Here is a 55709-nt window from a genome sequence, read left to right as displayed (position 1 = left end):
CGAGGCCGTTCGCTCGTTCGTCGACCGAGCCAAGACCGCCCGCAAGCGGGCGGAGCCCGACGCGTGACTCCCATGCCCGATCCCAAACCCACCCCCACCGACCGGTTCTCGTTCGATCTCGATCGGGAGGCGTTCCGTGAATACGCCGGCTCGAGTGCCGACCGGGACGACCGACCGGCCGTTGTCCGGACCGTCGCGACCCTCGAGGTCGAGACGACGCCGCTTGCGGCCTACGCCGCGCTCACCGGCCGCTCCGAGGCGAGCGACCGGGAGCGCTCACCCTACGCCTTCCTCCTCGAGAGCGCGGGGAAGACCGCCTCGAGCGACCCCGACGGCGCGTTCCGGCCGAGTTCCGCCGACGCCGAGCGCCACGCGCGCTACTCTTACGTCGGCTACGACCCCGAGGCCGTCGTGACGGTCGAATCCGGCGAGGCGACCGTGGAGGCCCTGACCGACGAGGCACCGCTCGAGGCCGTCGACACCGACGCCGACGGCGATACCGTCGATGCGCTCCGGGCCGCGATGCCCGACGTTCGCCTCGAGAACGTGCCCGATCACGACCGCCAGCATCTCGAAGGCGGGCTGGTCGGCTTCCTGGCCTACGAGGCCGTCTACGACCTCTGGCTCGAGGAAGTCGGCTACGAGCGGCCCGACTCGCGGTTCCCGGACGCGCAGTTCCTCCTGACGACCAAGACCCTGACCTTCGACGAGCGCGACGGGACGGTGTCGCTGGTCTGTACACCCGTTCTCGAGGCCGACGACGACCCCGACGCGGTCTACGACGCGCTCGTCGCGGAGGCCGCCGAGGTGGCGGCGACGCTGTGTGCGGCCGAACCGCCCGAGACCGGCGGCTTCGTCCGCGACGAGGAGGTCGCCGGACCGAAAGCCGCCTACGAGGACAGCGTCCGTGCGGCCAAGGAACACGTCCTCGACGGCGACATCTATCAGGGCGTGATCTCCCGCACGCGGGAACTCTACGGTGACATCGATCCGCTCGGCTTCTACGAGGCGATGCGCGAGGTCAACCCCTCGCCGTACATGTATCTGCTCGATCACGACGATCTGACCGTCGTCGGGGCCAGTCCCGAGACCCTGCTCTCGGTGCGCGGTCGCGAGGTCATGTCGAACCCCATCGCCGGCACCTGCGACCGGGGCTCGAGCCCCGTCGAGGACCGCCGGCTCGCGGGGGAGATGCTGGCCGACGGTAAGGAACGCGCCGAACACACGATGCTGGTCGACCTCGCGCGCAACGACGTGCGCCGCGTCTCGGAACCGGGCTCGGTCCGGGTCGACGAGTTCATGAACGTCCTCAAGTACAGCCACGTCCAGCACATCGAGTCGACGGTGACCGGCCGGCTCGCCGCGGGCTCGGATGCGTTCGACGCGACGCGGGCCTCGTTCCCCGCCGGCACGCTCTCTGGCGCGCCGAAGGTCCGCGCGATGGAGATCATCGACGACCTCGAGTCCGAGCCCCGCGGGCTCTACGGCGGCGGCGTCGGCTACTACTCGTGGTCCGGCGACGCGGACTTCGCGATCGTGATTCGGACGGCGACCGTGGAAACCGCGGACGAGCGGGATCGAATCACCGTGCAGGCGGGCGCGGGACTGGTCGCCGACAGCGATCCCGCTGCCGAGTACGAGGAGACCGAACAGAAGATGGGCGGCGTCCTCGCGGCCCTCGAAGAGATCGAACTCCCGGCCACGGAGCCGCCGTCGGACGGCGAGCCCGACACGACGCCGGAGGTGAGCCGATGAGCGCGACGGCGGCGGACGACCGCGACGCGGCGGGCCGCGACGGCGAGACGGAGCCGCTGACGGTGCTGTTCGTCGACAACTACGACTCCTTTACCTACAACCTCGTCGAGTACGTCAGCCAGCAGGCCGGCACCGAGACCGAGGTCCTGAAAAACACCGCGTCGCTCGCGGACGTCCGCGCGGTCGACCCCGACACGATCGTCATCAGCCCCGGCCCCGGGCATCCGAAGCACGACCGCGACGTCGGCATCACGATGAAGGTTCTCCGGGAGATCAGCCCCGACGTCCCGACGCTCGGTGTCTGTCTCGGCCTCGAGGCCGCCGTCTACGAGTACGGCGGCAGCGTCGGCCGCGCGCCGGAGCCGATCCACGGCAAGGCCTCCGCGGTCGATCACGACGGCGAGGGCGTCTTTGCGGGCTTAGAGCAGGGATTCCGTGCGGGCAGGTACCACTCGCTGGTCGCGACCGACGTGCCGGACTGTCTCGAGGTGACCGCGACCGCAGAACACGGCTCGGAGACGCTCGTCATGGGCGTGCGCCACGCGGAATACCCCCTCGAGTGCGTGCAGTTCCACCCCGAGAGCGTCCTCACGGCCGTCGGGCACGACGTGATCGAGAACTTCCTCGCGTTCGCGAAGGAGTAAGCGGCGAAAAGGGGCGTCTCAGAAGAACGGCAGGAAGCCAAGGTCGGTGAAGCCGGTGGCGTACAGCGCCGCCAGTACGACGGCGGCGACGATGCCGATACGGACGGCCAGTTTGATTGCGATCTTGATCGCGACGACGGCGACGGCGACGGCGGCAAGCGCCGCCAGGACCAGGAGGATCGTCGGTCCCGAAGTCAGTGCTTCGATCATGTACGACCCCCCGCACTGGAGGGACGTAATCTTTCTGGAAGTCGTGACTGACAGTCGTCAGTGACTGACTCGCTCGAGCGATCGTTCGGCGCGTCGGACTGTGAGGCTATGAAAGAGAAAACCACCGGAGGGAACCGTCATCACGTCGCAGACAGTCACTTTCAGTCCGGTCTGAAAATGGTTAAGACGGTCGCCCACGTAGGTTCGAGCGACCACGGCAGCGGCCGTTTCACCGGTCGCCTGCTGACCGAACACGACAAGGTGACAGAGACATCTATACAACCTAATTTGTATTACTACAAGAACGGTAGGACTACAACACCACGTTTTATGATGGATGGATGAATACCGAACCTTCGTCACGAATGATGCAAGTCAGGACCCGGACCCACGCCACGATCGACGTACTGCAGCGAGGTAGCGACGAGGTGACGCGCGCATGAGCGACGCCGAGCTCTCCGCGGAGGAGTTGACGCTCCCGATCAAGCGCACCGAGGGGGAAACCCTCGAGGAGCGGTTGACCGACAACGCCTATCACGACATTCTGCCGGCCCGTTATCTCCGCAAGAACGCCGACGGCAACCTCATCGAGGCCCAGGAGGATCTCTTCGACCGCGTCGGCAAGAACATCGCGCTGGCCGAGGCCGTCTACGAAGCCGAAAACCGCGATACTGAGATTACGGTTACGCCCGACCAGCTCAAGCCCGACCACCCGCGACGGGACGAACTCGCCGCGGACGTGTTCGGCGCGGGCACCACCGCCGAGGACGACGCCGAAGCCACGCTGTCTATCCACAACGTCAACAAGTTCGCCTACGACACCGTCGTCCCCGAACTCCCCGACGAGATCCGCGACCACGTCGAGGACGTCGCCGACGAGTTCCAGGGCATGATGGAAAACCTGGATTTCATGCCGAACTCGCCGACCCTGATGAACGCCGGTGACGAACTCCAGCAGCTCTCGGCGTGTTTCGTCGACTCCCCCGAGGACGACATCGACGATATCCACCAGACCGCCAAGGAGGCCGCGCAGGTCTTCCAGAGCGGCGGCGGGATGGGCTATGCCTTCTGGCGGCTCCGGCCCTACGGCGACGCAGTCGGCTCGACCGGCGGCATCGCCAGCGGCCCGATCACGTTCATGCGCACCTACGACCAGATGTGCGAGACGATCGCCCAGGGCGGCGCCCGCCGCGGCGCACAGATGGGCGTCATGCGCGTCTCTCACCCGGACGTCATCCAGTTCATCCACGCCAAGAACAAGGACGTCTCGCTGGCCGAGACGCTGCGGCTGAACGACCCCGACGACTACACGCACACCTCCTTCCAGGATGCCCTCGAGGAGGCCCGCGAACTCATCGACGACGACGGGCGGGTCCCCAAGCACCTCCGGAACGCGGTCGAGGGCCACCTCTCGAACTTCAACATCTCCGTCGGCATCACCGACGACTTCATGGACGCCGTCAAGAACGGCGAGGAGTTCACGTTCACCAACCCCCGAACGGGCGAACCCCACATCGCCACGGCCGAGACGAAGGAACTCTACGAGATGTTCGGCCTCGGCGACCACGTCGAGGTCGGCGAAGAGCTGTCGATCCCGGCCGAAGAACTCTGGGACGACATCGTCGAGGGTGCCCACGAGAACGGCGAACCCGGCGTCGTCTACCTCGAGCGGATCAACAAACAACACTCCTTCGACGTCGAGAAACACCCCGACCACCGCATCCTCGCGACCAACCCCTGCGGCGAGCAGCCCCTCGAGGAGTACGAGGCCTGTAACCTCGGGCACATCAACCTCTCGACGCTCGCCGATCTGGAGGCCCCCGACTGGCGCGTCTGGTACGACGACCACGGCGACGAGTACGAGTCGCGAGCCGAGGCCGTCGATGCCTTCCTCGAGGAGGCGATCGACTTCGAGGAGTTCGACCGCCGCATCGAGATGGGCACCCGGTTCCTCGAGAACGTCGTCACGATGAGCGACTTCCCGGTCGAAAAGATCGAGCAGAAGGTCCGGGAGATGCGCAAGATCGGCCTGGGCATCATGGGGCTGGCACAGCTGTACATCCAGCTCGGCATGGAATACGGCAGCGAGACCTCCAACGAGGTCGCACGCCAGCTGATGCGTCACATCAACCACACCTCGAAGTGGACCTCCCACGAACTCGCCGAAGAACGGGGCAGCTTCGACGAGTGGGACAAATCGAAGTACGCGAACCCGACCGAGTACCGCGAGTGGTTCGAGAAGCAGACCGGTCTCGACGCCGACGACTGGGAAGACGGGTTCGCCATCCGGAACCACAACACGACGACCATCGCACCGACCGGCACGACCTCGATGGTCGGCAACACCACCGGCGGCTGTGAGCCGATCTACAACGTCGCCTACTACAAGAACGTCTCCGACGACGTCCAGGGCGACGAGATGCTCGTCGAGTTCGACGATTACTTCCTCCGCGTTCTCGAGGACAACGACATCGACGTCGACGCGGTCAAAGAAGAGGCCAAAGAGCAGATGGCCACCAACCAGTTCGACGGGGTCGAGGGACTCTCGACAGTGCCCGACGCCATCGGCGAACTGTTCGTCACGACCGGCGATCTCTCGGCGAAGGAACACGCCGGCGTCCAGGTCGCCTGTCAGGAAGGCGTCGACTCCGCGATCTCGAAGACGGTCAACGCGCCAAACGACTCCACGCTCGAGGACGCCAAGGACGTGTTCGAGTACATCTACGAACACGGCGGCAAGGGCGTCACCTACTACCGCGACGGCACCCGCAGCAAGCAGGTGCTGACCACCCGCGCTGACAACGCCGACTTCGCCGACGAGACCGAGGCCGCACAGGCCCTCGTCGAGCAGATCGACGAGATCTTCGGCGGCCTAACGGCGTTCCTCGAGAGCGAGGAAGTCCAGGACGTCCTCGAGGCGGACGTCGGCGGACTCCTCGACGAGGACGGCGAGCCCGTCCAGGTCGACTTCACCGAGAAGCGCGAGCGGCCCGACGCCCTGCAGGGTGTCAGCCAGCGTATCGACACCGGCTACGGGAAGATCTACGTGACGATCAACGAAGATCCCGAGACCGGTCAGCCGTTCGAGCTGTTCGCCAACATCGGCCATTCGGGCGGCTTCACCAACTCCTTCACCGAGGCGCTGGCGAAGGTCATCTCGACCTCGCTGCGCTCCGGTGTCGACCCCGAGGAGATCGTCGACGAACTCTGTGGGACCCGGTCGCCGAAAGTCGCCTGGGACAAGGGCGAACAGATCCAGTCCATCCCCGACGCCATCGGCACTGCGATGCGCCGGTACCTCGAGGGTGAGATCGACAAGCCGTATCCGAAACAGCAGACCCTTGAGGAGTCGGCCGACGCCGAGGTCTACGACGGGCCGAAGACCGACGGCGGGGCGGCCGCCGCGTCCGCGGACGCCGACGACACGACCCAGGACCTCATCGAGGCCGGCGAGTCGCCGGAGTGTCCCGACTGCGGTTCGATGTCGCTGTACTTCTCCGAAGGCTGCAAGACCTGCGAGTCCTGTGGCTGGAGCGAGTGCTGAGCGCTAACTGAGGGATCGGTTCCGTTTTCGCGGTCGTTTTTTCGGGACAGCGGCCGGGAGCGTCACCGCAAACACCACACTTAGCACCGGCCGGCGCGAACGGCGTCGTATGACTGCCGACGCTGGGGACGGCTCCGTCGATGGTAGGGAGACGGCAGCCTCGAGCGACGGAGCCGGCGCGCCGCGGTGTCCCCACTGCGAAGCCCCGATGTACAAGCGCCACTGCAAGTACGTTTGTCCCCACCACGGGGTCATCATCGACTGTAGCGACCCCTTCCGCTGATCCGTTCTCGGTATTTCGAGCCGAACGCCAGACTCGAGACGCAACTCCCGGCGATGAGCGAGTCGCTGGTCGATGGACTCGAGAGCGAGGAGCGACGAGTAGCAGTGGGCCGTTCGATCAGTTGTCCGTCGACTGGCCGTTTCCCGTTCGGAGCGGGTCTCGCGATCGGAGCGTGCGGTAGGCGGGCCCGGCGAGCAAGAGACAGGCCGCGAGAAGGCCGGCCAGCGACACTGCCAGCCCGGCGTCGCCGATCCCGCCCGCTGTCGCCGTCGCCGCGGAGGCTCCGACGACGACCGCAGCGATCGTCCATGGGAGTTCGCCGACCGCCGTGCCCACGAGGAACCACCGGAGCGAAACGTCGCTGACTGCCGCGGCACACGTCGCGACGTCCGACGGGATCGGGGCCAGCCGCGAGGCGACGACGCCCCGAAGCGGCCCCGCGGTCTCGTAGTAACGATCGACGGCGTCGCCGGTACGCTCGAGGAGTCCGCCCTCGTCCCACCCGTTCGACGTCGTGGGGACATCCTCGGTCGACTCGTCGCCAGCGAGCCAGCCGACGGCGACAAAGATCGGCAGGACGGTGACGACAACGCCTGCGAGTGCGATCGGAACGCCGACGGCGACGCCGTACCCGTAGCCGACGACGGCCGCGAGCGGCGTGGTCGGCCACGCGAGCAGGGGCCGCACGAGATAGAGCCCGGCGACGACGAAGCCGAAGGAAAGCGGATCGGCGGCGAGCGAGTCGACGGCCCCGATTGCCGTCGACGGCGAGACGAGCAGACCCGCTGCGACCATGCCGCTGGCCACGACAGCACCTGCGAGCGCGCGTGTTCGTCCCGACTGCATCGATCTGAGATTTCGCTCGAGCGTTGAAACCTTTGTGTCTCGCGGGGCGCGGCAAGAATATGCCGCACGTGTTCGCGCCCATGGCGTCTCGGTCGGACGAGTAGTCCGCGAACCTGTCACGCGGGACCGTCGTCCACGTGTGATCCGGCCGCAGTCGCCGATCCAAAGGAAAGGGCTTTTATAATCACACTGGATACCATTGAGTGCAGACAGAGACCGCGAGCGTGGGTAGCCAAGCCAGGCCAACGGCGCAGCGTTGAGGGCGCTGTCCCGTAGGGGTCCGCCGGTTCGAATCCGGTCCCACGCATCGCACAGGTGGCTGAGCTCCACCCCAAACCGATGCAGGTGATTTCCCTTCGTGGACATCACCCACGCATAATCCTTTCCGACGCTACACCGACGAGCCACGGCGTCAACTACCGCGATTGTTACTACTCGAAGTCGAAAGAACAGTGCCTGTCAGCGACAGCACGAAGACCACGACTGGTTGTCACGAACTACCGGTCGACGGGCAGCGATACGACCGCCTGCAGAGGGGAATTTCACTCACAGGCACCGGCATGTATATAATTGCACTCTCCGAATCGCTGTTGAATGCCCGCAATATCTTTGTTCGGTCTCATCGCGTTCGTCCTCCAGGTGGGTGTCGGATACCACGTGTACCGGTCCACCGCTGCCACCGGAACCGGGTCCGCAGCAATCGCCGGGGTGATTGCCGCGGTCGCAGGGAGCTTCTTCCTGATTCGGTACGGGGTATTGGCGGCGCTCATCTTCGATTTCGTCCTCTCGTTCGTGACCGTCCTGATTCGGGATCGGTCCGAACGACGACCCGCCGCGAGGTAGTCCAGTCCTCGTGCCCCCTCGGAGCCGATCTATCGTCTCTCCCTGCACGAGTCGTCCAGCGGAGAGAGCAACCACTTTCCCGCTCCACTCGAACGTCCACACATGGAATACGTCCCTCGAGAGCGCGTGCGCCTGCTTACCGGCGTGTTGAGCGTCGTGTCGCTAGCGGTGGTCTTCGCGGCCGCCGGCGGCCGGATCCCCGCCTCGAGCGTGCCCGCCGCCCCGGAGTGGGTCATCGACGCGATTCCGGCGGTCAACGCCATCATCAGCGCGGTCGCGATCGGGACGATCGCGGTCGGCTGGCGGGCGATCCGCCGCGGCGCGATCGGCCGGCACCGGGTCGCGATGCTGTCGTCGTTCGGGCTGTTCGCGACGTTTCTCGCGCTCTATCTCTATCGACTGACGGTGATGGGCGGACCGTCGGACTTCCCGGGGCCGGCGACGATCGAGCAGTTCGTCTACCTGCCGCTGCTGGCGATCCACATCCTGCTGGCGATCGTCTGTATCCCGCTGCTGTACTACGTTCTCCTGCTTGCGGCCTCGCGGCCGGTCGCGGAGATCCCGGCGACGAGCCACGCCCGGATCGGCCGCGTCGCGGCGTCGCTGTGGCTGGTCTCGTTCTCGCTGGGGATCGTCGTCTTCGTGTTACTCCACGTGGTCTACTGACCGGGTCGGATTCAGTCTAGAATGTCACCGACGCGTCGTGGCTCACCCTGCAGGTTCGGCTGTTCGGCGACGATCTGTAGTACCTCGTGGTCGGTCACGTCGTAGTAGGACTTCTCGGTGGCTTCCTCGATCAGGTCCTTCTCGAGACGGAACTCGGTGCCTTCGTAGACGACGTCGACGCCCTCGTCGTCGAATGCGAGCGTAGTCATGACCGGGAGTACGCAACGGGGGTGTAAAAGCGAGGCGACTGGGCACGGCGGTCGAGCGCCGGGACCGGCAGACGGGCGTCCGACGGACGACTGACGACGCGCGAGGTTTATTAGGTGGTGCCCCCTTTGGGCCCGAGTGTGGCCTTCAGCAGGGACCCGCTCGACGAACTCGTCGTTCCCGACGGGACGGAAGCCCAAGAGCGCGACCTCGTTACCGATGGGGACGTCCTCGTCGGGGCCCGCTCGACCGTCGGGTTCGGCGTACGCGGCCGGAACGTGCTGGCCGGCGAGTCCGCCGAATTCGGCGGCGCGATCGAGGCCGACGGCGACTGCCGACTCGACATGTGGTGTGACGTCGCCGAGAACGTGCTGGTCGGCGAGGACGCCTACGTCGGCGAGCGCGTTCACATCGGCGGCAGGCTCAAAGTCGCCGGCGATCTCGACATCGGCGACGACGTTGAGATCGACGAGGGGTTCGAAGCCAACGGCTGGATCGTCATCCGGAACCCGATGCCGACGATCGTCTTCCTGTTCGTCTATCTCAAGCACTTGCTGTTGATCGGCGAGGAAGACACCGCCCAGCGGCTCGTGTCCGAACTCGTCGAGGACGACGACGGCGACTCCGAGGCCGAACCGCTGGTGATCCCCCGGAACGCGACCGTCGGCGACGACGCCTGGCGCGTCTCGACACCCGCGACGATCGGCGACGACTGCCGACTCCATGGCAACGTCCGTGCCGAACGGATCGCCGTCGGCGCGGACTGCAACATTTTCGGGAGCCTCCGTGCGCGCGGCGACATCACCGTCGGCGAGGGGACCCGCATCCACGGCGACGTGACCACGCGCGAGGGCGACGTCGATGTCGCCGCCGACGCGCGGGTCCTCGGTGACGTCGTCTGTGCGGACCTCGAACTCGGCCCCGACGCCGAGATCGACGGGACGATCCGCGCTGACGGCGAGATCACGATGCGGACGACCGAGCGCGATCGCGAATGAAGCGGACGGCCGATCGCTCCTCGCAGTACTGATTGTCTCCGCTCGAGCGGACGCTACGGACGGAACCTCGGAGCGTCTCGAAGGGCGGCCGACAGCGCCGACCCGCCGATCAGCGCTCTCTATCGGCGATTTTCACCCCTATTCTTAATACTGATACTATGATAGAAGGCCACAGCCATGTCAACAATGGTCATATACCGACGGGGGTATTCATGCGATCGATCGTACTGACGAAAGGCGTCCCCGACTTCTCCGAGGGGGCCGTCTCGTTCGACGAGGAGGGCCACTTAGAGCGAGGAAAGACGCCGACGGTGATGAACCCCAACGACGAGTTCGCACTGCAGGCCGCGCTCCAGACGAAGATCCGCCACGGCGGCCACGTCAGCGGGATGAGCATGGGACCGCCGGGGTATGCAGAGGTCCTGCAGGGGGCGATGGAGACGGTCTACACCGACGACAGCTACCTGCTGTCCGACCGTGAGCTTGCAGCCTCCGACACGTGGGCGACGGCGATCACGCTCTCGGCCGGCCTCGAGACCTACCAGGAGGAAGTCGCCGACATCGACATCGTCTTCGCGGGGTTCAAGACGGCCGACGGGGAGACCGGCCAGACCGGCCCACAGACCTGCTGGGCGATGGACTGGCCGATCGTCACCCACGTCGTCGCGCTCGATATCGATCCCGACGAGCGGACCCTGCGAGCCAAGCGGCTCGTCGAGGGAGACGTCGACGAGATCGAGACGGTCGAAGCGCCCCTGCCGTGTTTCGTCGTCACCGATCCCGAGTTCGAGCCGACCTACCGGACGGCGTCCCAGCGGTTGACCCGCAAGCGGCTCCGGGCCGAGACCGAGGAGCGGGCCGCCGACCACGAGGAGTACCTGACGACGTGGGACCACGCCGATCTGAATCTCGACCCCGACTACATCGGGCTCGACGGCTCGCCGACGATCGTCTCCTCGGTGGATCCGATCCCCAAAGCGCCCTCGGAGCGCGAGGCGACGATGATCGATCCCGACGCCGGCGACGGCATGGGCGAGGTACTCGAGGAGATACAACCCTACGCCGCGGAGGCGGGTGATTGAGATGCCGGCCATCGATCCGGACGACCACACGGTAGCGGAACTGACCGACGAACTCGAGACCGTCGACGACGCGGACGAACTGCGGGCGATCCTCGAGGCCGAGCGGGCTGGCCAGGATCGCGACACGGCCCGCGAAGCGATCCGCGACCGGCTCGAGGAGATCGGAGCCGAGAGCGACGGCGTCGAGGCGGAAGACGAGTCGGACGCCGAATCCGACGACGCGGAGACGGATGCCGACGAACCCGAGACCGAGGCCGAGGAAGACGACGGCCTCTCCCACCCCACCCGCGACAAGCGACACGTCCGGGCCCTCGCGGACGGCGACTACGCCGACATGTGGGTGTTCTGTGAGACCCAGGGCGGCGAGTTGCTCGAGGTCTCGACGGAGATGCTGGGCAAGGCCCGCGAACTGATGGACGACTTCGCGGACGAGTACGGTGACGAGGAGCGGGTCGTCGCGTTCCTGATGGGCGACGACTGCGAGGGACTCGCCGAGGAGTCGATCGCCTACGGGGCCGACGTGGCCGTCTACCACGACGACCACAGGTTGGAACGGTTCCTGCACAAGCCCTACACCGAGATCGCGTCCCACATGGCCCGCGGCGAGGGTTCGATCGAGAGTACCGACTGGCGCGACTACGACAAGCCCCGGTACGTCCTGTTCCCGGCGACGAACAATGGGCGCGACCTCTCGGCGAAGGTCCAGGCCGAACTCGACTCCGGGCTGGCCTCGGACTGTTCGGACCTCTTCATCGAGGAGAACGAGGTCTCGAACCCGGTCAAAACCGGCGAACCGGGCGTGAAGAAGACCTTCGAGAAAGTCCTGCACATGAAGCGGCCGGACTTCTCGGGGTTCGAGTACTCGACGATACTCTGTCTCGACAACCCGGGCCGGGAGTTTCACCCACAGGGCTGTTCGGTCATTCCGGGCAGCTTCGAGCCCATGGAGCCCGACCACGACCGCGACGGGCTCGTCGTCGAACACGACATGCAACTGGACGACGACTGGTTCCGCGTCGAGATCACCGAGTACGACCGCCTCGAGGCCGGGATCGATCTCACGGGCCACGACGTGATGGTCTGTCTCGGGCGCGGGATCGCGGACGACCCGACCCGCGGGATGGAACTGGGGCTCGAGCTGGTCGACGCCTTCGAGGACGCCGAACTCGGCATCACGCGGGGGATCGTCACCTCCTCCTACGAATTCGAGGGCCACGTCGAGGGGTACGCGACGGAGGAACGCCAGATCGGCGAAACCGGCCAGGTCGTCGCGCCCGACGTCTACATCGCGGCCGGCGTGTCGGGCGCGGTCCAGCACAAGGTCGGCATGGACGAGTCCGACACCATCGTCGCCGTCAACACCGACACCGACGCCCGGATCCGGGACTTCTCGGACTACTTCATCGAGGGCGACCTCTTCGAGGTCCTGCCGCGCCTGACCGAGGCCGTCGAGGCCGGTGAGACGGCGCTCGAGGCCGAAGCCGTCGCCGACGGAGGTGAGGACGATGACTGACGAGTACGAACACTACGAGGCGATCGTCGTCGGCTGTGGCCCCGGTGGGGCCGCGGCCGCGGCGCGGCTGGCCGACCACGGCGTCGAGACGCTCGTCCTCGAACGCGGCACCGAGGCGGGCTCGAAGAACGTCTCCGGCGGCCTGCTCTACGGCGAGTCGTCCGCCCCCTACACGCTCGCGGACCTCTTCGATGGCTTCCGCGAGGAAGCGACCGAACGGCCGGTGACGGACTACTACATCCACAACGTGGCCGGCAACAAGGTCAAAACGTACGATCTGACCGACCTCCACGAACACGACACCGACTGGTGTGACGCCGTCCTCCGCCGGGAGATGGACTCGTGGCTCGAGCGACGCGTCCACGAGAAGACCAGCGAGACCGGCGGCGGCGTGCTGACGAACGTGCGGGTCAACGGCCTGCTCGAAGACGACGGCGAGATCGTCGGCGTCACCTGCGACGAACTCGAGCCGATCACGGCCGACCTGATCGTGGCGGCCGACGGCGTCAACTCCGAACTCGCCCGCGAGGCTGGACTGATGGACTGGGAGGAGCCCGAAGAGTGGTTCCAGGGGGTCAAGGCCGTCGTCGACGTCGATCCCGCCGCGATCGACGACCGCTTCGATATCGGTTCCGACGAGGGCGCTGCCCACCTGTTCTCCGGCGATCTCTTCGACGACGTCCGGGGCGGTGGCTTCCTGTATACCAACGAGGATTCGCTCTCGATCGGGACCGTCTTCCACCTCGATAGCCTCCTCGAGCGGGAGGCCGAACCGCACGAACTGCTCGACGCGTTGCTCACGCATCCACTGCTGGCCGGCTGGTTCGGCAACGAGTACGACGAACGCGAGTACGCGGCGAAGCTCGTCCCCGACTCGAAGAAGGCGGCTCATCGCAGCCCCTACCGTGACCGGCTCGTCCTCGTCGGCGACGCGGCCGGCCAGATGCAGGCCCAGGGACCGATTATCAAGGGGATGAACCACGCCGTCACCGCCGGCGCGCTCGCGGCCGACGCCTTCGCCGTTACTCGGGGCAACGCAGACCCGGCGGCCGCCGGGCGGCGCTATACCAAGCTGCTCGAGGACTCCGGCACCATGGCCAAGCTCCGGCCCCGCCGGTACGACCTCGCCCGCGCCGTCGGCGAGCGCGAGGCCGTGACCGGGGCCGTCGAACGGGTCCTCGAGTCGCCGCTTGGATCGCTGGCGGTCGGCAACCCGATCGCGGACCGACTGCTCGAGCGGGCCTACAACTCGCCGTTCTTGGTGTCGATGCTGCCGGACACGAAGACCGGCTACGTCTCCCTACCGACGCTAATCGCCGAGGAACACGGCAAGACGATCCACTGGGGGAGCGAGATCGAGCCGCCGACGCTCGAGGAGCGGATCGGCGACCTGACCTACGACACCGACGTGGGCAACCCTCATATCGAGTTGCTGGATCAGTCCCTCGACGCCAGCGGCGCGGCGGTCACCGCCTGTCCGGTCAGCGCCGAGGACTTCGGCGGCGGCTGCTACCGCTCGGAGGCGGTCAAGACCAACGGCACCGAGGAGACGCTGGTCAGTCTCGACACCCAACCCTGCGTGGAGTGTGGCACCTGTGCGGTCGTCGCCGACACGGAGTGGGAACACCCCCGCGGTGGCAAGGGTGTCGAATACAGGGAGGGGTAACGTGAGCCGGTACGGCCCGCGGATCGCCGCGCTCGCACGCCGGGCCGAGCGCGAGCGGGCGGCGTTCGACGGGGACGACCGTTCTCCGACGGCGTCGAACCGCTCTCCGGCCCCCGGCGATGCCGACGCCTATCTTCGAAATGGCGTGGGCCCAGCCGTCTGGCTCTACGTCGAGGGCCGGACCGGCGGTCGCACGGTCCCGTTTACCGAGGCCGAACTGGCCGCCCTCGAGACCGCGATGAACCGCTGGCTCGAGTGTTACACACGGTGTCACGGCGTCGACCTCGAGGCGGCGTTTACGGTCCGGGAGGCGGCGGAACTGCTGCTCGAGACGCGAAACGTCGTCGACACGGCCCAGTTGCTGACCCGCGTTCCGGAGCGCGACCGGGCGTCGCCGCCGACCGGGGAGTGACCCGAGCCAGCACTCCCAAACAGGAGCTAGTCGGGAAACAGCCACGAATCTCGTGCAGACCGGCTCGTATATGAGTCCCACGCAGTAGACGGGTATTCGACTATTCCCGTTGAGCGCAAAGTCAGCCCGATGGCACGAGACGATCGGTTATCCCGACGGCGAATGCTTCAGTTGACAGGTGTCGCGGCTTCGACGGCAGTCGTTGCGGGCTGTGGTGGCGGTGGTAACGGTGACGACGGTAACGGCAACGGTAACGGAGGCGGTGGGGGCGAGACGATCGAACCCGGTACCCAGATCGAGTTCGACGGACAGACGGCCGGCTGGGTCGGCATCGCGCCCGACTCGATCGCCGACGAGGAGAACCCGACGATCACCCTCCAGGAGGGGGAAACCTACGAGATGGGCTGGACGACCGGCGACGGCGCCGAACACAACATCGCGATCTACGACGAGAACGACGAGGTCGTCGACGACCTCGCGACCGAGCGGGTCACCGAACCCGGGGACGATCAGTGGCTCGAGTTCGAGGCCAGCAGCGAGATGGTCACGTACATCTGTGAGGTCCATCCGACGTCGATGGTCGCCGATATCGAAGTCGAAAGCGGCGGTGGCGGCGGTAACGGCGGGGCCGACAACGAGAGCGAGGGCAACGAGTCGATGGGGAACGAGACGGAGGGCAACGAAACGGACGGTAACGAGTCGATGGAAAACGAGACCGAGAGCAACGAGACGGAAGACAACGAGTCCGAGTAACTCGGTTCTCGAGCGGGGCGTTCAGTAGATGAGTTCGTCGTCGTTCTCGACCATGTACAGCGTCCGCGCAGCGATGTTGACCGTGTGGTCACCGACCCGCTCGAGGTCGCGGATCGTCAACAGGAGCCGGGAGACGTCCTGCAGAATGCGCTCGACCTCGTCGGTCGAGTCGAGTTCGCGCTCGATGAGGTCGCGAACGACGATCTCGCTGGCCCGTTCGGCGAACTCGTCGAGATCGTCGTCGCGGCCGGCGAGTTCCCGACAGCGGTCGGTGTCTTCGGTGTCGTAGGCCATCATCGCGTCCTCGAGCATGTCGAGGGTCAGTTCGCCCATCTCCTGGACGTCGACGTCGGGGAACAGGTCCTGCTCGGCGTCCATGGTGTACTCGCCGAGGTTCGTCGCCAGATCGGCGATCCGCTCCAAGTCGGTGATGATCTTGAACGAGGCGGCGATGAAACGGAGATCGCTCGCGACTGGCTGCTGCAGCGCGAGCAGGTCGATACAGTCCTGCTCCAGATCGAGGTACATCCGGTTGATCTCGCCGTCGCCCTCGATCACTTCCTGTGCGAGGTCCTCGTCTTTCTGTTCTAACGCGTCCAGTCCCATGCGCAGTCGTTCCATGACGACCTCACTCATGTAGAGGACGTCCTCACGGAGTTCCGTGAGCTTCTCCTGGTAGGATTTCCTGGCCATAGTAATCAAAGCCCGTCCGTCCTTCATAAATACTGTGTGCGAAGTACTGCTACGGGTCGGCGGCTGCCGGTCGCGGACGGCACTGCGACCGGGTCGGCGATCGTGGACGCGTTACCGGAGCCACTCGAGCGGTGTCGCCGGGAAAGGAAGCGGCTCCGGGCGTCGGACGTCGTATTTCATCGCGAGCAAGCCACCGAGGACGACGGTGACCGCGACGGCCGAGACGGCGGCGTTCAGCAGCAGCCAGTCGACTGACGTGCCATACACCGTATCGTCGATGGGGGCAAGCAGCCGGACGCCGCCGCTGACGAGATCGAGCGCGATATGCGAACTGACACCGAGGACGACGGCCCGCCAGGGGCCGACGGCCGAGAGGACCCCGATCAGGACGAGGCCACCGAGCAGCGAGTGGGTCAGCGCCCGGTGGCTCCACAGCGCTCCGCCGACGGCGCTGAGTTCGACCAGCGGCCGAAAGAGGAACGTGTCTGCGTCCGGAGCGGCGGCGGCGAGCGCGGCCACGAGGTACGGGGCCCCGCGACGGGTCTGAGTGACTAGCACGACCAGTGCCAAACTACACAGGATATGGACCCCCGTTGCGACCATTCTGCTCAGTACTCATGTCGTGTGAGACAATAAATAGCATTCTCAGTACAGAACACACATTCCCCTGTCTGACGGTGTCTCTCGACCGACTGACTCGCTCGAATGAGAACAGTGTGGATCGAATGCAGTGAGCAAAGCGAAACGCCGCGGCCGACCGGTGACGCCGGCTATCCGAACTTGCCGGTGATGTAGTCCTCGACGCGCTCGTGTTCGGGGTTCTCGAAGATCTTGTCCGTATCGTCGAACTCGACGAGTTCGCCGCCGGTCAGGAAGACCGCGGTCTTATCGGAGATACGGGCCGCCTGCTGCATGTTGTGGGTGACGATGACGACCGTGTACTCCTCGGCCAAGTCCTCGATCAGGTCCTCGATCTTCGAGGTCGCGACCGGGTCCAGCGCCGAGGCCGGTTCGTCCATCAGGATCACGTCCGGGTCCGGCGCGATCGCCCGCGCGATACAGAGCCGCTGTTGCTGGCCGCCCGAGAGGTCCAGCCCGCTCGCGTCCAGTTGGTCCTCGACTTCCTCGAGCAACGCGGCCCGCTCGAGGGCGGTCCGGACCTTCGCGTCGACATCGCCGTCGTCTTTCCCCTGGACTTTCAGGCCGTAGGCGACGTTGTCGTGGATCGACTTCGGGAACGGGTTCGGCGACTGGAAGACCATGCCGATCTTCCGGCGCAGCGCGACGGGATCGACGTCGTCGTCGTAGACGTTCTTCCCGTCGAAGCGGAGTTCGCCCTCGACGCGGGCGCTGTCGACGAGGTCGTTCATCCGGTTGATACACCGGAGGAACGTCGATTTCCCACAGCCCGACGGGCCGATGACCGCCGTGACCTGCTTTTCGGGGATCTCGATGTCGACGTCGGAGAGCGCTTGTTCCTCCCCGTAGTAGACGTTCAGGTCCCGGGCCTCGAGCAGCGTGCGGTCGGTCGTCGTTTCCCCGCCGGAGTCGGCGGTGTCGGTGAGGCCATCGGTGCCCGGCGTCGGGGCCGGTTGGTCGTCGGTCGGTTCCGTTTCCGAGGAAGTCATCTGTTCGTTAGTCATTGTCAGGTGCGCTGTTGATAGCGGTTCCGGATGATGATCGCGATCGAGTTGATCGTCAGCAGAACGACCAGCAGGGTGACGACGCCGGCGGCGACGACGCCGTACTGGAACTCCGTCTGGGGATAGGACGCCCAGTTGTAGATCTGGAGCGGCATGGCGCTGACCTTGCTGAAGAAGCTGTTGGGCAGCCCGAACACCGTCGTCGGCGCGGCGATCATGATCAGCGGTGCCGTCTCGCCGATCGCGCGGCCGAGCGCGAGGATCGTCCCGGTCATGATGCCGGGCATCGCGCGGGGCAGGACGACGTTGCGGATCGTCTGCCACTTCGTCGCGCCCATCCCGTAGGACGCCTGTCGCTGCGAATCGGGAACGGCCCGAATCGCCTCCTGCGCGGAGATGATCACGATCGGCAGGATGAGCAAGGCGATGGTGAACGCGGCCGCCAGTACCGTCCCGTAGCCGATGTTGAACAGGCCCACGAACAGGCCCAGTCCCAACAGGCCGTAGACGACCGAGGGGACGCCCGCGAGGTTCGCGATGTTGAGCTGGATAAAGCGGGTGAGATAGCCGTCGTCGGCGTACTCCTCGAGGTAGACCGCGGCGCCGACGCCGAGCGGGAAGGTGACCAGCGCGATCATCAGCATGATCGCGATGGAGCCGACGAGCGCGGGCAGGAACCCGGCCTCGTAGGGGTTGGGGTGTGGCGGATTCGTGAGGAACTGCCAGTCGAGCCAGCCGACGGCGTCGACGGCGACGTTCAGCAGCAACGCCGCAAGCGACACGATGCCGACGAGCGTCGCCGCCAGTGCGAGCAGGCGGAACGCGATGTCTTTCGTCCGACTGACGCGCCCGAAACCGCCGGCGGGTGTCTCTCCGGTGTCGGCCGCCATCAGCGATACACCTCCCGATACCGCGACGCGACGAGTTCACTGATCAGGTTCATGACGAAGGTGATGACGAACAGGGTCAGTCCGACCGCGAAGAGGCTCTTGTACGCCGGCCCCTGCCCGACGATGTCGCCGGTGCCGATCTGGACCATCGCGGAGGTCATTGGCTGGATCGAGTCGAGGAACATCCCCGCTGGGTCGGTCAGGTCGATCATCCGCGGCGTCTGGCCCGCGGCGATGGCGACGATCATCGTCTCGCCGATCGCCCGCGAGAGCGCGAGGATAAAGGAGGAGAAGATCCCCGACAGCGCCGCCGGCACGACGACCGACGTCGAGACGGTAAACTTCGTCGCACCGAGCCCGTAACTGGCCTGCCGCAGCGAGTCCGGGACGGCGCTCATCGCGTCCTCACTGATCGAGGACACCATCGGGATGATCATGATGCCGACCATGATCGAGGCCGACAGCGCGTTGAACGTCGAGAGATCGACCGGCAGGATCGTGTCGATCGCCGGCGTAACATAGACCAGCGCGAAGTAGCCGTAGACGACCGTCGGGACGCCGGCGAGTACCTCGAGCGCCGGTTTGAGATAGGCCCGCTGTCGATCGGAGGCGTACTCGCTGAGATAGATCGCGGTCAGCAGTCCGATCGGGAGCGCGACCAGCGCCGACCCGATCGTGATGACCAGCGTCCCTGAGATCAGCGGGAGGACGCCGAATGCGATCGGCTCGTTCGTCGGACTCCAGCGCGTGCCGGTGAGGAAGTCGACGAGCGAAACCTGCGCGAAGAAATCGACCGCGTCGATCAGCAGCGTCAGGATGATCGCGACGGTCGTCAGGATCGACAGGAGCGCACACAGCATGAAGAGATAGCGAAAGGCGGTGCCCCGCGCCGTACGGATCCCGTCGTGGGAGAAGTCCGGCTGGCTCATGCCGTCACCTCCTCGATCGCGGTCTCGAGTTTCTCTATGTTCTCGTCGCGTTTGTCCTCGGTGATCGGCACGTAGCCGACCTCCGAGACGAGGTCCGTGGCGGCCCGCTCCATGTAGAAGCGAGCGAAGTCACGGACGGCCGACTTCTCGAGCGACTCCTTGGCGACGTAGATGAACAGGGGTCGCGAGAGCGGCGTGTACTCGCCGTTCATGGCCGTCTCGATCGACGGCTCGACACAGCCGTCACCGTCGTCGACCGAGAGCGCCTTGATCGAGTCCGGGTTCTCGCTGTAATACGAGAAGCCGAAATAGCCCATCGCGTACTCCGAGCCCTGGACCCCCTGGACGATCGTTCGGTCGCGCTCGGTCGCGTGGTAATCGCTGCGGTGATTTTCTTCCTCGCCGATGATGGCTTCGTTGAAGTAGTCGAACGTGCCGGAGGTCGTCGCGGCCCCGTACAGTTCGAACGGTTCGTCGGGCCACTCCTCGTTGATATCGCTCCAGTGGGTCGCGCCGTCGGCGCGCCAGATCTCCCGGAGCTGTTCGACGGTGAGACAGTCGATCCAGTCGGCGTCGGGATTGACGACGACCGTCAGCGCGTCGGTCGCGACCTGGAGTTCGATCGGCGTGATATCGTTGTTCCCGCACTGTTCGACCTCGGCGTCGGCGATCGCCCGACTCGCGTTGTTAATGTCGGTCCGTCCCGCACAGAAGAAGTTCCCGAACCCACCGCCGGTTCCGGTCTTACTGAGCGAGAGGTTGACGGTGGGATTCTCCTCGGAAAACGAGGAGGCGATCGCCTCGGTCACGGGGAAGACGGTACTGCTCCCCGCGATGTTTACGTTGTTGCCCTCCGCGGCGAAGACACCGGTACAACCGGCCAACCCGCCGGAGAGGCCAACGCCCGCCGCGGCGAGAAAGTCACGCCGACCGAGTCCGGCCGGCAAAGACGCCGTGGAATCTCTCGACATCACCGAATCGAAGTCACAGAGTAGGTAAGTATACTACTATGAGATCTATATAGCACTATGTACTGCTGTGGCTGTTCACTGGGTCCCGGCCCAGAACCGGCGATGGCGTCTCGAACGCATACATATGGCAATAGTTGTCGCCCACCAATCTAGCGGTGCCTGAAGGTACTTCGGTCCGTCCACTATTCGGCTGAAGTCGAGGTGACATATATAGACGAGTCATGCCGAGAACCGAGCGAGAGGTGGTGGGCAGTCTCGGGGCCACTGATGCCGATGTCGTCGGCGACTCGGTCGGCCGTGGCGTTGTCACGGTATTCCCCATGCATTCGTTCGAATCGCGCAAACTACGTCAGTAGGGATCCCACAGCGGACAAAATCAGACGGCGACGTGACGTGTCTCTCGGTCGATCGCCGTATAGAGACGACCGTCAGGCAAGCAGCGACGCGTCGTTCTCGAGGGCATACAGCGTTCGAGCGGCGACGTTGACCGCGTGGTCACCGACGCGTTCGATATCGCGGACGACAACGAGGGTTCGTGAAACGTCCGCGAGAAGGGGGCCGGCGGGGCGACCGCCGCTTCCGGCCCCGGGCGATCGGCCCCCGACGCAGTCGTCGGCGTCGCGACGCAACTCGATGAGCCGCCGGACGACGCGCTCGGCGACTGCCACACAGCGGCGATCGAGTTCCGCGTCGCGCTCGGCGACCGCCCGGCAGGCCGCCGGTTCCTCGTCGACGAACGCCTCAACCGCGGTCTCGAGTTGCTCGAGTGCCAGCGCGGCGATTCGCTCGAAGTCCACGTCCGGCAACGCCGGATCCGAGCCGGTTGCGTCGAGCGTGTACTCGGCCAGATTGGTCGCCAGATCGCCCACCCGCTCGAGGTCGGTGACGATCGTGAACGCGGCGACGACGGTCCGGAGGTCTCCGGCGACGGGTTGGTACAGCGCCAGCAGGTCGAGACACTCCCGTTCGATTTCGAGATACCGGTCGTTGACCGCGTGGTCCCGCTCGATCACCTCGCGGGCGAGGTCGCGGTCGCTCGTAAACAGCGCGGAAAACCCGTCGGCGAGTTGCTCGCGAACGAGATCGCCCATCGAGACGACCGTCTCGCGGAGCCGCTCGAGGCGGTGCCGGTAGTCCTCGCGGGTCATCACCCGAACTTGCCGGTGATGTAGTCCTCGACACGGTCGTGCTCGGGGTTCTGGAAGATCTTGTCGGTGTCGTCGAACTCGACGAGTTCGCCACCGGTCAGGAAGACCGCGGTCTTATCGGAGATACGGGCCGCCTGCTGCATGTTGTGGGTGACGATGACGACCGTGTACTCCTCGGCCAAGTCCTCGATCAAGTCCTCGATCTTCGAGGTCGCGATCGGATCCAGCGCCGAGGCCGGCTCGTCCATCAGGATCACGTCCGGGTCCGGCGCGATCGCCCGCGCGATACAGAGCCGCTGTTGTTGCCCACCCGAGAGGTCCAGCCCACTCGAGTCCAACTGGTCCTCGACTTCCTCGAGCAACGCGGCCCGCTCGAGGGCGGTTCGGACCGTCTCGTCGACGTCGACGTCCTTCTCCTGTACGTCCAGTCCGAACGCGACGTTGTCCCGGATCGATTTGGGGAAGGGGTTCGGCGTCTGAAAGACCATGCCGATCTTCCGGCGCAGGGCGACGGGGTCGACGTCGTCGTCGTAAACGTTCTTCCCCTCGAAGCGGAGTTCACCCTCGACGCGAGCGGCGTCGATGAGGTCGTTCATTCGATTGATGGTGCGCAGGAATGTCGATTTCCCGCAGCCCGATGGACCGATGAGGGCCGTGACGCCGTTTTCGGGGATTTCGATGTCGACACCCTGTAGCGCCTGGGCGTCGTCGTAGAAGACGTCGATATCCCGCGCCTCGATTACCGTGTCGGCGCCTGCGGGAACGGAGCCACCCTCGACGTCGAGCGAGGCATCGAGTAGTGATCCGCTCGTCGCGTCGGTCCCCGCGGTCGGTTCGGAGACCGCCGTTCCGCTGCTGTTCGTTCGCTGTTCGTCACCGTCGTCGACGTTTCGTGTATCGTTTCGAGTCATTTCAATCGCGCCTCTGGTACTTGTTTCGCAGCAAGATTGCGGTGCCGTTCATCATCAGCAAGACGATGAGCAACACGAGGACCCCGGCCGCGAGGACGCCGTGGTAGAAGTCCGGTTTGGCTAACTGTGCCCACGAGTAGAGCTGTCGCGGCATCGCGCTGAACAGTCCGAAGAACGAGGTCGGCGAGATCCGGACGACCGCCGCGACGCCGACCATCAACAACGGTGCCGTTTCGCCGATGGCGCGGCCAAGCGCGAGGATCGTCCCCGTGAGGATCCCGGGCATCGCCCGCGGCAGAACGACTGTTCGGACCGTCTGCCACTTCGTCGCGCCCATCCCGTAGGCCGCCTGTCGCTGGGAGTCGGGTACCCCCCGGATCGCCTCCTGTGCGGAGACGATGACGATCGGGAGGATCAGCAGCGCGATCGTCAATCCGCCGACGATGACGATCCCGGGCTGCAGCGCGCCGGCCTTGACGAACAGCGCCAAGCCGAGCAGTCCGTAGACCACCGACGGGACCCCGGCGAGGTTCGCGATGTTGATCTCGATGAGTTCGACGACCGATCCGAGCAGTCCGCCGCTCGGCGCGTACTCCTCGAGATAGATCGCCGCACCGACGCCGACCGGGAACGCCGCGATCGCGACGACGATGATCATCATCACCGACCCGACGAGCGCGGGATAGATGCCGGCCTCCCGCGGTGTCCGACTGTGAGCGGCGGTCAGGAACTCCCAGTCGAGCCAGACGTTCGGGCCGGCGAATCCGGCCGCGTCAACGACGACGGCACAGGCGACGACGCCGGCCGCGATGACGAGCGGCAGCGCGAGTCCGGAGACGCCCTCGCCGCCGCTGAAAACCCGTTCGACGTATAGCCCGACGGGAACGCCGACGACCGTCGTCAGGATGAGCCACGTCGTCCAGGAGACACCCGCAAGCGGCCCGGCCACGACGCCGAGAGCGGCCGCGGCGATCGTGGCCCCGGCGGCAATCGACCCCGCACGCTGGCTCTCACGGGCGCGACGGACGTACCAGCCGACCGCTATCCCGACCGGCACCACGAACGTTCCCAGTAGCGACAGGGGTGCCATCGGGAGAACCGGGAGCGACAGGATCAACGCACGGAGGCTCGGGACGAGTCCGGGAACCCCGACGATCGTCAGTCCGAGAACGACCACGCCGACCGCACCCCGCTCGAGTGCACCGGCGTCCCGAGTTCGGCCGTGGACCTCGAGCGCACCGTAGGCGATGATCGCAGCGATCACGAGCGCGAGCCATTCGTGTGGGCTGACGATGTGTCTGAAGACGATACCGACGCCGCCGGCGAGCAGCGCCGCGGCGACGGGCAGTCCGAGCGCCGTGTACGCGACTTCACCCGCCCGCGGCTCGGAGCGATAGTAGTAGAGCGAGAGGACGACCGCCGGGAGCGCGACGGTCGCGACGACCGTTGCCCACCAGGCCGGATCGGCCGTCCCCGGTTCTATCGCGTCGACCGCCACGTAAACGAGAAAGACGAACACGAGGAACAGCGTGAGCAGCGTCGCACCGAGGCAGCCGGCTTTGAACAACAGCCCGCGGAGCTGGCTCACCTGTCCGTCCGCACCGAACCAGGCACCCGTCGACTCGTCGGTCGTCGCCATCAGCGACACACCCCCGGTGTGGCCGTGGCGTTCGCAGTAATCGTTCGGTTCATTGGTATTCCTCCCTGTATCGAGCGGCGATGCGGTTGCTGAGTAGGTTCATGCTGAACGTAATGGCGAAGAGCGTCAGCCCGATCGCGAACATCGAGTAGTAGCCGGCGGTTCCGCCCGACAGGTCCGTCGTCACCGCCTGCACCATGGCAGCGGTCATCGTCTGTCCGGAGTTGAGGAGGTTCGCGAACGGCTCGGAGGGGTTGAACATTCGGGCCTGACTGCCGCCGGCCACGACGACGATCATCGTCTCGCCGATCGCCCGCGAGAGCGCCAGGATGTACGAGGAGAAGATCCCCGAGATCGACGCCGGGATAACGATCTTCGTCGAGACCTCGAACTTCGTGGCACCGAGGCCGTATCCCGCCTGCCGCAGGGAATCGGGCACCGCGCTCATCGCGTCCTCGCTGATCGAGGAGACCATCGGGATGATCATGATGCCGACCATGACCGAGGCGGAAAGCAGATTAAACAGGCTCAGGTCGAGCCCCGCCCGCTGGAGCCACGGCGTCAGGTACACCAGCGCGAAAAAGCCGTAGACGACGGTCGGGATTCCCGCGAGGATCTCGAGAGCCGGTTTCAGTACCGATCGCATCCGATCGCTCGCGTACTCGCTCAGATAGACCGCGGCCGCCGTGCCGATCGGGATCGCGACGAGCGCCGAGACGATCGTCACGATGAGCGTGGCGGATACCAGCGGCAGGATACCGAGAATCGGGTTGTCGCTCCGCAGGACCCACTCCGTGCCGGTGAAGAAGTCCAGGGGATTGACGCGGCTAAAGAATTCGACGGCGTCGATCGCCAGCGTCGCGACGATACTGAGCGTCACGAAGACCGTCAGTGCCGCACAGCAGAACAACAACCCGTGGTACAACCGTTCCTTTGCAATTCGTCCGTTCGCCGATCGCGTGAGATCGGCTTCCATTGATGTGTCACTCATTTTCTATTCGGTTACCTCCGAAAAATCGGTCGGCGTTCGCGTTACTCGCCCGCTGCGTCCTCGAGCGCGCTCATGTTCTCGTCGACCATGTCCTGGTTCGACGGGACGTAGCCGACGTCGTCGGCGATCCAGTCGGCGCTCGAGTTCTCGAGGTAAAAGTTCACGAACTCGTAGACCGGATCGCGCTCGAGCGCCCCCTCGGCGGGGTAGATGAACAGCGGTCGGGCCAGCGGATAGGTGCCCTCGCTGGCCGCCGACAGACTTGGGGCGGCGGGGTCGTCGCCTTCGCTTTCCGCGATCTCGAGGGCCTTGACGCGGTCCTCGTTTTCGCTGTAGTAGGCGTAGCCGAAGTATCCCATCGCGTACGGGCTGTTCTCGAGACCCTGAATGATGGTGTTGTCGTCCTCGGTGCCCTCGTACTCGGTTCGGTGGCTACCGCCGTTGACGTTCTCGGTGAACCAGTCGTAGGTCCCTGAGGTGGTGTCGGGGCCGTAGAGCTCGATTTCTTCGTCGGGCCAGTCGGACTCGACGTCGGACCACGTGGTGACGCTGTCGTCGCTCCAGATCTGTGCCAGTTGGTCGAAGGTCATGCTGTCGACCCAGTCGTTGTCGGGACTGACGGCCACCGTGAGCGCGTCGCCCGCGACGTGCATCTCGATCGGCGTGACGTCGTTGTCGGCGCAGTGGTCCTCCTCTTCAGGTTTGATCCGGCGCGATGCGCCGTTGATGTCGGCGTCCCCGGGACAGAAGTGGTTCTCGAAGCCGCCGCCGCTCCCGGTCGAGTCGGTCGTGACGTTGACCTGCGGGTTCTCCTCCATGAACCGTTCGGCCATCGCGTCGGAGATAGGGAAGACGGTACTCGACCCCTTGACGATGACTTCCCCCGAGAGTTCGTCGTCGCCGTTTCCGCTGCTCGTATCGCTGCATCCTGCGATCACGGCCGTCCCGGCGGCGCCGGTCGCGGCGATGAACTTCCGTCGCGATACTGCGTCGCGTCCGAACTGGTTGTCTGCCATCACGTGAGTGATTCGAAGGAGTATAAAAAAGGGATGCTATGAACCATATATATGCGTCAGTGATCACATATCTCTATATAGTCCTATTTCGTCGGCAGCGGGAGGGTCGGCGCGCGGTATCGAGACGGCGAACCGGAGTCGATCACGTCGTCGAACGATCGCAGCCATCGACGCGAATTCGTCGCTGCGGGCATATGGGCCAGGAGAATACCAGTTCGGAATTCGTCGGGCGACGGTCGGTGTGACGGCCCCTGGGACCACCGCGATCGACTCGTGTCCCCACCGATCCCACCGACCTGCTCGAGGGGACGCCGTTCACGGAGCGGCGACCAGGCTGCCACCTGTCTCTATATACTGATCGCGTTCACTACCGGGCGGTCCCGTTCGCGTTCATCTGTCGTTCGTATCCCCGGGATTAGACGGCGCTGAATCGCCGTTCTATGGGCCACCAACGGCGCTCTATAGATCCGCGTATATTTATGCCCGAGCGGCCGAAGCCCACCGTATGGAGACGCGAAAGGTCCAGGTGACCGGCGGCTCGACGTACACGGTCTCGCTCCCCAAAACGTGGGCGACGGAAAACGACGTCAGCGCCGGGACGACCGTCGAGTTCTATCCCGAAGACGACGCGCTCTTGTTGACCCCGCAGAGCGACACTGAACGACAGGAGGGGAGCCTCGACATTTCGAACCTCGAGGGCGAGCGCCTGACCCGGGCCGTGATGACGATGTACGTCAGCGGTTTCGACATTATCAGGCTCGAGGCCGGCCGGATCACGACGGACCAGCGACGGGCGATCCGGGACGCCACGCAGGGGCTGGTCGGCGTCGAGGTCTTAGAGGAGACGACCGATAGCGTCGTGATTCAGGACCTGCTCGATTCCTCGGAACTCTCGATCGTCAACGCCGTCACGCGCATGCGCCTGATCGCCCAATCGATGCTCGAGGACGCCGTGCGGGCGCTGATCGAGGACGACGACGACATCGCCCACGACGTCATCGAGCGCGACGACGACGTCGATCGGCTCTGGCTGGTCGTCTCGCGGATCTTCCGTGCCACCCTTCGATCGCCGCGGGCCGCCGAGGAACTCGGGGTCCCCCGCGAGGACTGCTTCGACTTCCACTCGAGCGCCCGGCAACTCGAGCGCGTCGCCGACCACGCGGCCAAGATCAGCAACATCGCGCTCAAACTCGGTGAGATCCCCGAGCCGGTCGCCGAGGCACTCGAGGAACTGCGAACCGACGCCGCGACGGTGTTGGAGAAGGCGATGGACGCGCTGTTTGCCGACGGGACCGAGGAGGCGAACCGATTGGGTCACGACGCCCGCGAGGCCGTCCTCGAGATCGACGAACACACCCGCCAGATCGACGACATGCTACGGGACCTCGAGCCGGTACAGGCCCAGTCGCTGGGGCTGATCGTCGACTCGCTCTCGCGGAGCGCCGACTACGGCGGGAACATCGCCGAGACGGCGCTGCAGAAGGCCGCACCCCGGCCCTGATAGTTCGCTCGTATCGCCTGCTATCGTTCCGATGTCCGTGATAGTCATTCTGCTGACCGAGTGAAGGAAGCAGTAGATGTGAATAGACGGGAGGGAGTGTCCTGCGATCGTGGCAACAGGGAGTAGCCACGCCCTCCCCAGCCGATTGCTGCTCACGGGTGCGTAGCACCCGTTTGCATGGTTCACGGGACCTCTGGTCCCGCGTAACGTTCTCTCCTTCCAGTCGCTCACTCATCCCTCGCACAGTGTCGTCGACCGACCTCACTGGCGTTCGGCGGCCGACAGCGCGCGCCACCGCACGCCAGTTGATCGGCCCGAGATACGACGCTGAGCCCCGTACTGACCGTGCGTTTCGGAACCGGGACGGATTCACTTCCGCCCTCCTCCGGGAACGCTTTTTAAGCCCCACCTCCAAAGGAAAACGATGGAACTCGACGATCATGCCGAGGATCTCGCCTCCGACCTCGGTGTTGACAAAGAGGAGGTCAAAGACGACCTGCAGAACTTGGTGGAGTACAGCGTGCCGGTCGACGAGGCCAAACAGAGCCTCCGACGGAAGTACGGCGACGACTCCGGCGGCGGTGGCGGCACACCGTCGGCGAAGGACATCGCCGACATCACGCCCGACGACAGCAACGTCACCGTCACGGGCGTCGTGCTGACGGCCGGCGAGCGGTCGATCCGCTATCAGGGTGACGACCACGTCATCGTAGAGGGGCGACTGGCCGACGAGTCCGGCGTCATCGACTACACCGCCTGGGAGGACTTCGGCCTCGAGCCGGGCGAGACGATCACCGCGGGCAACGCCGGCGTCCGCGAGTGGGACGGCGAACCCGAACTCAACCTCGGCGAGAGTACGTCGCTGTCGGTCGATTCGGAGTCGCTCGACGTCCCCTACGAGGTCGGCGGCGAGGCACAGCTGGCCGACCTCCGGACCGGCGATCGCGCAGTCAGTATCGAGGTCGACGTCCTCGAGTGCGAGCGCAAGACGATCGACGGCCGCGACGGCGAGACCGATATCCTGAGCGGCGTCTTCGGCGACGAGAGCGGCCGCCTCCCGTTCACGAACTGGGACCCTGCGCCGGAGATCGAGGACGGCGGGACGGTTCGTATCGAGAACGCCTACGTTCAGGAGTTCCGTGGCGTCCCCGAAGTCAACGTCTCGGAGTTCTCGACGGTCACCGCACTCGATCGACGGATCGAGGTCGGGAGCGATACCTCGACGATGGACGTCGCCGATGCCGTCGGAACCGGCGGTATCTACGACGTCGAGGTCGTGGGGAACCTGCTCGCGGTCCGTGACGGCTCCGGGCTCATCCAGCGCTGTCCCGAATGCTATCGGGTCGTCCAGAAGGGGCAGTGCCGGACCCACGGCGACGTCGACGGGATCGACGACCTGCGCGTCAAGGCGATCCTCGACGACGGGACCGGTACCGTCACCGTCGTCCTCGACGACGAACTCACCGAGCGGGTCTACGGCGGCACCCTCGAGGATGCCCTCGAACAGGCCCGCGAGGCGATGGACCAGGAGGTCGTCGCGGACCGAATCCGCGAGCGCATCGTCGGACGTGAATACCGCGTGCGTGGACACCTCTCGGTCGACGAGTACGGCGCGAACCTAGACGCCGAGACGTTCGAGGAGAGCGACGACGATCCGGCCGCGCGTGCGACGGCCTTCCTCGAGGAGGTGGACGCATGAGCGCGAACGACGACGAGGAGGTCCCCGGACGGGAGATCGCCTACCGCCTGTTCGCGGCCGAGTACGACGACGCCTCGCTGTCCTACGCCGAGAGCGACGAGGAGCGGGCCCCGAACTACGTGATCTCGCCGACCGGCGCGCGGCTCAACCGCGTCTTCGCGGTCGGTACCCTCACGGAGGTCACGTCGGTCAACGAGGAGATGGTTCGGGCCCGCGTCGTCGACCCGACCGGCGCGTTCGTCGTCTACGCCGGCCAGTACCAGCCCGACGAACTGGCCTTCCTCGAGGGAGTCGAGCCGCCCGAATTCGTCGCGGTGACCGGCAAGGCACGGACCTTCCAGCCCGAGGACGGCGACCAGGTTTACACCTCCCTGCGCCCCGAGAGCATCGCCACGGTCGATGCCGACACTCGGGACCGCTGGGTCGTCAGCGCGGCCGAACAGACCCTCGAGCGGATCGGTACCTACGCCGGCGCGGCCGGCGCGGAGCCACGGTCCGCGGATAGTCGAGCGGCGGAGGCGCGAGACGCGGACGGCGAGGACCTGACCGACGCACTGCTCGAGGCCGGCGTCGAACCCGGGCTGGCAGCGGGGATCCCGCTCGCACAGGATCACTACGGCACGACGCCGGCGTATCTGGCGGCGCTTCGCGAGTGCGCCCTCGAGGCCTGCGAGGTCGTCGCCGGCGAGCGCGATCAGGTGAGCGGGCTCGACCTCGCGCCCGACGCCACGAGTCCCGAGTACGACGTCTCCTTCGAGTCGCTGGCCGATCTCGACGGCATCGATGCCGACGCGCTCGAGTCCGAACCGGCGGAACCGATGGCAGCGACGGCCGGCGGGAGCGGGGCGGCAACCGATCCCGACGATGCACACTCGGGCTCCGCGGCGGGAACGGCGACCGAAACCGAGCCCGGAACCGCGGCCGCCGCGATCGACCCCGAACCCGACGAGACGACGGCCGATCCTGACCCGGCGGCGGACGCCGACTCGGCCGCCGAAGGGGTGGCCGTCTCGGCGGACGACGAGCCTGCAGAGGCTGAGACGGATGCGGAGGCAGTCGGCGACGCCGAGTCCGATACCAACTCGCTCGAGGCAGGGGACGACGCAACCGACCGCGAATCGGAAGCCGAGACGACTCCCGCCACTACCGACGGAGCGTCGGCCGACGACGGGGACGACCTCGGCGACTTCGACGCCGGCGAGATGGACGACGGCGGGATGTACGAGATGGACGACGAGGAGCGCGAACAGCTCGAGGAGGAGTTCGGCGCGGAGTTTACGACCGGCAGCCAGGTCGAGGAGCCCGGCGAGGCGGAGATCGATGTTCCCGAGCCGGACGAACCGACCGACGACCCCGCGGACGCGCCGGAACCCGACGACGCCGACGCGGAGTCCGCGACCGCCGAAGCGGGCGACTCCGACGCCGACGACGGACTCGGCGCACCGCCCGAATCCGGTCTCGAGGCCGACGACGCGAGCGACGCGTCGGAGACCGACGCCGAGCCGGAGGCGGCGGTGACGGCAGACGAGTCGACCGACGAGGCGGCAGCCGAAACGGACGACACCGAGAGCGACGCCGAACCGGCCGACGACGTCGACCTCGAGGACTACGTCGTGGAGACGATGGAGGAACTCGACGACGGCGACGGGGCCGACCGGACGGAACTGGTCGAGGCAGTCGCCGACGACACCGGAGCCGCCCCCGAGGACGTCGAGGAGGCCATTCAGGACGCGCTGATGGGCGGACAGTGTTACGAACCCGACGACGAGACGCTGAAGGCGATCTGATCGCGAACGGATGCGTGACGATCCCCGCCGCGGCTCGGGGTCGACGGCCCGACCGCTCGTCGAACCCGTCCCCAACGAACCGGCCGCGACCGCGACGATCGGCAGCGAGCGGGCCCTGCTCGTTGCCGACTACCACGCCGGCTACGAGGCGGCGTTGCGGTACGAGCGCGGTGTCGACGTCCCCAGTCAGGCCCCGGACCGCCGGGAGCGTCTCGCTGCCCTGGTCGAGCGGACTCGACCCGATCGACTGGTCATCTGTGGCGACCTGATGCACTCGATCGGCGAGCCGGGCGGGGCCGAACGCGGCGAACTCGAGGTGCTGTTCGAGTCGTTCCCGAGCGACCTCGCTGTCACCGTCGTCAAGGGCAACCACGACGGACGGATCGAGACGTGGCTCGGCGAGAGCGACGACGTCGCTGCGACGGTCGAGATCGTCGCCGGCGCGGGCGTCGCCATCGGCGACGTCGGCGTCTGTCACGGCCACACCTGGCCCTCGCGGGCCGTCCTCGAGAGCGACGTGGTCTGTCTGGGACACGAACACCCCTGTGTCAGACTCGAGGACGAGGTCGGCGGGAGCCGCGTCGAGCGAGCGTGGCTGCGGGGGCGACTCGCCCCCGACCCGTTTCGCGACCGGTCGGAATACGAGGGCGTGTCGTGGCTCGAGGGGGCGGCCGAGCCGCCGCGAGCCGTCGTGATCCCCGCGTTCAACGAACTGGTCGGCGGGACGTGGACCAACGTCGCCGGCCAGTCGTTTCTCTCGCCGTTCCTTCCCGCGGGGCTGGCCGACGGCGAGGCGTACCTGCTCGACGGGACCCGGCTCGGTCCCTACGAGTCGGTCTGATTCGACGGCGGGACCCCCTACGATCCGACCGAAACGTTTCAATTAAAAGCTATTTTGGCGAGAGAGACCCAACGAGGGATATGTCCCTCCGGACGCCATCGGCTGCGTTCTTCTCGATCGTCCTCGGCGGATACGTCGGGGCACTCACGCTGTGTGCGACCAGCCGCGTCCTCGGCGCGGCGTACACGGCGTTGTGGCCCGTCGCGATCGGGGCGTGTGCCGGGCTGATCGCGGCCGGCTGGTGCCATACGCGGTCCGCGCTCGCGACGACACTCGTCCGAACGCGGTTGTACGCCCTCCCGGTCGCGGTGATCGTGGCCGGAGCCGTCGTCGTCCCGATCCTCCCAGCGGTCGGCGTGCGCGGCCTCGAGCCGTGGCTCCGCGAGTGGGTCGTGGAGGTCTTCGTCTTCAGTCTCGGCGGCGCAGTCGCCTATCTGGTCACGATAAACCGCCACGTCACCGCACTCCACGAACGGGAGTCGGTACTGGCCGAGTGGCACGCCCGGCCGGACCGCCGGTATCGGCGGCTGCTCCGCGCTGGCGAGTTCGTTCTCGGGTGCAGCCTCCTCGTCGTCGGGTTCGCACTCGTCTTCGCCCTCGAGCCGAGTGTCAATCCGCTACCCGCGTTCGGCGGTGCCCTCATCGGACAGGCGATCACCGCCGGCCGGCCCCGGACCTACACGCTGTTCGAAAGCGGGCTGTGTGTCCACCGGTCGAGAACGATCAACTACCAGTTCGTGCCCCGATCGCAGTTACGGGCAGTCGATCTCACTGCCGACCGACTCGAGATCGAACGCGGGCTTCCGTGGCCGCTCCCGATCCGGTGTGCCACGGCGACGGTGGCACACCCAGACCGGGTCGCGGACGCGCTCACGCGGGTCCTCGAGTCCGCCCCGGCGGCCGACTAACGACGCCGCCGTCGCCGCGCGGCGAGACCGCCGCCTACCGCCGAACCGTCTCCGATCTGATCTCGTCGCCATCGCGCCACTGGAAATAGTAGTACTCGGTGCCGGCGATTTCGGTCACCGAGACGCTCGCGCGTTCGGGGACGCCGTCGGGGTACGTGGCCGGCCCACCGTCGTCCGGAGACGGGCCGTCTTCGTCGTCGCTTTCCTTCCACGCCGCCAGTTCCTCGAGGTACGCACTCGCCGCGCGAAGCGCCACCGGCTCTCGGGTCGCGAGTTCGTCGAGTGCCTCGTGGCCAACGCGGTCCAACTCCGTCGGCGGGGTCGGCCGCTCGTCCGCGGTCATACTCGCTGCTGGGAACCGGCGGTCCGTAAAACTCGTCGTTCCGTCGAGGCGGTCGTCGGGACCGGGCAGCGACGCGGTGTCACGACGCATATCAGGTCCTAGTATCCATTAGTACCCCAATTACGTGTGTATTTATATACACGAACGAGGTCGCTGAGAGTGACAATGGTCTCACAGACGCAGCGGCAAAAGACGCTCGATCCGGTTCCGGACGACCTCGAGTCGGCCCGTGCGAAGTTGGTGTACCTCTACCTCGAGGTGGCGGAAGGCGCGACGATCGAGGAAGTCGGAGAGATACTGGCGATGAAGAAGATCAACGTCCTGAGCGTGTTGCACTCGCTGGTCGACGCCGGCCACGTCGAAAAACGGGAGTCGGCCTACATCGTCGCGAACTGAGCGGGCGACGACGAGCCACGGAGACGGGAGCGTCGGCTGACTGACGACTGGCGGGACGGAAATCGGTTTCTCGGTGTGCCGTCGCGGTCGCCGGTTCAGACGGTCTCCTGTCCGTCAGTACTGGTGGGACCGCAGGACGGTCGCGGTCCCACCGGGACATCGGGACAGCAAACCGTATCAGAAGGTCTCGAGGTAGCGGTCGATCTCCCACTGGGAGACGTCGACGAGGTAGTCCTCGAACTCCTGGCTCTTGGCCTCGACGAACTTCGGCCCGACGTGGTCGCCGAGCGTCTCGTAGATGACCTCGTCCTCCTCGAGGGCCTCGACGGCTTCGCCGAGGTTGGTCGGCAGCGTGTCGATGCCGTACTCCTCGCGTTTTGCCTCGTCGAACTCGTAGATGTTCTCCCGAATCGGGTCGGGACACTCGAGGTCGCGTTCGATCCCGTCGAGGCCGGCGCTGATGAGCGCCGCGAGCGCGAGATACGGGTTACAGGACGGATCGGGGAAGCGCGCCTCGATGCGCGAGGCCGCCGGAACCCGTGCGGCCGGCTTGCGGATCAGCGCCGAGCGGTTACGGTCGGACCACGCGACGTAGACCGGCGCTTCGTAGCCCGGCACCAGTCGCTTGTAGCTGTTGACAGTCGGGTTCGAGACGGCCGTGATCGCCGGTGCGTGTTCGAGGATCCCGGCGATAAATGACTGTGCGGTCTCCGAGAGATCGAACTGGCCGTCCTCGTCGTGGAAGGCGTTCTCGCCGTCCTCGAACAGCGAGAGGTGTGTGTGCATCCCCGAGCCGTTGATGCGCGGGATCGGCTTGGGCATGAAGGTGGCGTGCTGGCCGTGCTGGGCGGCGATCGCGCGGACGACCGTTCGGAAGGTCCCGACGTTGTCGGCCGTCGCAAGCGCGTCGTCGTACTCGAAGTTGATCTCGTGTTGGCCCTTAGCGACCTCGTGGTGGCTCGCTTCGATCTCGAAGCCCATCTCCTCGAGGCCGTAGATGATGTCGCGGCGAACGTCGCTGGCGAGGTCCTTCGGCGCGAGGTCGAAGTAGCCGCCGTGATCGCCGGTCTCGGTCGTGGCGCGGCCGTCCTCGTCTTCCTCGAACAGGAAGAACTCCGGTTCGGGCGCGGCGTTGACGGTGTATCCCATCTCGTCGGCGCGCTCGAGGGTGTTCTTGAGGACGCGGCGCGGGTCGCCCTCGAAGGGTTCACCCGTCGAGGTGTCGATGACGTCACAGATCATCCGGGCCGAGGCCCCGTCCTCGCGGTTTTGCCACGGCAGGACCGCGAACGTCTCGGGGTCGGGCTTGAGCCGCATGTCCGATTCCTGAATGCGGACAAACCCCTCGATCGAGGAGCCGTCGAAGTAGATTCCCTCGGTGAAGGCCTTCTCGGCCTGTCGAGCCGGCACGGAGACGTTCTTGACAGTTCCCAGAATGTCGGTAAACTGCAGGCGAAGGAAGTCGATGTCTTTCGCCTCGATTTCGTCCAGTACCTCCTCTTCGGTAGCGGTTAGGTTCCCGTTCGTCATCTTCTGCTCGCCTATGCCAACGGATTCTACTATTAAAGCTCTACTGTTGTGGGCGAATATACGCAAATGTAGCAAAAAGTGTCCGTACGTCGATTATAATAGGCAATATTCGGTGGGTGGCTGACATCGGCAGGAAGACGGCGATGAAATTGAATAGTTGTGGAGCGGCCGCGTCCCAGCCGCCGGCAATCAGTACCGAGATCAGGTGCTGGTCCGAGAAACATCAGAAGGTGGACTGCTTGGATTCGAGCAGGTGCCGGACCGTCACCGGCGTTCGAACCGCCCGCTCCCACGCTGCCACTGGTTCGGACGACGGCCGCTCACGTGACCGATCCGTCCGGCGCGGTCGCTTCGTGAGCGTCGTCTCACACTCCGGACAGACGTACGCGACGCAACGCTTTCGCGACTGGAACACCCAGTCGCCGTCGATCGGACTCGAGTGATCACACTCCCAGCAAAACAGCGTCACCTTCCTCAGTGTCGACGTGCCGTCGTCGTGGGCAGTTGTGGGCCGGGTCATCGAGCGTGGGTACAGGACCGACGCATAAAGTTACACTCCGTGCAGCGTTCACACAATACAGCGAAACGATGAATCCGGCCCGCGACAACGTCTCCGCACGTTCGAAATGAGACGCGTTCACACCGGACAGTCGCGTGGCCATCCGACGCGACCGTCGCTCGAGGTTTCGCCGTCCGTCAGGGGTTTCAGCGACCGTCGCGTACCCCGGGTATGGCCGTGACCAGTAAACCGCGTCAGCTCGAGACCGGCGACGACGTAGACGAGTTCGTGGCGAGTCACGACGTCGCGCTCGTGGAGTTCTACACGAGCGGCTGTGCGCTGTGTCAGGCGATGGAACCGGTCCTCGGCAACGTCGCTCGCGCAACCGATGTCTCGATCGGGATGGTCAATCCCGGCGACGACATCGGCCTCGTCGATCGGTTCGATATCCGATCGGTACCGACTCTAATCCTGTTCGAGGACGGCGAGGAGACCGCACGACTGGCCGACGGATTCCAGGGCGGCGATGCAGTCACCGACTTCCTCGAGTCGAACGTTCCCGAAGCAGTCGACGCCGACTGACCGGCTCCCAAGGTCCGCCCCACGTCCGAGAACCCTTATGCCCGCTCGCTCGCATGCCTCTCCTATGCCCGACGACGAGGGGGCGGATCTGCTTGCGCTCCGCTGTAACGCCGTCGCCGACCTGGACCAGGCGGCGGTCCGCGACGCCCTCGCGTACTTCGGTCCGGACCTCGTCTACGTCGTTCGGGAGTCGTCGGACGTCCGCGTCGTGAGCCGGGTCCGACGGGCCGCCGACTGTCCCGTCGTCGCCGCTGTCGGCCCCGCGGAGAGCCGGACCGAAACCGTCGCGGGGACCTCGTTCGTCTTCGCATCGTCAGCGTCCCTGCTGGCGGATGCGCCACCCGCCGACTACGTCGTCTGTGACGACCTCGAGCCGACGACCGACGCCGTCGCGCTCGAGGCAACGCTCGCCGGCCGCGAGGCGATCGGCCGCTACCGCGCTCGCTCGAACCGAGAGACGACGTTTCTAACCGGCGCGCTCACAGCGAGCTACGACCACGTCTGGGAAACGACGGTCAACGGTGAGCCGGTCCGGTTGCCGATCCGCGGGGTCGCTCCGCTGGAACGGTCGGGGGCGGCCGAACTCGCCTGCCTCACCTGCGGTCGAACCGGCTCGATCGCGGTGTCGTCGGTCCCGGCCGACAGGTTCGGACTGGGGGCGCTGTCGGGCGTCGGTCCGACGATAGCCCGGCGGCTCCGAGAGAACGGCTACGAGACGCGCGCGGCCGTCGCCGCGGCGTCCGCGACGGAACTGTCCTCGATCGATGGGATCGGCCCGTCGACGGCCCGCAAGATCGTCCACAGCGCGCGAGCGCTCGCCGACGGCCGTGTCGTCCGGACGACGGCGGAGCCACTCCCGCCGACCGGCGACGCGACCCCGCTGTTCGTCGACATCGAAACCGACGGGCTCCGGCCGACGATCGTCTGGTTGATCGGCGTCTACGATCCCAACCGAGAAGCGTACGTCGACTTCGTCGATACCGAGCCGTCCCGCGAGGACCCCGGACAAGCGACCCGCGAGTTCGTCTCGTGGCTGGCCGCCGAGTACGATGCCCCCTCGCTGGTCGCGTGGAACGGCCACGGGTTCGATTACGAACACCTCGAGCGCTTTATCGCCCGCTACGCGCCCGAGTACCGCGCGTACTGGCACGATCACGTTTCGACGTACGATCCCTACGACTGGGCGGTCCGCCGGGACAATGCCGTCCTGCCGGGCCGAACGAACCGGCTCGAGGACGTAGCCGCCGCACTGGGCCGGGACCGAACGGGGGCCGCGGCCGCGCTCGACGGCAAGACGCTCGCCGAGCGGCTCCGGCGGCTGCTCGAGGGCTCGAGTAGTGCGGACGGGGGATCCGGATCGGAGGAGGCGACCATCGACTGGACGGCCGCCCGCCGGTACTGCGAGGCGGACGTTCGCGAACTGGCCGCGGTCTACGAGGCGATCGCGGCGGCCCCGACCGAGACTGCATCACCGGGAGAGCAAGCGGACGGATCCACGGCGGAACCGACACAGACCGGACTCACTGATTTCTAGTATGCGACCGCAAGACTCCGACGGACCGATCGACGGCCAAGACGACACCGGCTCGGACGGCCTCGCGCTCACCGCCGAGGAACTCCGCGAGACGTATCCCGACGCCCGCTACGGCGGACAGTGCCGCGAACGGTTCATACTGCCGGCCGAATCCGCCGATCACGTCCCCGCGAGGGAGGTACTGCCGCCCGACCTCGCCGCAAAGCTCGCCGTCGATCCTTGGAGTCATCAGGCCAACGCGCTCGCGGCGCTCGAGCGCGGCGAGAACGTCTGTGTCACGACTTCGACGTCCTCGGGGAAGACCTACGTCTACGCGCTGGAGATCGCACGGCGGTTCCGCGAGAATCCCGATGTGCGTGCGCTGCTGGTTTACCCGACGAAGGCACTCAGCCGCGATCAGGAGCGGGAACTCAACGACCTGTTCGACGACCTCGGACTTGACGTCACGGTCGGCGTCTACGACGGCGACACCAAACGCCGGGAGAAGTCCCGCATCCGCGAGGAGGCGAACGTCGTCATCACGAACTTTGCAGGGTTGAATCAGTACCTCGAGGGCCACCACCGCTGGGCTGCGTTTCACGCGGGCTGCGACCTACTCGTCGTCGACGAGGCCCACGCGTGGACCGGGATCAGCGGGATGCACGCCGCCTGGATCCTTCGGCGGGCCCAGCGGGTGATCGAATGGTACGGCGGCGACCCCCAGTACGTCCTGACGAGCGCAACGATCGGCAACCCGGCCGACCACGCCGAGGCGCTGACCGGCGAGCCGGCGACGGTGATCGACGAGGACGGCTCCCCGAGCGGCCGCCGCCACCTCGTCTTCTGGGACCCGCCGACCGATGGCGACGCGGGCGAGGGCGGCGACGGGGACGACTGGCGGCCGAGCAAACGACCCGCCACCGTCGAAGCCCCCGAGGTGTGGGCCCACTGCTGTTATCACGGCGTTCCCTCGCTGCTGTTCTGTGACTCGCGGAAGGGGACGGAACTCGCCGTTGGCCGCGCACAGGAGTTCCTCGAGACGCCGTCGCTTCCCTACAGCGGTAGCGCCGACCTCGCGGCGTACAACGCCGGCCACGGCAAACGATCGCGGCGAAGCACCGAAAACCGCCTCAAGAGCGGTAACCTCGACGGCGTCGCGACGACCAGCGCGCTCGAGGTCGGCATCGACGTCGGCGGGATCGACGGCACCGTTCTGTTGGGGTATCCCGGCTCGAGACAGTCGTTCTGGCAGCGGATCGGCCGGTCGGGACGGGGCGAGCGCGAGGCCCTGTCGGTGTTCGTCCCGAGTCACTCGACGCTCGATCAGTACGTCCTCAACCACCCCGAATACCTGCTCGAGGAGGAACCCGAGAGCGCCGTCGTCGACCTCGAGAACAACCCCGTCTACCTGCAGCACCTGCGCTGTGCGGCTCAGGAACTGCCCCTGCGCCGCGAGGACGCGGCCCGCTTCGGCGGGCGCGATCGGCTCGAGCAAGCTGTCGAGTACGGCCGCCGGACGGGGGAGTTCGAGGGCTCGCTCGCGGGCGGGATCACCTACGCCCACCGCGACCGACCACAGGACGAGATCAGCCTCTACGCCTCGGGCGGGGATTCCTTCGAGGTCCGACTGGCCGGCGAGGGCTCGATCGACCATCAGCCGATCGGCCGCGCACGCGCGTATCGGGACTATCACGAGGGCGCGACGGTGCTGTATCGGGGCGACCAGTACGAGGTGGTCGAACTCCGCGAGGACCGCCCCCAGCCGTACGTGGAACTCGAAGCAGCCGACCTCGACTACTACACCCAATCCCAGCGTCGGACAACGATCTACGACACGGAGATCCGGGAATCCCGCGACATTGGGGACTTCCGGCTCAACTGGGGGTACGGGACGGTCACGGTCCACCACGAGACGTTCCTGAAACGCGACCTCGAGTCGGGCGACGTCCGTACGGTCGGCCTCGAGACCGGCGTTCCACCCCTGGAGATGCGTACCCAACTGTGCTGGGCCGAAGTCCCCGCAGACGTGGAACGGGCGGTGACGGCCGCCCACAGCGACTATCACAACGACGAGTGCGAGGAGTTGCCCCCGCGGCTCCACGGCTATCTCGGGGGGATCCACGCCGTCGAACACGCGATGATCGCCGTGGCCCCGCTCGAGTTGACCGTCGACGCGGCGGACCTCGGGGGGCTCGCGACCAACCGGCTCCCCGACGGAACCGACGCGAGCGGCTGGTTCATCTACGACGGGATCGAGGGCGGGCTGGGCTTTTCCCGGCGCATCTACGAGGAGTACGAGGCGGTCGCACGGCGGGCCCGCGATCTCTGGGTCGACTGCGACTGCGGTCGCGACGAGGGCTGTCCCGCCTGTCTCATGAGCGACCGCTGTGGGAACGACAACCGGCCCCTGTACGGCCCCGCCGCGCGGGACGTGATCGATTCGCTGCTGGACGAGGGCAGCGCCGACTACCGCTCCGACCTCGCGGACGAGGACCGCGACGAGCGCCGCCCGCCCGCGTCGATCTCGTAGCGGCTACTCCTCGGGCGCTAACTCGCTGGGGTCGAGTTCGCCCGCGAGGTAGCGTTCACCGGCGTCGGTAACCTCGTAGACGCCGGGCATGTGCCGCTTCAGGAGGCCGTATTTGGCCAGTTCCCGGCACCGGTAGGCGGCGAAGTTCGCCGGACAGATCTTCGCCTCGTCGAACTGGTTCGGTTCGAACACGTCTTCGTTCTGCATGTACTCGAGGATCCGTTCGTCGGCGGGGTCCATCCACTCGGCGTCGGTTTCCGCCTCGTCCGGCTCGGCCACCTCGTCGGCCGCATCGGACGCGTCACTCTCGGTCTCGACCGATGGGTCGGCGTCGGCATCGGGAGTTGCGTCGTCCATGTGCGTACGTGACGGTTCCAGTCCGGGAGTATGTTTGCGTATCGATCGACCGATTCGGGCCGTCCCACCGGCTCGGACGGGATCGATGGGCCGCGGGCTACGACCGGCGCTCGTCGGGCACGCCGTAATCGACGTGGACGTTCGGGGTCGTCGCCGGTTCCCGACCCGTGATCCCGCGATCGACGAACGTGACGTCGGTCAGGTCGCCGGAGAACCGAACCGTCACCGTCTCGGACTCGACGGTCCCTTCGACGCTCGTGCCGGAGCGGACGGTCACGTTCGCCGTTCCGGTTTCGGCGGCCAGTTCGAGCCCGCCGTCGACGGTGATCTCGAAACTCGAGGGGGTCCCCTGCCCGATGATCGTCAGCGTGTTCGGATGACCGACTGCGCCGGCGTCCGACGGCGTTCGCGTCGCCGCGATCGTCGCGGTCGGTTCGGTTTCGACCGGTAGCCGCGTTCCGTCGTCCGTTTCGGTGGGACCTCCCGCTTCGTCGCCCGTCGCGTTCTGGCGTGGCATGTAGTGAACGCAGTCGAGGATGGAAGCATAAGCCTTCCCACTGAACTAACGGTAAGCAAAGGCGAAATATAACCGCTCGAGCCGGAAACGAGGGTCGTTTTGTGATCGGTCGCGTCGGTGTGACTATCGGGACGGGGCGTCGCCGGCGGCCGGCGCGCCGGGGCGGGCTTGCAGGTGGAACGACTGTGTCACCGGTCGCCGTACTCGAGGGGGATGGACTCGAAACGGCTCGACGTTCGATTCGACAACGTACCCGACGAGATGGTGGGGTGTGTTACCGCGCGGAAACGTGAGGGAGCGGCCCGGTCACTCGGCGACCGACTCCGCCGATTCTTCGGCCGGTGACGACACCGGCCGTCACTCCGTGTTCTCGAGCAGTCCGAGTTCGTCCGCGGCCAGGTCCGCGATCCGATCGGCGATGTCGGGATCGACTTCGGCGACGGCCTCGCCGTCGTGAAGCTGGTCGTTGTGTCGTTCGATCGCGTCGGCCACGTCCGAGAGCGGGACGCGAGAGGTGGTCTCGCAGTCGGGGCAGACGATGGGAACGCGGGGGGTCTCGTCCGAATCGTTCGCGGTCGTCATTTCTCGGGTGTCTCGCGTCGACCGTCAAAACCTAATTGGTTCCGGCGGCCGACGACGAAGCGTCGCTCGAGCCGACTGCATCGCGAGTCCGCCAGCCCGAAGCAACGGCCGTCGCGATCGAGTTGCTGACCGGTATGTCATGGCATGACATATTGGCCGTTTGGCGGATTCTACCGGCGGTTTTCGCGCCGTTCCCGACGCGTTGGCCAGCAGAATTATTGTGGTTCGAACCAATCGTCGGGTAGACGGGGGTACGACAGTCTGTCGGTGGGGCCACCCATTCGATCGTCACCCCGTCGTCACACAACAGAGCTCCATGGTTCCCGGCTACATCCGGTAGCCGTTCCCTGTCTTTCGTCTCCTCGAGTTCGAAAGCGACGCATCCCGGTAATCGCCCGCCTTAACCGCGACGGCGAGCGAGGACGGCAACGGACAGCGCGACGAGCGCACTGACGACGCCGAAGCCGGGCATCCTGTCATTGCTCTCGGCATCCCCGTCGTCACCGGTTTCGCCGTCCGATGCCGGGTCGGACCCGTTCGGTGGATCGCTCGAGTCGTCGGGGTCGAACCGCTCGTCGGCGGGGGCGTCGAGTTGCAGGACGACGACCACCTGGCCGTGGGTCGAGTTCTCGGCCGCGTTGTATGTCCAGCCACCGCCCGCCTCTTCGTAGGACTCCGCGGCGGCGACCGGGTCGATATCGGTGTCCCAGCCGTCGCCCGCCGGTTCCTGTTGGATATAGCCGGCGACGTCGATTCGGTCGGCGTATTCGCCGCTGATCTCGGCTTCGCCGTAGGTGAGGGTCGCGTCTTCGGGGTTCCCGTGGAACTCGAGGCAGTGGGAGTCCATATAGCCGTCGCCCTGTGCGACGTCCGGACTGGTTCCGAACTGATCGCCGTCGAGCGGGAACTCGTAGTGGTCGTCCATGGGGAACTGGACGGTCATCGGATCGGCGTCGGAGTGCCACGTCGTCGCACCGCCGGTCGGGACGGTCACGGACGTGTTCGGCACCGACTCGCCGATGACTGGGTCGCCGTTTTCGTTGACCAGCGAGACGCAGACCTTTCCGGAGCCGTCCCCGAGATAGGGGCTCCGGTACTCGTCGCGCGGGTTCTCGTAACTGACCCAGCTGCCGTCGTCGGCCGCCGCCTCGAAGTAGGGGTCGCCCTTCTCGGGTGCAGGGTCGACGTATGCCGCCTCCGAAACGGTCCCGTTGTCGTCCGGATCGGCCTGTGCGGCGACCGCCCCGGAACCCGCCGCGACGAGGCTGCCGATCACGGCCAGTCCGAGCCCGAGCGCGAGGAGCGTTTGCCACCGCTTCGGGCCGTCCGTACCGCGTGCGTCGGCCATGGTTATGCGCCCCTCTCCGGCTCGATTCTCCGGGCGTCGAGCGGACGATCGATCAGCGTCGACGACTGTCGTTTACTTCTATATGTCATCGACCTGCCGTACCGGATCGGCTATCCTATATATGAGCCGCGTACTCGAGCGGTAGCAGGTCGTTACGAGGTGTAGGCAGTCCTTTGAATGCTCGGTGGCCGTCGAAACCGGCACCTACTGCTGTCCCTTCGACGCCCGATCCGGCCGACCACGACTCCGCTGGCGAGACGACGGCCGGTCCGTCGCCTTCGATTGCCGGTACGATCGATAGGAGTCATAGAGAATCCAATAGTTGGTGATTATATAGGATATTATTTTGATCGTTTTTCAATGGTTAGACTTAACACCCATCATTTGGCACTGCGTGGTATGGCAGGAAACGACAGTGACTTCGAGCGGATCCTGACGAAGAAAGATCTCTTCGTACTCGCGTTCGGCGCGATGATCGGCTGGGGATGGATCATCCAGACCGGGTTCTGGATCGACGAAGCGGGTGTGGCCGGGTCGGTACTCGGCTTCGTCGTGGGCGCGATCATGGTGTGTGTCGTCGGACTGATCTACGGAGAACTCACGTCCGCGATGCCGTTCGTCGGCGGCGAACACGTGTACAGTTTCCGGGCGCTCGGCCCGCTCTGGTCGTTCGTATGTACGTGGTCGCTCGTCCTCGGCTACGTCGGCGTCGTCGTCTTCGAGGTCGTGGCGCTGCCGTCGGCAATGGCGTTTATCGTGCCCGGGTTCAACGTCCTCGAACTCTGGACGGTGGCCGGCGAGCCGGTGTATGCATCGTGGATCCTCGTCGGTGGGATCGGGGCGATCGTCATGACGGGGCTCAACTACCGCGGCGTGAAACCCGCGGCACAGTTCCAGACGCTGCTGACGCTCGTGATCGGCCTCGCGGGCGTCATGCTCGTCATCGGTGCCCTGTTCAACGGACAGACCCAGGCGAACCCGCCGCTATCGGACGTGGGGACGGCAGGCGTCGCCACGGTCGCGATCATGACGCCGTTCATGTTCGTCGGCTTCGACGTCATTCCCCAATCCGCCGAGGAAGCGGACGTCCCGCCCCGTGTCATCGGGCTTCTCATTCCGGCGGCGGTCTCGCTGGCCGCGCTGTTCTATGTCGGCGTGATCTGGGCGTCCGGGCAGGCCATGCCCGGCGTCGAACTCGTCGAGAGCCCGCTGCCGGCTGCCGCGGCCATGGAAACGATCTTCAGCAGTCAGTTGATCGGCCGTATCATGGCGCTTGCTGGCATCGCAGGTATCCTCACGAGCTGGAACTCCTTCCTGCTGGGGGCCAGTCGCGCCGTCTTCGCGCTCGCCGATTCGGGGATGATCCCGCGACGGATCAACGCGCTCCACCCCGAGTACAACACGCCCTCGACGGCGATCGTCCTCATCGGCGGACTCTCGATCTTCGCGCCGCTGTTCGGCGAACAGATGCTGGTCTGGATCGTCAACGCGAGCGGGCTCGGCCTCGTCGTTGCCTGGTTCCTCGTCGTCGTCTCGTTCCTCGTCCTCCGGTACCGAGAACCCGGCCTGAGCCGCCCGTTGAAGCTCCCGTCCGGATACGCGTTCGGAGCCGCGGGACTGGTCCTGACGCTCGGCTTCATCGGCCTCTATCTCCCGGGCGGACCGTCCGCGCTCGTCTGGCCCTACGAGTGGGCGATCGTCCTCTGCTGGACGCTGCTCGGCGTGGTGCTGTATGGAATCACCTCGACGGATTCGGAGATCGAACTGGCCGATCTGGAGGCAAACGAACTCGAGTGAGCGCTGTGACAGTCCGTCGGGAGTCAGTCCTCGTCCGCGGTCGACTCGACTAACGTCTCGAGTTCGAAGTCGTTCAGCGGATGCGGTTCGTCCTTGACCGTTTCGACCACGAACTGCGAACTCGTGCGAACGACCTCGTCGATCGCCTCGTAATCGCTGATGAGACGGTTGACCATCTCCCGGTCCGCCAGATGTGCGATGACGATGAAATCGGTGTCCCCCATCGTGAAATACACCTGATTGGCCCCTTCGATGGCGGCGAGTTGCTCCCCGACGTCCTCGTGATACTGTTCGTCGTACTCCGCGATGACTTCCGTGACGACCGTGATCTCCAGTCCCAACGCCTCGAGGTTGACGTCCAACAGGTCGTTGGTCACGACGCCGTCTTCCTTGAGTTTCGTGAGCCGGTAGTGGACGGTCGATTTCGGGATGTCGGTGTACTCCGAGATCTCGTCGGGGCTTCCCGTTCCGAGTTCTGCGACGGCCTGTAGAATGCGAACGTTTCGCTCGTCCATGTCACGGATATTCGTCCACTCCGATAAACAACATTCGAATATCGGGTCCGTCACCGGACAAAAATCGGATGGCGTTCGACGGCTCGGCCCGGCACGGATTCCGATCGCTCCGATGGCGTCGCGGGGGTGGAGCCAGGCCTGTGTATTTAGTCCTAGATACTATAGTTTATTAGGACCCAGTCTAGAAGTAGGTGGTATGTCCGAACAAGAGCCCAGGAGAGTCGCCGGTCGCGAATCGAACGCGGCCGTCGTTTCGGCCTATGAAGACCACATGATGCCGATCTGGAAATCGCTCGACATCCCTGTCAAACGGGCCTCGGGCTGTACGCTCGAGGACGTCGAGGGCAACGAGTATCTGGACGTCTTCGCGGGGATCGCGGTGACGAACGTCGGCCACGGGAACGAGGCCGTCGTCGACGCCGCCAAAGACCAACTCGAGGAGTTCGTCCACGGCTGTTCGTACGTCCATCCCAACGAGCCGGTCGCCGATCTCGCAGAGCGGATCGCCGACGTAACGCCAGGAGATCTCGAGAAGACGTTCTTCTGTAACTCCGGGACGGAGGCCGTCGAGGGCGCGGTCAAGCTCGCGCGGAAGTACACCGGATCGAAGGAGGTCATTTCCCTCGAGATGGGCTTTCACGGCCGGACGCTTGGCAGTCTGGCACTGACGGGCAACAAGTCCTACAAGCAGGGGATGGCCCCGACGCTCAACGACGTCGCCCACACCGCGCCGCCCTACGGCTACCGGTGTCCACGCTGTGAGGGCGGGGAATGTAACTCGGGGTGTGCCGACGAACTCGAGCGCGTGATCGGCTCGCATACGAGCGGCGACCTCGCGGCGATCGTCGTCGAGCCGGTCATGGGCGAAGCCGGGATCGTCGTTCCGCCGGAGGGATGGCTCGAGCGAGTCCAGGAGATCGCCCACGACCACGGTGCGTTGCTGATCGCCGACGAGGTCCAGACCGGCTACGGTCGGACCGGCGAACTGTTCGCGAGCAGCCACTTCGACGTCGAACCCGATATCCTGACCCAGGCCAAGGGGATCGCGAACGGGCTGCCGCTCGGGGCCTTTACCGCCACCGCGGAGATCGCGGACGCCTTCGAGTCCGGCGACCACCTCTCGACGTTCGGCGGGAATCCGGTCGCCTGTGCGGCCGCGCTGGCGACGATCGACGAACTACAGGACGGGATCGTCGACGACGCCCGCGAGCAGGGCCAGTGGCTCGCCGACGAACTCGGCGCGCTCGAGGCCGAGTACGATGTCGTCGGGCAGACCCGCGGGCTCGGGCTGATGTGGGGCGTCGAACTCGTCGATCCGGAAACGACGGGGCCACAGAACGTGTCGCCGGCCCCGGACAGCGACCTCGCGGCCGCCGTCAGCGACTACCTCCGCGACGAATCGAACGTCGTGATGGGGGTCGGCGGCTACTACAAGAACGTCATGCGCTTCCAGCCGCCGCTGACCATCTCGCGCGACCAGTTGCAGTACGCCGTCGACGAACTCCGAGCCGCGCTCGAGACGGTCGCCTGAGTCCCGATGCGTTCGGACGCCGAGTCGAACTGAAACCGATCGGTCGGTTCGCGCGAACCGTCCGTCCAACGGGCCGGACGAATACAACGGACGGCCGCTTTTGCGACCCGGTCGTCCGCGGGCCACGCGATCGCCGGCCCGCCGCTTTTGGGTTGGGTAGCGATAGCTCGAGCCATGAGCGACGGACCCAGCCGCGACCGGGCACAGGACAGCGCGGAACGACGAAAAGCCGAGCGGGCCGACAACACGGAATCGATCCTCGAGGCCGTCGAACGCGATCTCGGAGAGTTGGAGTATCCGGTTACCAGCGAGGAGTTGGCGACGGAGTACGCCGACGACCCCATCGACATGCCAAACGAGACGGAGTCGCTGGGGAGCGTCTTCGACCGGCTGGCGGGCGAGCAGTTCGACTCCCCCGAAGCGGTCCGGGAGGCGGCCTACGGCGAGATCACCGGCGAGGCCGGCGGCCCGAACGAAGCCAACCCCGAACGCGACCTCCGAGAACTCAACGAGGGGAAGGGGGACTCGCTGAGCGAGAGCGGCGGGGACGACCACTGACCCGACGGCGAGATTGTGCCCCGTCGCGGGCCGATCGACGGACTGCCGCGCCGTCGGTCGGTCGTGAGAGAGAGAGTAGCCGCTGACCGATGGACACTCCGACCGCGATGCGGTCGTGCGATCAGGGCGTCCACTGACGGTCAGTGGCTGCGATAGCAGAACGGATTTACGTTCGCGTCGCCTGTTTTCGCGTATGGATTACGAATCGAGCCTCGACCGCGCGATGGAGGACGTCCCCGATATCGGGGGCGACGAACAGCGACTGCAGATCCCCGATCCCGAGCCACAGAAAGACGGTGCGTTCACCCGCGTCACGAACCTCGACGAGATCGCGGACGTCCTCTCGCGGGACACCGAACACGTCCACCGGTTCATCCAGCGCGAACTCGGTACCAGCGGCAAGCTCGACGACGGCCGAGGCCGGTACAACGGCACCTTCTCCCAGCAGGACTTCGATGCGGCCATCGACGCCTACGTCGACGAGTACGTCCTCTGTTCGGAGTGTGGCCTGCCGGACACCCGCCTCGTCCGCGAGGACCGCACGCCGATGCTGCGCTGTGACGCCTGTGGTGCCTTCCGCCCGGTGACCAAGCGCTCGACGGCCAGCCAGCAGCAACAACAGCAGGAGGCAGTCGAGGAGGGCAAGACCTACACCGTCGAGATCACCGGTACTGGCCGCAAGGGCGACGGCGTCGCGGAGAAAGGCGAGTACACCATCTTCGTCCCCGGTGCCGAGGAGGGCGACGTGGTCGATATCTACATCAAGAACATCTCCGGGAACCTCGCGTTCGCTCGGCTCGACTGAGTCCCTTTTTCGCCGCACTCGCGGTTTCGACGACACGACCCAGCGTGACGATAGTCAGCGGGCCGACTCGGGGACCGCCTCCGGCAGACAGACGACCTTTTCGCGGCCGACCCGGTAGCGGGCGATCACGCCCTCGTCCTCGAGTTCGGTCAGGAGGCGGCTGAGCGACGCCGCCGACCAGCCGTACCGGTCGGCGAATCGGTGCTGTTTGATCCGACCGCCGTGTTCGACGAGCACCGCCCTGACGTATTCGGCGGGCGTGAGACCGTACTCGACGAGGTCGCTCCTGCTGGTCGGCCCGTCGTCGGGGTCGACGATCCCGGTCGCGATCGACGACTCGTCGTCCGACCCACCTTCGGCAACGGCCGCTCGGTCGACGCTCGTCCGGCCGTCGGTCACGCCACCAGTCCGGGACCGACCCGACTCGAGCCGATCGCGAGCGGTCGATCGCCCCTCGCTGGTCCCGGTCGCACTGAACGCGTCGGTACAGGCTCGAACGGTCCGGCCCACGGCCGTCGTGAGCCGGGATCGGATCGGCACATGTCGTTGGGACATCGTACGTCCGACTGGCCACGACGGTTTCAAAGGGGTATGCACAAAACCATCCAAACGGTCGTGACCCGCCACCGACGGACCGCGAAATTAAAGTCAGATTGTGCTAGTCACACCACTGTGGGAGTATCGTTCGACCTCTTCGGGACCTTGGTAGACGCCGACAGACCGACCGACCCGGCCGCCGCGGTCGCGGCCGAACTCGAGAAGCGGGACGTTCGAGTGCCCGACGACTGGGCCGACGCCTACGCGGAACCACACATCGATGCACCCGAGGGTGCGGAGATCCCGTTACCGGCCCACGTCTCGCGGGCGCTCGCGAGCCGCGGCGTCGACTACGAGGGGAACGCGGCCAGACGGGCCGTCGTCGCGGCGTTCGATCCGGACGTCGAGACCAGGCCGGGCGCGCTCGAGGCGGTCGCGGCCGCCCGCGATCGGGGCCCCGTCGCGATCTGCTCGAACTGCAGCGTCCCGGAACTCGTCGGTCGCACGCTCGTCCGCTCGGCGTTCGACCGCGACGACTTCGACGCCATCGTCTCGAGCGTGGGCTGTGGCTGGCGCAAGCCAGCCCCCGAGATCTTCGAGTTGACCGCCGATGAACTTGGCGTCGCGCCCGCCGACCTCGTCCACGTCGGCGACGACCCCGGCACCGACGGCGGGGTCGAGGCCGTCGGCGGCACGGCGTTGCTCCTCGAGGAGGTGTCGCTCGCGGACGTTCCCGACCGGCTGGCCACGGTGTCGGCCGACGAACACAGTAGTAATGACTGAACGCTGCCCCGCTCCGACTAGCATGGAGGCGACGCCGGTGTGCTGACGACGCTTGCGGTCCTCGGGCTGGCGTTCAGCCTCGACCTGCTGATCGGGGAGCCGCCGACGGCCGTCCACCCGGTGGCCTGGTTCGGCCGGCTCGTCGACGCCACGGACCGGAACTGGGCCGACGGCGACCGCGGGCAGCGGCTGGTCGGCGTCGCCGTCGCCGTCCTCACACCGCTGGTCCCCGCCGCCGTCGCCGGCGGCCTCGTCCTCGCGGTGACGCCGTTACAACCGATGGCCAGTCCCGTCGCCGCCGCGCTCGTCCTCTTTCTGACGACCAGCCTGCGCTCGCTGCTCGAGCTGACCCAGGACGTGGTGGCGGCGACCGACGGGGACCCTGATCGAGCCCGCGAGCGGGTCCGCGGGCTGGTGGGCCGGGACACGTCCACCCTCTCGCCGGCGGGGCTTCGTAGCGCGGCCGTCGAGAGTGCAGCCGAGAACCTCGCCGACGGGCTGGTCGCGACGCTGGTCCCCTTCGCCGTCCTCGCGCCGGTCTCGCTGCCGGCCGCCGCGGCGGCCGCCGCGTGGGTCAAAGGCGTCAACACTCTCGACTCGATGCTCGGCTATCCCTCGAAGCCGATCGGCACCGCGAGCGCCCGACTGGACGATCTCGTCATGTTCCTTCCAGCGCGCCTCGCGGCCGTCTCGATCGCCGTCGCCGCGCTCGACCCGCTCGCGCTCGGCCGCGCTCGAGCGTGGGCGCAAACTCCGCCGTCGCCCAACTCCGGCTGGCCGATGGCGACGCTAGCCTGTGCGCTCGGCGTTCGCCTCGAGAAGGTCGGCGTCTATGCACTCAACCCCGACGCCGACCTGCCGACACTGGCCGATGGCCAGCGGGCCGTCACCGTCGTCGGCCGCGCGGCCGTCGTCTCGATCGTCGTCGCGGTCGCGCTGGCGGCTATCATCGCGACCGTCGCGACGCCGTTCGTTCCCGGACTCGAGCCGGTGAGCGCAGTACCGACGATCGTCGACCCCGCCCCACCGGAGGTGATCGGATGGGCCTGATCGACCGCTGGATCGGTGCCCTCCGCGGCGGGCTGGGCTTTCTGACCCGGTTGCCGGTCGGCTACCGCGACGGCGACTGGACGGCCTTCCGGACGACGCCGGCGGCGTTCCCGGTCGTCGGCTTCGTGGCCGGCACGCTCGCGGCGCTGCCGCTGCTGGCCGTCGGGACCCTCGCGGCACCGACCGTCGCGCTGGGCTACCTGCTCTCGGTCTACGCCGTGACGGGGATCCACCACCTCGACGGGATCGCCGACCTGGGCGACGCGCTGGTCGTCCACGGCGACGCCGAGCGCCGCCGCGAGGTCCTGAAAGACACCACGACCGGCGTCGGCGCGCTGCTCGCGGTCGCGATCGCAATCGTCGCGCTTTCGCTCGGTGGCTTCGGGCTGGCCGGGCTGTCGGTCCGCGCGGCGGTCGGCGTCGCGATCGGTGCCGAGGTCGGCACGAAACTCGGAATGGCCGCGATGGCCTGTTTCGGTCGCGCGGCCTACGACGGGATGGGCAAGGAATTCACCGACGCGGCCGCGCCGGGTTCGTTCCTGCCGCCTCTCGCGATCGCCGTCGCCGCGGTCGCCGGCGTCGGTACTGCGCTCGCCCGGCCACTCCCCGTCGGGGTCGCGCTGGCCGGTGCCGTCGCCGGCCTCGCGCTCCCGTGGTACTGGGCCGACCGCTACCTCGGCGGGATCAACGGCGACATCTTCGGCGCGGCCAACGAGATCGGCCGCGTCGCCGGCGTCCACCTGGGGGTGATCGCGTGGACGCTGTCGTGATGTGCGGCGGGAAGGGGACCCGCCTCGAGAGTCCCCACGAAAAGCCCCTGCACCCGATCGCCGGGACCCCCATGATCGACCGTGTCCTGTCCGCGCTTAGCGGGAGCCGGATCGGGACCGTCTACGCCGCCGTTTCGCCGAACGCACCCGAAACGCGGGCGCATCTCGAGAACCGCGATGGTATCCGGACGATCGAGACGGCCGGCGACGGCTACGTGGCCGACCTGATGGCCATCTTCGAGCGACCCGAACTCGTTCCCCCGATCCTGACCGTCGCCGCCGATCTGCCGCTGCTCGAGCCCCCGGTCCTCGATCGGGTCCTCGCGGCCCACGGCGACGACCCCGGTTCGCGGACCGTCTGCGTCCCCGCGGCGCTCAAGCGCCGGCTGGGCGTCAGCATCGACTCGCGGCTCGAACCCGACGACCACCTCGCGCCGACCGGGGTCAACGTGGTCGGCGCGACCGACGATTCACCATCCATGACCGACATCCACTACGATCCACGACTCGCGGTGAACGTGAACCGACGCGAAGACGCACGGCTCGCGGCCGGCCGGCTGCGGACCCGAGACGGGGAGGGGCGCTGACGATGCGCGTCGTCCTCCCCGCCGGAACGACCGAGACGGCCCTGATCGACGGCATCAGCGCCGCCGGGGCCGCCCCGGAGCTGATGGAACACACCCCCTCTGCGGACGTCGAGATCCTCGCGTATGGGGAACCCGTCATGTCGCCGGTGACGCCGGTGAGCCCGAACGGCTGTCCGACGCCCGCGGCCGTGACCCGCGCCGTTCGCGAGGTCGTCGACTTCGACGTCGCGGTCGTCGACGCGGGGCTCACCCAGTCGACGGCCGCGCCGACGGTCGATCTGGGCGTCGAACCCGGAACCGACGTACGTGAGGCCGTCGCCGTGCCGGCGGCGGACGCGGTCTTCGACCACGCCTACGACTACGGCGCGAGCCTCCCCGACGACGAACTGCTGATCGGCGAGACGGTCCCCGGCGGGACGACGACCGCGCTCGGCGTCCTCACCGCGCTCGGCGAGCCGACCGCCGTCTCCTCGTCGCTGCCGGAGAACCCCATCGAGCGCAAACGCCGCGTCGTCGACGAGGCGCTGGCCGCGAGCGACTTCGAGCCCGGCGACTGCGAGGGCCGCCCGCTCGAGGCGATCGAAGCAGTCGGGGACCCCGTCCAGCCGACGGTGGCCGGGATCGCCGCCGGCGCGCTCGAGGCCGGCACCGAGGTGACGCTGGCCGGCGGCACGCAGATGATCGCCGTCGCCGCCGTCCTGCGTCACGCCGGGATCGACGCCCCGCTATCGATCGCGACCACGTCGTTCGTGGCCGACGAGCAGGGTGACCGACTCGAGGCGGCCTGCGATCGGGTTGACACCGACCTCACCATCACGGACCCCGGCTTCGACGGACGCGACCACGTCGCGATGGAACGCTACTGCGCCGGCGAGGCCAAGGAGGGCGTCGCCATGGGTGGCGCGCTCTCGCTGGTCCCCGACGATGAGATGGCTGCGGTCAGGGACCGGCTCGAGGCGGTCTGTACCCGGCTCGGCATCGACGGGTCGGGTGAAGAGAGTCCGACAACGGAGGAGCCCCGTGGACTCTGACGCGATCCGACGCGGGGAACGGGTCCCCCACGGCGGTGAGACCGACCGGGACCTGCTCGACTTCTCGGCCAACACCAACCCGCGGACTCCCGATGGGGTCGCGGACGTCTACACGGCCGCGCTCGAGGACTCCAGACGCTATCCCGACGACGACTATCCCGACTTTCGGGCCGCTGCAGGCGAGTTCGTCGGCTGCGAGCCCGAGCGGGTGTTCCCGACCCCGGGCGGGCTCGCCGCGATCCGGCTGGCCATGGAAACCGTCCTCGAGCCGGGCGACGAGGCGCTGGTGCCGTACCCGAGCTTCGGCGAGTACGCCCGGGAGGTCCGGCTACAGGGCGCGGCCCCGCGGTTCGTCCGCTACGACGACCTGCTCGACCTCGGACCGACCACCCTCGAGCCGTGTGCGCTGGCGGTCGTCTGTACGCCGAACAACCCGACCGGCGACGCCGTCGACCCGGCCGCGCTCGAGTCGTTCGCAGCCCGCTGTGCCGAGACTGACACGACCCTGCTTGTCGACGAGGCCTTCCTCGGCTTCACCGACCGGCCGTCGATGGGTCGGCTCGACCGCGAGAACGTCGTCGTCGCCCGCTCGCTCACCAAGCTCTTCGGCCTGCCGGGTCTACGGGCCGGCTTCGCCGTGGCGAGCGGGGACCGACGCGACGCGCTCGAGACCGCTCGCCGATCGTGGTCGCTCGGCACGCCGGCGGCTCGCGTCGGGACGCATTGCCTTCGACAGGACGGCTTCGTCCGAGACACGCGCGAGCGGGTCGCGGACGAGCGTGACCGGCTTCGCGAGGCCCTCGGGGAACGGTTCGACGTCCACCCCTCAGAGGCCCCGTACCTGCTGTGTGACGTCGGCGACCGCGACGTGGCGACGGTGATCGCCGACGCGCGGGCCGCCGGTGTCGCCGTCCGGGACGCGACGACGTTCCGTGGGCTGGATTCACACGTCCGCGTCGCCGTCAAGGACCGCGCGGCGAACGACCAACTGCTCTCCGCCCTGGGCGTTCGCGACGCCGACGAGGGCGGCGACGACTGACAATGTCCGACCCCGACCCGGCCTACGGCGCGATCCGACGCGACGGCGTCCTCCGCGTGGAGCGGCCGGCCACCGAGTGGCTCTCGACCGGGCCGAACGGCGGGCGTCAAACGGCCGATCACGCCTACAACATCTCGGTACCCGAGGGCTGGGAACGGACGGATCTGGCCGCCTACGTCGGGGAACGCCTCGAGCGAGCGGGGTTCGCCCCCTCGGGAGAAACGCCCCGCGGGCCGGCCCTGCTGACCGGCGTCGATATCGCCGACGCGCGCGGCGCGTGCCGCGGGCCGGTCACGGTCTACGCGACCGCTGGGATCTCGAACCCGGCCGCGTTACCGATCGAGCAGTCACGCGAGGCGGCGGACCGAACCGACGGGGGCGATGCAGACCCCATCGCACCCGACGAGTCGGCCCGCGGGCAGGGTCCGGGGACGGTCAACGTCGTCGTCGGCACGACGCGGGCGCTCGCGCCGGGCGCGCTCGAGAACCTGATCGCCGTCGCCGCGGAGGCCAAGGCCGCGACGTTGCTGGCCGAAACCGGGTTTCCGGGGACCACGACCGACGCGATCGTCGTCGGCCACGATCCCGAGGGCCGGCCGGCCGAGTTCTCCGGCAGCGGGACCGAGGTCGGTGCCGCGACCCGTGCCTGCGTTCGAGACGCCGTTCGGGCATCGCTTCGGGCCCACTACGCCGACCGCGACGCGGACGCCCCGGACTCGGTCACCGACGCCACCTACGGCGTCTCCACCGACGGCCGTGCCGCGGTCTTTCGGCCCCCGCTCGAGTGACCCCTCGAGCGACGGTCATCGACGGGTCGGCGACGGCTACAGAACGCCGACGTACTGCAGGCCCGCGATCAGCACGATCGCGACGATCAAGACGAGTTTGAACAGCCAGGGCGGAACGTCCTTCCGGATTCGGAGGGCCCAGTCCATGCAGGCGAATGTAACTCTAATTACAACAATCTTCGGTCGGGTTCCGAGCGCGAACCCGCGACGTCGGTTCGCCACACCGCGGCGGTTCGAACCCGACAGTTAACCCGTCTCGAGCCCAACCGTCGGCCGATGGACGATCCGTCAGGGACCGACGACCAACCGGGCGAGGACGACCCGAGGGCCATCCGGTCGATCGCGCTGTCGCCGGAAGACGCCGTCGATGCCTACGTCTACGGCCGGGAGAACCCCGGTGACGCCGTTCTCCGAGTCACGCCGCCGTTTCACGGCCGGATGCGGGCCCGGATCCACGTCTACCGCCGCGATGACACCGAACTGACCGGCGCGGTACATCTCTCACCGGCCGCCGTCATCGGCGACGACGTCGTCGCCGACTACCCCGACCTTGAGGCGGCACTGGCCGACGCGGACGCCGATCCCGATTCCGATGAAGCCGAACGGCTCCGCAAGCGTCACGCCGAATCGGTCGAGACGTGGCGAGACCGCGCTCGCGAGGAAATCGTCGAGACGGTCACCCTCGAGACCCACGAGGGACCACAGCAAGTCGAGATCAAGACGCTGGGATAA

General features: G+C 66.7%; 57 protein-coding genes and 1 tRNA gene (1 of these 58 running past the window's edge). 35 read left to right on the top strand and 23 right to left on the bottom strand.

Features of this window, described 5'->3' with window-relative positions:
* The 3 genes in view from NATPE_RS05550 to trpG are tightly spaced (at most 5 nt apart) and all read left to right on the top strand, a layout consistent with a single transcriptional unit that may run on beyond the window.
* On the top strand, positions 1 to 67 hold the 3' end of the coding sequence (locus NATPE_RS05550; protein ID WP_006179745.1) for a phosphoribosylanthranilate isomerase. 590 nt of this gene lie to the left of the window's left edge; the window shows 67 of its 657 coding nt (coding positions 591-657); the start codon falls outside the window, past its left edge; the stop codon is at positions 65 to 67.
* A gap of 5 nt (positions 68 to 72) precedes the next feature.
* Positions 73 to 1755: an anthranilate synthase component I gene (gene trpE, locus NATPE_RS05545; RefSeq protein WP_006179746.1), complete on the top strand. Its 1683-nt coding sequence runs from the start codon at positions 73 to 75 to the stop codon at positions 1753 to 1755.
* Entirely contained in the window at positions 1752 to 2399 is a 648-nt protein-coding gene (gene trpG / locus NATPE_RS05540; protein WP_006179747.1) for an anthranilate synthase component II, read from the top strand. Before trpE ends, trpG begins: the two co-directional genes overlap by 4 nt.
* An 18-nt stretch (positions 2400 to 2417) precedes the next feature.
* On the opposite strand, the gene NATPE_RS05535 is transcribed toward trpG, so the two are convergent.
* On the bottom strand, positions 2418 to 2609 hold the full coding sequence (locus NATPE_RS05535) for a hypothetical protein (RefSeq protein ID WP_006179748.1): 192 nt from the start codon (positions 2607 to 2609) through the stop codon (positions 2418 to 2420).
* Positions 2610 to 3048: 439 nt separating this feature from the next.
* On the opposite strand from NATPE_RS05535, the gene NATPE_RS05530 reads away from it, so the two are divergent.
* Together NATPE_RS05530 and NATPE_RS22585 are read left to right on the top strand one after the other, a co-directional pair.
* The gene (locus tag NATPE_RS05530; protein ID WP_006179749.1) at positions 3049 to 6153 is read left to right on the top strand and encodes an adenosylcobalamin-dependent ribonucleoside-diphosphate reductase; all 3105 of its coding nucleotides are present in this window, start codon (positions 3049 to 3051) and stop codon (positions 6151 to 6153) included.
* 109 nt (positions 6154 to 6262) lie between these two features.
* Positions 6263 to 6436 (top strand): HVO_2523 family zinc finger protein, encoded by a 174-nt coding sequence (locus NATPE_RS22585; protein ID WP_015298809.1) that lies wholly within the window; start codon positions 6263 to 6265, stop codon positions 6434 to 6436.
* A 117-nt stretch (positions 6437 to 6553) separates the two neighbouring features.
* Here NATPE_RS22585 and NATPE_RS05525 read toward each other — a convergent pair whose 3' ends face one another.
* The gene (locus NATPE_RS05525; RefSeq protein ID WP_015298808.1) at positions 6554 to 7282 is read right to left on the bottom strand and encodes a TVP38/TMEM64 family protein; all 729 of its coding nucleotides are present in this window, start codon (positions 7280 to 7282) and stop codon (positions 6554 to 6556) included.
* Positions 7283 to 7504: 222 nt separating this feature from the next.
* Here NATPE_RS05525 and NATPE_RS05520 point away from each other — a divergent pair.
* From NATPE_RS05520 to NATPE_RS05510, 3 genes are all read left to right on the top strand, one after another.
* A tRNA-Leu gene (locus NATPE_RS05520) sits at positions 7505 to 7589 on the top strand.
* Positions 7590 to 7891: 302 nt separating this feature from the next.
* The gene (locus NATPE_RS05515) at positions 7892 to 8125 is read left to right on the top strand and encodes a hypothetical protein (RefSeq protein ID WP_241432721.1); all 234 of its coding nucleotides are present in this window, start codon (positions 7892 to 7894) and stop codon (positions 8123 to 8125) included.
* Positions 8126 to 8227: 102 nt separating this feature from the next.
* Positions 8228 to 8791 carry a DUF420 domain-containing protein gene (locus NATPE_RS05510; RefSeq protein ID WP_006179752.1) on the top strand — a complete coding sequence of 188 codons (564 nt, stop codon included), beginning with the start codon at positions 8228 to 8230 and terminating at the stop codon, positions 8789 to 8791.
* Positions 8792 to 8802: 11 nt separating this feature from the next.
* On the opposite strand, the gene NATPE_RS05505 is transcribed toward NATPE_RS05510, so the two are convergent.
* Positions 8803 to 9000: a DUF5800 family protein gene (locus tag NATPE_RS05505; RefSeq protein ID WP_006179753.1), complete on the bottom strand. Its 198-nt coding sequence runs from the start codon at positions 8998 to 9000 to the stop codon at positions 8803 to 8805.
* A gap of 138 nt (positions 9001 to 9138) precedes the next feature.
* On the opposite strand from NATPE_RS05505, the gene NATPE_RS05500 reads away from it, so the two are divergent.
* The 6 genes from NATPE_RS05500 to NATPE_RS05475 all read left to right on the top strand — a co-directional run bounded on the left by NATPE_RS05500 (position 9139) and on the right by NATPE_RS05475 (position 15422).
* On the top strand, positions 9139 to 9996 hold the full coding sequence (locus NATPE_RS05500) for a polymer-forming cytoskeletal protein (protein ID WP_006179754.1): 858 nt from the start codon (positions 9139 to 9141) through the stop codon (positions 9994 to 9996).
* 212 nt (positions 9997 to 10208) lie between these two features.
* On the top strand, positions 10209 to 11078 hold the full coding sequence (locus NATPE_RS05495) for an electron transfer flavoprotein subunit beta/FixA family protein (protein WP_006179755.1): 870 nt from the start codon (positions 10209 to 10211) through the stop codon (positions 11076 to 11078).
* A 1-nt stretch (position 11079) separates the two neighbouring features.
* On the top strand, positions 11080 to 12591 hold the full coding sequence (locus NATPE_RS05490; protein ID WP_006179756.1) for an electron transfer flavoprotein subunit alpha/FixB family protein: 1512 nt from the start codon (positions 11080 to 11082) through the stop codon (positions 12589 to 12591).
* A complete protein-coding gene (locus NATPE_RS05485) occupies positions 12584 to 14257 on the top strand; it encodes an FAD-dependent monooxygenase (RefSeq protein ID WP_006179757.1) in 1674 nt (557 codons plus the stop codon). The genes NATPE_RS05490 and NATPE_RS05485 overlap by 8 nt, the downstream gene beginning before the upstream one ends.
* Position 14258: 1 nt before the next feature.
* Positions 14259 to 14669 (top strand): hypothetical protein, encoded by a 411-nt coding sequence (locus NATPE_RS05480; protein ID WP_006179758.1) that lies wholly within the window; start codon positions 14259 to 14261, stop codon positions 14667 to 14669.
* Between the two features lie 162 nt (positions 14670 to 14831).
* On the top strand, positions 14832 to 15422 hold the full coding sequence (locus NATPE_RS05475) for a cupredoxin domain-containing protein (protein ID WP_006179759.1): 591 nt from the start codon (positions 14832 to 14834) through the stop codon (positions 15420 to 15422).
* Positions 15423 to 15443: 21 nt separating this feature from the next.
* Here the strand turns inward: NATPE_RS05475 and phoU (NATPE_RS05470) are convergent, their stop codons facing one another.
* The 11 genes from phoU (NATPE_RS05470) to NATPE_RS05420 all read right to left on the bottom strand — a co-directional run bounded on the left by phoU (NATPE_RS05470) (position 15444) and on the right by NATPE_RS05420 (position 26253).
* A complete protein-coding gene (gene phoU / locus NATPE_RS05470; RefSeq protein ID WP_006179760.1) occupies positions 15444 to 16115 on the bottom strand; it encodes a phosphate signaling complex protein PhoU in 672 nt (223 codons plus the stop codon).
* A gap of 111 nt (positions 16116 to 16226) precedes the next feature.
* Positions 16227 to 16718 carry a metal-dependent hydrolase gene (locus tag NATPE_RS05465; RefSeq protein WP_015298806.1) on the bottom strand — a complete coding sequence of 164 codons (492 nt, stop codon included), beginning with the start codon at positions 16716 to 16718 and terminating at the stop codon, positions 16227 to 16229.
* Positions 16719 to 16885: 167 nt separating this feature from the next.
* Entirely contained in the window at positions 16886 to 17758 is an 873-nt protein-coding gene (gene pstB / locus NATPE_RS05460; protein ID WP_015298805.1) for a phosphate ABC transporter ATP-binding protein PstB, read from the bottom strand.
* 2 nt (positions 17759 to 17760) lie between these two features.
* Complete coding sequence (pstA, locus tag NATPE_RS05455) at positions 17761 to 18648, bottom strand: phosphate ABC transporter permease PstA (protein WP_006179762.1); 888 nt, start codon at positions 18646 to 18648, stop codon at positions 17761 to 17763.
* Positions 18648 to 19577, bottom strand: a complete 930-nt coding sequence (gene pstC / locus NATPE_RS05450; protein ID WP_006179763.1) for a phosphate ABC transporter permease subunit PstC — start codon at positions 19575 to 19577, stop codon at positions 18648 to 18650. The genes pstA (NATPE_RS05455) and pstC (NATPE_RS05450) overlap by 1 nt, the downstream gene beginning before the upstream one ends.
* On the bottom strand, positions 19574 to 20548 hold the full coding sequence (locus tag NATPE_RS05445) for a PstS family phosphate ABC transporter substrate-binding protein (RefSeq protein ID WP_015298804.1): 975 nt from the start codon (positions 20546 to 20548) through the stop codon (positions 19574 to 19576). The genes pstC (NATPE_RS05450) and NATPE_RS05445 overlap by 4 nt, the downstream gene beginning before the upstream one ends.
* Before the next feature lie 428 nt (positions 20549 to 20976).
* Complete coding sequence (gene phoU / locus NATPE_RS05440; protein WP_006179765.1) at positions 20977 to 21696, bottom strand: phosphate signaling complex protein PhoU; 720 nt, start codon at positions 21694 to 21696, stop codon at positions 20977 to 20979.
* Complete coding sequence (gene pstB, locus NATPE_RS05435; protein WP_015298802.1) at positions 21696 to 22607, bottom strand: phosphate ABC transporter ATP-binding protein PstB; 912 nt, start codon at positions 22605 to 22607, stop codon at positions 21696 to 21698. Before pstB (NATPE_RS05435) ends, phoU (NATPE_RS05440) begins: the two co-directional genes overlap by 1 nt.
* 1 nt (position 22608) lies before the next feature.
* Complete coding sequence (gene pstA, locus NATPE_RS05430) at positions 22609 to 24246, bottom strand: phosphate ABC transporter permease PstA (RefSeq protein ID WP_006179766.1); 1638 nt, start codon at positions 24244 to 24246, stop codon at positions 22609 to 22611.
* 49 nt (positions 24247 to 24295) lie between these two features.
* Entirely contained in the window at positions 24296 to 25237 is a 942-nt protein-coding gene (gene pstC, locus NATPE_RS05425; protein WP_049804837.1) for a phosphate ABC transporter permease subunit PstC, read from the bottom strand.
* A 41-nt stretch (positions 25238 to 25278) separates the two neighbouring features.
* Positions 25279 to 26253 (bottom strand): PstS family phosphate ABC transporter substrate-binding protein, encoded by a 975-nt coding sequence (locus NATPE_RS05420; RefSeq protein WP_006179768.1) that lies wholly within the window; start codon positions 26251 to 26253, stop codon positions 25279 to 25281.
* Between the two features lie 505 nt (positions 26254 to 26758).
* Here NATPE_RS05420 and NATPE_RS05415 point away from each other — a divergent pair.
* The 5 genes from NATPE_RS05415 (at position 26759) to NATPE_RS05395 (ending at position 32989) form a co-directional block, all read left to right on the top strand.
* Positions 26759 to 27754 (top strand): phosphate signaling complex PhoU family protein, encoded by a 996-nt coding sequence (locus NATPE_RS05415; protein ID WP_006179769.1) that lies wholly within the window; start codon positions 26759 to 26761, stop codon positions 27752 to 27754.
* 424 nt (positions 27755 to 28178) lie between these two features.
* Entirely contained in the window at positions 28179 to 29453 is a 1275-nt protein-coding gene (locus tag NATPE_RS05410; protein ID WP_006179770.1) for a Single-stranded DNA binding protein, read from the top strand.
* The gene (locus tag NATPE_RS05405) at positions 29450 to 31240 is read left to right on the top strand and encodes a hypothetical protein (RefSeq protein ID WP_006179771.1); all 1791 of its coding nucleotides are present in this window, start codon (positions 29450 to 29452) and stop codon (positions 31238 to 31240) included. The genes NATPE_RS05410 and NATPE_RS05405 overlap by 4 nt, the downstream gene beginning before the upstream one ends.
* Before the next feature lie 10 nt (positions 31241 to 31250).
* Positions 31251 to 32081, top strand: a complete 831-nt coding sequence (locus tag NATPE_RS05400; RefSeq protein ID WP_006179772.1) for a metallophosphoesterase — start codon at positions 31251 to 31253, stop codon at positions 32079 to 32081.
* An 80-nt stretch (positions 32082 to 32161) separates the two neighbouring features.
* Complete coding sequence (locus tag NATPE_RS05395) at positions 32162 to 32989, top strand: hypothetical protein (RefSeq protein ID WP_006179773.1); 828 nt, start codon at positions 32162 to 32164, stop codon at positions 32987 to 32989.
* Positions 32990 to 33023: 34 nt separating this feature from the next.
* On the opposite strand, the gene NATPE_RS05390 is transcribed toward NATPE_RS05395, so the two are convergent.
* Positions 33024 to 33332, bottom strand: a complete 309-nt coding sequence (locus tag NATPE_RS05390; RefSeq protein ID WP_015298801.1) for a hypothetical protein — start codon at positions 33330 to 33332, stop codon at positions 33024 to 33026.
* A gap of 165 nt (positions 33333 to 33497) precedes the next feature.
* On the opposite strand from NATPE_RS05390, the gene NATPE_RS05385 reads away from it, so the two are divergent.
* Complete coding sequence (locus NATPE_RS05385) at positions 33498 to 33728, top strand: MarR family transcriptional regulator (protein ID WP_006179775.1); 231 nt, start codon at positions 33498 to 33500, stop codon at positions 33726 to 33728.
* Positions 33729 to 33905: 177 nt separating this feature from the next.
* On the opposite strand, the gene glnA is transcribed toward NATPE_RS05385, so the two are convergent.
* Positions 33906 to 35258, bottom strand: a complete 1353-nt coding sequence (gene glnA, locus NATPE_RS05380) for a type I glutamate--ammonia ligase (RefSeq protein ID WP_006179776.1) — start codon at positions 35256 to 35258, stop codon at positions 33906 to 33908.
* Positions 35259 to 35481: 223 nt separating this feature from the next.
* Entirely contained in the window at positions 35482 to 35778 is a 297-nt protein-coding gene (locus NATPE_RS21025) for a hypothetical protein (protein WP_006179777.1), read from the bottom strand.
* Between the two features lie 72 nt (positions 35779 to 35850).
* Here NATPE_RS21025 and NATPE_RS05375 point away from each other — a divergent pair, with 72 nt between their 5' ends.
* From NATPE_RS05375 to NATPE_RS05365, 3 genes are all read left to right on the top strand, one after another.
* A complete protein-coding gene (locus tag NATPE_RS05375) occupies positions 35851 to 36339 on the top strand; it encodes a thioredoxin family protein (protein ID WP_275040159.1) in 489 nt (162 codons plus the stop codon).
* Positions 36340 to 36403: 64 nt separating this feature from the next.
* Entirely contained in the window at positions 36404 to 37873 is a 1470-nt protein-coding gene (locus tag NATPE_RS05370; protein WP_006179779.1) for a ribonuclease H-like domain-containing protein, read from the top strand.
* Between the two features lies 1 nt (position 37874).
* Positions 37875 to 40382: a DEAD/DEAH box helicase gene (locus tag NATPE_RS05365; RefSeq protein ID WP_006179780.1), complete on the top strand. Its 2508-nt coding sequence runs from the start codon at positions 37875 to 37877 to the stop codon at positions 40380 to 40382.
* A 3-nt stretch (positions 40383 to 40385) separates the two neighbouring features.
* Here NATPE_RS05365 and NATPE_RS05360 read toward each other — a convergent pair whose 3' ends face one another.
* The 4 genes from NATPE_RS05360 to NATPE_RS05345 all read right to left on the bottom strand — a co-directional run bounded on the left by NATPE_RS05360 (position 40386) and on the right by NATPE_RS05345 (position 43186).
* Entirely contained in the window at positions 40386 to 40739 is a 354-nt protein-coding gene (locus NATPE_RS05360) for a hypothetical protein (protein ID WP_006179781.1), read from the bottom strand.
* Between the two features lie 97 nt (positions 40740 to 40836).
* A complete protein-coding gene (locus NATPE_RS05355; protein ID WP_006179782.1) occupies positions 40837 to 41256 on the bottom strand; it encodes a hypothetical protein in 420 nt (139 codons plus the stop codon).
* Between the two features lie 357 nt (positions 41257 to 41613).
* Complete coding sequence (locus tag NATPE_RS05350; protein ID WP_006179783.1) at positions 41614 to 41838, bottom strand: hypothetical protein; 225 nt, start codon at positions 41836 to 41838, stop codon at positions 41614 to 41616.
* A 400-nt stretch (positions 41839 to 42238) separates the two neighbouring features.
* Positions 42239 to 43186 (bottom strand): PGF-CTERM sorting domain-containing protein, encoded by a 948-nt coding sequence (locus tag NATPE_RS05345; protein ID WP_006179784.1) that lies wholly within the window; start codon positions 43184 to 43186, stop codon positions 42239 to 42241.
* A 399-nt stretch (positions 43187 to 43585) separates the two neighbouring features.
* On the opposite strand from NATPE_RS05345, the gene NATPE_RS05340 reads away from it, so the two are divergent.
* The gene (locus NATPE_RS05340; protein ID WP_006179785.1) at positions 43586 to 44983 is read left to right on the top strand and encodes an APC family permease; all 1398 of its coding nucleotides are present in this window, start codon (positions 43586 to 43588) and stop codon (positions 44981 to 44983) included.
* Positions 44984 to 45006: 23 nt separating this feature from the next.
* Here NATPE_RS05340 and NATPE_RS05335 read toward each other — a convergent pair whose 3' ends face one another.
* On the bottom strand, positions 45007 to 45498 hold the full coding sequence (locus tag NATPE_RS05335; RefSeq protein WP_006179786.1) for an Lrp/AsnC family transcriptional regulator: 492 nt from the start codon (positions 45496 to 45498) through the stop codon (positions 45007 to 45009).
* A 196-nt stretch (positions 45499 to 45694) separates the two neighbouring features.
* Between NATPE_RS05335 and NATPE_RS05330 the strand changes: the two genes are divergently transcribed.
* The 3 genes from NATPE_RS05330 to NATPE_RS05320 all read left to right on the top strand — a co-directional run bounded on the left by NATPE_RS05330 (position 45695) and on the right by NATPE_RS05320 (position 48392).
* On the top strand, positions 45695 to 47029 hold the full coding sequence (locus NATPE_RS05330) for an aspartate aminotransferase family protein (protein ID WP_006179787.1): 1335 nt from the start codon (positions 45695 to 45697) through the stop codon (positions 47027 to 47029).
* 174 nt (positions 47030 to 47203) lie between these two features.
* Positions 47204 to 47587 (top strand): DUF5789 family protein, encoded by a 384-nt coding sequence (locus NATPE_RS05325; protein ID WP_006179788.1) that lies wholly within the window; start codon positions 47204 to 47206, stop codon positions 47585 to 47587.
* 193 nt (positions 47588 to 47780) lie between these two features.
* The gene (locus NATPE_RS05320; protein ID WP_006179789.1) at positions 47781 to 48392 is read left to right on the top strand and encodes a translation initiation factor IF-2 subunit beta; all 612 of its coding nucleotides are present in this window, start codon (positions 47781 to 47783) and stop codon (positions 48390 to 48392) included.
* Between the two features lie 54 nt (positions 48393 to 48446).
* Here the strand turns inward: NATPE_RS05320 and NATPE_RS05315 are convergent, their stop codons facing one another.
* Positions 48447 to 48947 (bottom strand): helix-turn-helix transcriptional regulator, encoded by a 501-nt coding sequence (locus NATPE_RS05315; RefSeq protein ID WP_015298799.1) that lies wholly within the window; start codon positions 48945 to 48947, stop codon positions 48447 to 48449.
* 117 nt (positions 48948 to 49064) lie between these two features.
* Here NATPE_RS05315 and NATPE_RS05310 point away from each other — a divergent pair, with 117 nt between their 5' ends.
* From NATPE_RS05310 to NATPE_RS05275, 8 genes are all read left to right on the top strand, one after another.
* Positions 49065 to 49712: an HAD family hydrolase gene (locus NATPE_RS05310; RefSeq protein ID WP_006179791.1), complete on the top strand. Its 648-nt coding sequence runs from the start codon at positions 49065 to 49067 to the stop codon at positions 49710 to 49712.
* A gap of 39 nt (positions 49713 to 49751) precedes the next feature.
* Positions 49752 to 50762: an adenosylcobinamide-phosphate synthase CbiB gene (gene cbiB, locus NATPE_RS05305; protein WP_006179792.1), complete on the top strand. Its 1011-nt coding sequence runs from the start codon at positions 49752 to 49754 to the stop codon at positions 50760 to 50762.
* Positions 50753 to 51532, top strand: coding sequence for an adenosylcobinamide-GDP ribazoletransferase (cobS, locus tag NATPE_RS05300; RefSeq protein WP_006179793.1), 780 nt, complete (start codon positions 50753 to 50755; stop codon positions 51530 to 51532). Before cbiB ends, cobS begins: the two co-directional genes overlap by 10 nt.
* On the top strand, positions 51532 to 52119 hold the full coding sequence (locus NATPE_RS05295) for a GTP--adenosylcobinamide-phosphate guanylyl transferase (RefSeq protein WP_006179794.1): 588 nt from the start codon (positions 51532 to 51534) through the stop codon (positions 52117 to 52119). Before cobS ends, NATPE_RS05295 begins: the two co-directional genes overlap by 1 nt.
* Positions 52120 to 52121: 2 nt before the next feature.
* Positions 52122 to 53150, top strand: a complete 1029-nt coding sequence (cobT, locus tag NATPE_RS05290) for a nicotinate mononucleotide-dependent phosphoribosyltransferase CobT (protein WP_006179795.1) — start codon at positions 52122 to 52124, stop codon at positions 53148 to 53150.
* The gene (locus NATPE_RS05285) at positions 53140 to 54189 is read left to right on the top strand and encodes a pyridoxal phosphate-dependent aminotransferase (RefSeq protein ID WP_015298797.1); all 1050 of its coding nucleotides are present in this window, start codon (positions 53140 to 53142) and stop codon (positions 54187 to 54189) included. Before cobT ends, NATPE_RS05285 begins: the two co-directional genes overlap by 11 nt.
* A 2-nt stretch (positions 54190 to 54191) precedes the next feature.
* Positions 54192 to 54977: an adenosylcobinamide amidohydrolase gene (locus NATPE_RS05280; RefSeq protein ID WP_006179798.1), complete on the top strand. Its 786-nt coding sequence runs from the start codon at positions 54192 to 54194 to the stop codon at positions 54975 to 54977.
* A gap of 276 nt (positions 54978 to 55253) precedes the next feature.
* Positions 55254 to 55709, top strand: a complete 456-nt coding sequence (locus NATPE_RS05275; protein ID WP_006179799.1) for a hypothetical protein — start codon at positions 55254 to 55256, stop codon at positions 55707 to 55709.

The organism is Natrinema pellirubrum DSM 15624 (assembly GCF_000230735.2).
In the GTDB taxonomy this organism is placed as follows: Archaea; Halobacteriota; Halobacteria; order Halobacteriales; family Natrialbaceae; genus Natrinema; species Natrinema pellirubrum.
This window is presented reverse-complemented; position numbering and strand designations above follow the sequence as displayed.

What these genes read in the sequence shown, in the direction of transcription:
- NATPE_RS05485 (WP_006179757.1), top strand. Translation starts at nt 12,584, where the DNA reads ATGACTGACGAGTACGAACACTACGAGGCGATCGTCGTCGGCTGTGGC.
- NATPE_RS05385 (WP_006179775.1), top strand. Translation starts at nt 33,498, where the DNA reads ATGGTCTCACAGACGCAGCGGCAAAAGACGCTCGATCCGGTTCCGGAC.
- NATPE_RS05335 (WP_006179786.1), bottom strand. Translation starts at nt 45,498, where the DNA reads ATGGACGAGCGAAACGTTCGCATTCTACAGGCCGTCGCAGAACTCGGA.
- NATPE_RS05295 (WP_006179794.1), top strand. Translation starts at nt 51,532, where the DNA reads ATGTGCGGCGGGAAGGGGACCCGCCTCGAGAGTCCCCACGAAAAGCCC.
- NATPE_RS05360 (WP_006179781.1), bottom strand. Translation starts at nt 40,739, where the DNA reads ATGGACGACGCAACTCCCGATGCCGACGCCGACCCATCGGTCGAGACC.
- NATPE_RS05415 (WP_006179769.1), top strand. Translation starts at nt 26,759, where the DNA reads ATGGAGACGCGAAAGGTCCAGGTGACCGGCGGCTCGACGTACACGGTC.
- NATPE_RS05350 (WP_006179783.1), bottom strand. Translation starts at nt 41,838, where the DNA reads ATGACGACCGCGAACGATTCGGACGAGACCCCCCGCGTTCCCATCGTC.
- NATPE_RS05355 (WP_006179782.1), bottom strand. Translation starts at nt 41,256, where the DNA reads ATGCCACGCCAGAACGCGACGGGCGACGAAGCGGGAGGTCCCACCGAA.
- NATPE_RS05320 (WP_006179789.1), top strand. Translation starts at nt 47,781, where the DNA reads ATGGATTACGAATCGAGCCTCGACCGCGCGATGGAGGACGTCCCCGAT.
- pstA (WP_006179766.1), bottom strand. Translation starts at nt 24,246, where the DNA reads ATGGCGACGACCGACGAGTCGACGGGTGCCTGGTTCGGTGCGGACGGA.
- NATPE_RS05280 (WP_006179798.1), top strand. Translation starts at nt 54,192, where the DNA reads ATGTCCGACCCCGACCCGGCCTACGGCGCGATCCGACGCGACGGCGTC.
- NATPE_RS05405 (WP_006179771.1), top strand. Translation starts at nt 29,450, where the DNA reads ATGAGCGCGAACGACGACGAGGAGGTCCCCGGACGGGAGATCGCCTAC.
- cobS (WP_006179793.1), top strand. Translation starts at nt 50,753, where the DNA reads ATGGGCCTGATCGACCGCTGGATCGGTGCCCTCCGCGGCGGGCTGGGC.
- NATPE_RS05330 (WP_006179787.1), top strand. Translation starts at nt 45,695, where the DNA reads ATGTCCGAACAAGAGCCCAGGAGAGTCGCCGGTCGCGAATCGAACGCG.
- NATPE_RS05340 (WP_006179785.1), top strand. Translation starts at nt 43,586, where the DNA reads ATGGCAGGAAACGACAGTGACTTCGAGCGGATCCTGACGAAGAAAGAT.
- NATPE_RS05530 (WP_006179749.1), top strand. Translation starts at nt 3,049, where the DNA reads ATGAGCGACGCCGAGCTCTCCGCGGAGGAGTTGACGCTCCCGATCAAG.
- NATPE_RS05505 (WP_006179753.1), bottom strand. Translation starts at nt 9,000, where the DNA reads ATGACTACGCTCGCATTCGACGACGAGGGCGTCGACGTCGTCTACGAA.
- NATPE_RS05495 (WP_006179755.1), top strand. Translation starts at nt 10,209, where the DNA reads ATGCGATCGATCGTACTGACGAAAGGCGTCCCCGACTTCTCCGAGGGG.
- NATPE_RS22585 (WP_015298809.1), top strand. Translation starts at nt 6,263, where the DNA reads ATGACTGCCGACGCTGGGGACGGCTCCGTCGATGGTAGGGAGACGGCA.
- NATPE_RS05475 (WP_006179759.1), top strand. Translation starts at nt 14,832, where the DNA reads ATGCTTCAGTTGACAGGTGTCGCGGCTTCGACGGCAGTCGTTGCGGGC.
- NATPE_RS05365 (WP_006179780.1), top strand. Translation starts at nt 37,875, where the DNA reads ATGCGACCGCAAGACTCCGACGGACCGATCGACGGCCAAGACGACACC.
- NATPE_RS05410 (WP_006179770.1), top strand. Translation starts at nt 28,179, where the DNA reads ATGGAACTCGACGATCATGCCGAGGATCTCGCCTCCGACCTCGGTGTT.
- pstB (WP_015298802.1), bottom strand. Translation starts at nt 22,607, where the DNA reads ATGACTCGAAACGATACACGAAACGTCGACGACGGTGACGAACAGCGA.
- pstA (WP_006179762.1), bottom strand. Translation starts at nt 18,648, where the DNA reads ATGGCGGCCGACACCGGAGAGACACCCGCCGGCGGTTTCGGGCGCGTC.
- NATPE_RS05525 (WP_015298808.1), bottom strand. Translation starts at nt 7,282, where the DNA reads ATGCAGTCGGGACGAACACGCGCGCTCGCAGGTGCTGTCGTGGCCAGC.
- NATPE_RS05325 (WP_006179788.1), top strand. Translation starts at nt 47,204, where the DNA reads ATGAGCGACGGACCCAGCCGCGACCGGGCACAGGACAGCGCGGAACGA.
- pstC (WP_049804837.1), bottom strand. Translation starts at nt 25,237, where the DNA reads ATGAGTGACACATCAATGGAAGCCGATCTCACGCGATCGGCGAACGGA.
- NATPE_RS05395 (WP_006179773.1), top strand. Translation starts at nt 32,162, where the DNA reads ATGTCCCTCCGGACGCCATCGGCTGCGTTCTTCTCGATCGTCCTCGGC.
- NATPE_RS05370 (WP_006179779.1), top strand. Translation starts at nt 36,404, where the DNA reads ATGCCCGACGACGAGGGGGCGGATCTGCTTGCGCTCCGCTGTAACGCC.
- pstC (WP_006179763.1), bottom strand. Translation starts at nt 19,577, where the DNA reads ATGAGCCAGCCGGACTTCTCCCACGACGGGATCCGTACGGCGCGGGGC.
- NATPE_RS21025 (WP_006179777.1), bottom strand. Translation starts at nt 35,778, where the DNA reads ATGACCCGGCCCACAACTGCCCACGACGACGGCACGTCGACACTGAGG.
- NATPE_RS05420 (WP_006179768.1), bottom strand. Translation starts at nt 26,253, where the DNA reads ATGGCAGACAACCAGTTCGGACGCGACGCAGTATCGCGACGGAAGTTC.
- phoU (WP_006179765.1), bottom strand. Translation starts at nt 21,696, where the DNA reads ATGACCCGCGAGGACTACCGGCACCGCCTCGAGCGGCTCCGCGAGACG.
- cobT (WP_006179795.1), top strand. Translation starts at nt 52,122, where the DNA reads ATGCGCGTCGTCCTCCCCGCCGGAACGACCGAGACGGCCCTGATCGAC.
- NATPE_RS05275 (WP_006179799.1), top strand. Translation starts at nt 55,254, where the DNA reads ATGGACGATCCGTCAGGGACCGACGACCAACCGGGCGAGGACGACCCG.
- NATPE_RS05510 (WP_006179752.1), top strand. Translation starts at nt 8,228, where the DNA reads ATGGAATACGTCCCTCGAGAGCGCGTGCGCCTGCTTACCGGCGTGTTG.
- pstB (WP_015298805.1), bottom strand. Translation starts at nt 17,758, where the DNA reads ATGACTAACGAACAGATGACTTCCTCGGAAACGGAACCGACCGACGAC.
- NATPE_RS05345 (WP_006179784.1), bottom strand. Translation starts at nt 43,186, where the DNA reads ATGGCCGACGCACGCGGTACGGACGGCCCGAAGCGGTGGCAAACGCTC.
- NATPE_RS05315 (WP_015298799.1), bottom strand. Translation starts at nt 48,947, where the DNA reads ATGTCCCAACGACATGTGCCGATCCGATCCCGGCTCACGACGGCCGTG.
- NATPE_RS05390 (WP_015298801.1), bottom strand. Translation starts at nt 33,332, where the DNA reads ATGACCGCGGACGAGCGGCCGACCCCGCCGACGGAGTTGGACCGCGTT.
- NATPE_RS05535 (WP_006179748.1), bottom strand. Translation starts at nt 2,609, where the DNA reads ATGATCGAAGCACTGACTTCGGGACCGACGATCCTCCTGGTCCTGGCG.
- NATPE_RS05400 (WP_006179772.1), top strand. Translation starts at nt 31,251, where the DNA reads ATGCGTGACGATCCCCGCCGCGGCTCGGGGTCGACGGCCCGACCGCTC.
- glnA (WP_006179776.1), bottom strand. Translation starts at nt 35,258, where the DNA reads ATGACGAACGGGAACCTAACCGCTACCGAAGAGGAGGTACTGGACGAA.
- trpE (WP_006179746.1), top strand. Translation starts at nt 73, where the DNA reads ATGCCCGATCCCAAACCCACCCCCACCGACCGGTTCTCGTTCGATCTC.
- NATPE_RS05445 (WP_015298804.1), bottom strand. Translation starts at nt 20,548, where the DNA reads ATGTCGAGAGATTCCACGGCGTCTTTGCCGGCCGGACTCGGTCGGCGT.
- trpG (WP_006179747.1), top strand. Translation starts at nt 1,752, where the DNA reads ATGAGCGCGACGGCGGCGGACGACCGCGACGCGGCGGGCCGCGACGGC.
- phoU (WP_006179760.1), bottom strand. Translation starts at nt 16,115, where the DNA reads ATGGCCAGGAAATCCTACCAGGAGAAGCTCACGGAACTCCGTGAGGAC.
- NATPE_RS05465 (WP_015298806.1), bottom strand. Translation starts at nt 16,718, where the DNA reads ATGGTCGCAACGGGGGTCCATATCCTGTGTAGTTTGGCACTGGTCGTG.
- NATPE_RS05490 (WP_006179756.1), top strand. Translation starts at nt 11,080, where the DNA reads ATGCCGGCCATCGATCCGGACGACCACACGGTAGCGGAACTGACCGAC.